The organism is Rhizobium leguminosarum, from assembly GCF_004123835.1.
GTDB classification, from domain to species: domain Bacteria; phylum Pseudomonadota; class Alphaproteobacteria; order Rhizobiales; family Rhizobiaceae; genus Rhizobium; species Rhizobium leguminosarum_M.
The window spans coordinates 114,899-170,752 of sequence record NZ_MZMU01000002.1; the positions used below are offsets into that span (position 1 = coordinate 114,899).

The 55,854-nt window shown below is 59.0% G+C and carries 58 protein-coding genes and 2 pseudogenes (1 of these 60 running past the window's edge); 20 read left to right on the top strand and 40 right to left on the bottom strand.

The features are described 5' to 3' along the window. Positions 1-289 carry the end of a GTP pyrophosphokinase gene (locus tag B5P46_RS01950; protein ID WP_129417217.1) on the top strand. Its footprint begins 998 nt before the window's first position, so only the last 289 of its 1,287 coding nucleotides appear in the window; its start codon lies off the left edge, out of view; the stop codon is at positions 287-289. A 54-nt stretch (positions 290-343) separates the two neighbouring features. Here the strand turns inward: B5P46_RS01950 and B5P46_RS01955 are convergent, their stop codons facing one another. The 9 genes and pseudogenes from B5P46_RS01955 to B5P46_RS01995 all read right to left on the bottom strand — a co-directional run bounded on the left by B5P46_RS01955 (position 344) and on the right by B5P46_RS01995 (position 12,883). Then, the gene (locus B5P46_RS01955; protein ID WP_129417218.1) at positions 344-1,921 is read right to left on the bottom strand and encodes an ATP-binding protein; all 1,578 of its coding nucleotides are present in this window, start codon (positions 1,919-1,921) and stop codon (positions 344-346) included. Then, positions 1,918-3,552, bottom strand: coding sequence for a radical SAM protein (locus B5P46_RS01960; RefSeq protein WP_129417219.1), 1,635 nt, complete (start codon positions 3,550-3,552; stop codon positions 1,918-1,920). The genes B5P46_RS01955 and B5P46_RS01960 overlap by 4 nt, the downstream gene beginning before the upstream one ends. After that, positions 3,545-4,567 carry a DGQHR domain-containing protein gene (locus B5P46_RS01965; protein ID WP_129417220.1) on the bottom strand — a complete coding sequence of 341 codons (1,023 nt, stop codon included), beginning with the start codon at positions 4,565-4,567 and terminating at the stop codon, positions 3,545-3,547. Before B5P46_RS01965 ends, B5P46_RS01960 begins: the two co-directional genes overlap by 8 nt. A 132-nt stretch (positions 4,568-4,699) precedes the next feature. Beyond that, positions 4,700-7,057 (bottom strand): DGQHR domain-containing protein, encoded by a 2,358-nt coding sequence (locus tag B5P46_RS01970; protein ID WP_129417221.1) that lies wholly within the window; start codon positions 7,055-7,057, stop codon positions 4,700-4,702. A 397-nt stretch (positions 7,058-7,454) separates the two neighbouring features. Next, the gene (locus tag B5P46_RS01975) at positions 7,455-8,417 is read right to left on the bottom strand and encodes a hypothetical protein (RefSeq protein ID WP_129417222.1); all 963 of its coding nucleotides are present in this window, start codon (positions 8,415-8,417) and stop codon (positions 7,455-7,457) included. Positions 8,418-8,423: 6 nt separating this feature from the next. After that, complete coding sequence (locus tag B5P46_RS01980; protein ID WP_129417223.1) at positions 8,424-10,217, bottom strand: ATP-binding protein; 1,794 nt, start codon at positions 10,215-10,217, stop codon at positions 8,424-8,426. Between the two features lie 7 nt (positions 10,218-10,224). Then, positions 10,225-11,001 (bottom strand): DUF5131 family protein, encoded by a 777-nt coding sequence (locus tag B5P46_RS01985; protein ID WP_129417224.1) that lies wholly within the window; start codon positions 10,999-11,001, stop codon positions 10,225-10,227. Positions 11,002-11,022: 21 nt separating this feature from the next. Continuing rightward, positions 11,023-11,757 (bottom strand): hypothetical protein, encoded by a 735-nt coding sequence (locus tag B5P46_RS01990; RefSeq protein WP_164986431.1) that lies wholly within the window; start codon positions 11,755-11,757, stop codon positions 11,023-11,025. Positions 11,758-11,790: 33 nt separating this feature from the next. After that, positions 11,791-12,883, bottom strand: a pseudogene (locus B5P46_RS01995) (RHE_PE00001 family protein). 390 nt (positions 12,884-13,273) lie between these two features. Between B5P46_RS01995 and B5P46_RS02000 the strand changes: the two are divergent. Further along, positions 13,274-14,182 (top strand): nucleotidyltransferase and HEPN domain-containing protein, encoded by a 909-nt coding sequence (locus tag B5P46_RS02000; RefSeq protein ID WP_129417226.1) that lies wholly within the window; start codon positions 13,274-13,276, stop codon positions 14,180-14,182. A gap of 169 nt (positions 14,183-14,351) precedes the next feature. Here the strand turns inward: B5P46_RS02000 and B5P46_RS35330 are convergent. The 5 genes and pseudogenes from B5P46_RS35330 to B5P46_RS02025 form a co-directional block, all read right to left on the bottom strand. Further along, positions 14,352-14,447: pseudogene (locus tag B5P46_RS35330) on the bottom strand (nucleotidyl transferase AbiEii/AbiGii toxin family protein); the annotation flags it as partial. After that, positions 14,440-15,045 (bottom strand): type IV toxin-antitoxin system AbiEi family antitoxin domain-containing protein, encoded by a 606-nt coding sequence (locus B5P46_RS02010; protein ID WP_432431464.1) that lies wholly within the window; start codon positions 15,043-15,045, stop codon positions 14,440-14,442. The gene B5P46_RS02010 and the pseudogene B5P46_RS35330, both read right to left, overlap by 8 nt. Before the next feature lie 344 nt (positions 15,046-15,389). After that, positions 15,390-16,412 (bottom strand): extracellular catalytic domain type 1 short-chain-length polyhydroxyalkanoate depolymerase, encoded by a 1,023-nt coding sequence (locus tag B5P46_RS02015; protein WP_129417228.1) that lies wholly within the window; start codon positions 16,410-16,412, stop codon positions 15,390-15,392. Between the two features lie 12 nt (positions 16,413-16,424). After that, positions 16,425-16,868: an NUDIX hydrolase gene (locus tag B5P46_RS02020; RefSeq protein ID WP_245456088.1), complete on the bottom strand. Its 444-nt coding sequence runs from the start codon at positions 16,866-16,868 to the stop codon at positions 16,425-16,427. Between the two features lie 573 nt (positions 16,869-17,441). Further along, on the bottom strand, positions 17,442-18,374 hold the full coding sequence (locus B5P46_RS02025) for an NAD(P)/FAD-dependent oxidoreductase (protein WP_129417521.1): 933 nt from the start codon (positions 18,372-18,374) through the stop codon (positions 17,442-17,444). Between the two features lie 623 nt (positions 18,375-18,997). On the opposite strand from B5P46_RS02025, the gene B5P46_RS02030 reads away from it, so the two are divergent. From B5P46_RS02030 to B5P46_RS02035, 3 genes are all read left to right on the top strand, one after another. Then, positions 18,998-20,758 carry an EAL domain-containing protein gene (locus B5P46_RS02030; protein ID WP_245456089.1) on the top strand — a complete coding sequence of 587 codons (1,761 nt, stop codon included), beginning with the start codon at positions 18,998-19,000 and terminating at the stop codon, positions 20,756-20,758. Positions 20,759-21,212: 454 nt separating this feature from the next. Next, positions 21,213-21,359, top strand: coding sequence for a hypothetical protein (locus B5P46_RS34220; RefSeq protein WP_164986432.1), 147 nt, complete (start codon positions 21,213-21,215; stop codon positions 21,357-21,359). Positions 21,360-21,402: 43 nt separating this feature from the next. After that, complete coding sequence (locus B5P46_RS02035) at positions 21,403-21,753, top strand: hypothetical protein (protein WP_245456090.1); 351 nt, start codon at positions 21,403-21,405, stop codon at positions 21,751-21,753. Positions 21,754-22,052: 299 nt separating this feature from the next. Here the strand turns inward: B5P46_RS02035 and B5P46_RS02045 are convergent, their stop codons facing one another. Beyond that, entirely contained in the window at positions 22,053-22,277 is a 225-nt protein-coding gene (locus B5P46_RS02045) for a hypothetical protein (RefSeq protein ID WP_129417230.1), read from the bottom strand. 378 nt (positions 22,278-22,655) lie between these two features. Further along, complete coding sequence (locus tag B5P46_RS02050; RefSeq protein ID WP_129417231.1) at positions 22,656-23,657, bottom strand: sensor histidine kinase; 1,002 nt, start codon at positions 23,655-23,657, stop codon at positions 22,656-22,658. Between the two features lie 154 nt (positions 23,658-23,811). Here B5P46_RS02050 and B5P46_RS35255 point away from each other — a divergent pair, with 154 nt between their 5' ends. The 4 genes from B5P46_RS35255 (at position 23,812) to B5P46_RS34225 (ending at position 25,083) form a co-directional block, all read left to right on the top strand. Beyond that, on the top strand, positions 23,812-23,937 hold the full coding sequence (locus tag B5P46_RS35255; protein WP_276314818.1) for a hypothetical protein: 126 nt from the start codon (positions 23,812-23,814) through the stop codon (positions 23,935-23,937). A 105-nt stretch (positions 23,938-24,042) separates the two neighbouring features. Further along, positions 24,043-24,183 (top strand): hypothetical protein, encoded by a 141-nt coding sequence (locus B5P46_RS34780; RefSeq protein ID WP_240603741.1) that lies wholly within the window; start codon positions 24,043-24,045, stop codon positions 24,181-24,183. Between the two features lie 24 nt (positions 24,184-24,207). Then, on the top strand, positions 24,208-24,417 hold the full coding sequence (locus B5P46_RS02060; protein WP_129417233.1) for a hypothetical protein: 210 nt from the start codon (positions 24,208-24,210) through the stop codon (positions 24,415-24,417). A gap of 342 nt (positions 24,418-24,759) precedes the next feature. After that, the gene (locus B5P46_RS34225) at positions 24,760-25,083 is read left to right on the top strand and encodes a hypothetical protein (protein ID WP_164986433.1); all 324 of its coding nucleotides are present in this window, start codon (positions 24,760-24,762) and stop codon (positions 25,081-25,083) included. A 187-nt stretch (positions 25,084-25,270) separates the two neighbouring features. Here B5P46_RS34225 and B5P46_RS02070 read toward each other — a convergent pair whose 3' ends face one another. Continuing rightward, positions 25,271-25,525: a hypothetical protein gene (locus B5P46_RS02070; RefSeq protein WP_129417235.1), complete on the bottom strand. Its 255-nt coding sequence runs from the start codon at positions 25,523-25,525 to the stop codon at positions 25,271-25,273. A gap of 66 nt (positions 25,526-25,591) precedes the next feature. Further along, positions 25,592-26,641 carry a PAS domain-containing protein gene (locus B5P46_RS02075; protein WP_129417236.1) on the bottom strand — a complete coding sequence of 350 codons (1,050 nt, stop codon included), beginning with the start codon at positions 26,639-26,641 and terminating at the stop codon, positions 25,592-25,594. Between the two features lie 138 nt (positions 26,642-26,779). Between B5P46_RS02075 and B5P46_RS02080 the strand changes: the two genes are divergently transcribed. Further along, positions 26,780-27,151, top strand: coding sequence for a response regulator (locus tag B5P46_RS02080; RefSeq protein ID WP_129417237.1), 372 nt, complete (start codon positions 26,780-26,782; stop codon positions 27,149-27,151). A 151-nt stretch (positions 27,152-27,302) separates the two neighbouring features. Here B5P46_RS02080 and B5P46_RS02085 read toward each other — a convergent pair whose 3' ends face one another. The 15 genes from B5P46_RS02085 to B5P46_RS02155 all read right to left on the bottom strand — a co-directional run bounded on the left by B5P46_RS02085 (position 27,303) and on the right by B5P46_RS02155 (position 38,086). Continuing rightward, positions 27,303-27,521, bottom strand: a complete 219-nt coding sequence (locus tag B5P46_RS02085) for a hypothetical protein (protein WP_129417238.1) — start codon at positions 27,519-27,521, stop codon at positions 27,303-27,305. Further along, complete coding sequence (locus B5P46_RS02090; RefSeq protein WP_129417239.1) at positions 27,518-27,730, bottom strand: hypothetical protein; 213 nt, start codon at positions 27,728-27,730, stop codon at positions 27,518-27,520. Before B5P46_RS02090 ends, B5P46_RS02085 begins: the two co-directional genes overlap by 4 nt. Positions 27,731-27,935: 205 nt before the next feature. After that, positions 27,936-28,976 carry a P-type DNA transfer ATPase VirB11 gene (virB11, locus tag B5P46_RS02095; RefSeq protein ID WP_129417240.1) on the bottom strand — a complete coding sequence of 347 codons (1,041 nt, stop codon included), beginning with the start codon at positions 28,974-28,976 and terminating at the stop codon, positions 27,936-27,938. Positions 28,977-28,983: 7 nt separating this feature from the next. Beyond that, the gene (gene virB10, locus B5P46_RS02100; RefSeq protein WP_129417241.1) at positions 28,984-30,156 is read right to left on the bottom strand and encodes a type IV secretion system protein VirB10; all 1,173 of its coding nucleotides are present in this window, start codon (positions 30,154-30,156) and stop codon (positions 28,984-28,986) included. Positions 30,157-30,165: 9 nt separating this feature from the next. Continuing rightward, entirely contained in the window at positions 30,166-31,023 is an 858-nt protein-coding gene (gene virB9 / locus B5P46_RS02105) for a P-type conjugative transfer protein VirB9 (protein WP_129417242.1), read from the bottom strand. Beyond that, positions 31,020-31,691 carry a virB8 family protein gene (locus B5P46_RS02110; protein ID WP_129417243.1) on the bottom strand — a complete coding sequence of 224 codons (672 nt, stop codon included), beginning with the start codon at positions 31,689-31,691 and terminating at the stop codon, positions 31,020-31,022. The genes virB9 and B5P46_RS02110 overlap by 4 nt, the downstream gene beginning before the upstream one ends. Position 31,692: 1 nt before the next feature. Continuing rightward, positions 31,693-31,977 (bottom strand): hypothetical protein, encoded by a 285-nt coding sequence (locus B5P46_RS02115; protein ID WP_129417244.1) that lies wholly within the window; start codon positions 31,975-31,977, stop codon positions 31,693-31,695. Positions 31,978-32,029: 52 nt separating this feature from the next. After that, positions 32,030-32,950, bottom strand: coding sequence for a type IV secretion system protein (locus B5P46_RS02120; RefSeq protein ID WP_129417245.1), 921 nt, complete (start codon positions 32,948-32,950; stop codon positions 32,030-32,032). A gap of 3 nt (positions 32,951-32,953) precedes the next feature. Beyond that, positions 32,954-33,187, bottom strand: a complete 234-nt coding sequence (locus B5P46_RS02125; protein ID WP_129417246.1) for an EexN family lipoprotein — start codon at positions 33,185-33,187, stop codon at positions 32,954-32,956. After that, a complete protein-coding gene (virB5, locus tag B5P46_RS02130) occupies positions 33,184-33,882 on the bottom strand; it encodes a P-type DNA transfer protein VirB5 (protein ID WP_129417247.1) in 699 nt (232 codons plus the stop codon). The genes B5P46_RS02125 and virB5 overlap by 4 nt, the downstream gene beginning before the upstream one ends. Continuing rightward, the gene (locus B5P46_RS02135) at positions 33,882-36,248 is read right to left on the bottom strand and encodes a VirB4 family type IV secretion/conjugal transfer ATPase (protein WP_129417248.1); all 2,367 of its coding nucleotides are present in this window, start codon (positions 36,246-36,248) and stop codon (positions 33,882-33,884) included. The genes virB5 and B5P46_RS02135 overlap by 1 nt, the downstream gene beginning before the upstream one ends. Then, the gene (locus tag B5P46_RS02140; protein ID WP_129417249.1) at positions 36,241-36,579 is read right to left on the bottom strand and encodes a type IV secretion system protein VirB3; all 339 of its coding nucleotides are present in this window, start codon (positions 36,577-36,579) and stop codon (positions 36,241-36,243) included. Before B5P46_RS02140 ends, B5P46_RS02135 begins: the two co-directional genes overlap by 8 nt. 5 nt (positions 36,580-36,584) lie before the next feature. Continuing rightward, positions 36,585-36,884 (bottom strand): TrbC/VirB2 family protein, encoded by a 300-nt coding sequence (locus tag B5P46_RS02145; protein WP_129417250.1) that lies wholly within the window; start codon positions 36,882-36,884, stop codon positions 36,585-36,587. Next, the gene (locus tag B5P46_RS02150; protein ID WP_129417251.1) at positions 36,881-37,543 is read right to left on the bottom strand and encodes a lytic transglycosylase domain-containing protein; all 663 of its coding nucleotides are present in this window, start codon (positions 37,541-37,543) and stop codon (positions 36,881-36,883) included. Before B5P46_RS02150 ends, B5P46_RS02145 begins: the two co-directional genes overlap by 4 nt. Before the next feature lie 3 nt (positions 37,544-37,546). Beyond that, entirely contained in the window at positions 37,547-38,086 is a 540-nt protein-coding gene (locus tag B5P46_RS02155) for a hypothetical protein (RefSeq protein ID WP_129417252.1), read from the bottom strand. Between the two features lie 91 nt (positions 38,087-38,177). On the opposite strand from B5P46_RS02155, the gene B5P46_RS02160 reads away from it, so the two are divergent. From B5P46_RS02160 to B5P46_RS02190, 7 genes are all read left to right on the top strand, one after another. Further along, a complete protein-coding gene (locus B5P46_RS02160) occupies positions 38,178-38,531 on the top strand; it encodes a MarR family transcriptional regulator (RefSeq protein WP_129417253.1) in 354 nt (117 codons plus the stop codon). Between the two features lie 512 nt (positions 38,532-39,043). After that, positions 39,044-40,216: a glycosyltransferase family 4 protein gene (locus B5P46_RS02165; RefSeq protein WP_164986444.1), complete on the top strand. Its 1,173-nt coding sequence runs from the start codon at positions 39,044-39,046 to the stop codon at positions 40,214-40,216. Positions 40,217-40,278: 62 nt separating this feature from the next. Continuing rightward, positions 40,279-42,636, top strand: a complete 2,358-nt coding sequence (gene glf / locus B5P46_RS02170) for a UDP-galactopyranose mutase (RefSeq protein WP_129417254.1) — start codon at positions 40,279-40,281, stop codon at positions 42,634-42,636. Continuing rightward, positions 42,629-45,865, top strand: coding sequence for a glycosyltransferase (locus tag B5P46_RS02175; protein WP_129417255.1), 3,237 nt, complete (start codon positions 42,629-42,631; stop codon positions 45,863-45,865). The genes glf and B5P46_RS02175 overlap by 8 nt, the downstream gene beginning before the upstream one ends. Continuing rightward, a complete protein-coding gene (locus B5P46_RS02180) occupies positions 45,862-48,156 on the top strand; it encodes a glycosyltransferase family 4 protein (RefSeq protein WP_129417256.1) in 2,295 nt (764 codons plus the stop codon). Before B5P46_RS02175 ends, B5P46_RS02180 begins: the two co-directional genes overlap by 4 nt. Before the next feature lie 185 nt (positions 48,157-48,341). Further along, complete coding sequence (locus tag B5P46_RS02185) at positions 48,342-49,256, top strand: PhnA-like protein (protein ID WP_129417257.1); 915 nt, start codon at positions 48,342-48,344, stop codon at positions 49,254-49,256. A 22-nt stretch (positions 49,257-49,278) separates the two neighbouring features. Then, positions 49,279-49,773 (top strand): ferritin-like domain-containing protein, encoded by a 495-nt coding sequence (locus B5P46_RS02190; protein ID WP_129417258.1) that lies wholly within the window; start codon positions 49,279-49,281, stop codon positions 49,771-49,773. A gap of 362 nt (positions 49,774-50,135) precedes the next feature. Here B5P46_RS02190 and B5P46_RS02195 read toward each other — a convergent pair whose 3' ends face one another. From B5P46_RS02195 to B5P46_RS02210, 4 genes are all read right to left on the bottom strand, one after another. Next, the gene (locus B5P46_RS02195) at positions 50,136-50,855 is read right to left on the bottom strand and encodes a Crp/Fnr family transcriptional regulator (protein ID WP_129417259.1); all 720 of its coding nucleotides are present in this window, start codon (positions 50,853-50,855) and stop codon (positions 50,136-50,138) included. 144 nt (positions 50,856-50,999) lie between these two features. Then, the gene (locus B5P46_RS02200; RefSeq protein ID WP_129417260.1) at positions 51,000-51,245 is read right to left on the bottom strand and encodes a hypothetical protein; all 246 of its coding nucleotides are present in this window, start codon (positions 51,243-51,245) and stop codon (positions 51,000-51,002) included. 66 nt (positions 51,246-51,311) lie between these two features. Next, positions 51,312-51,725, bottom strand: coding sequence for a hypothetical protein (locus tag B5P46_RS02205; RefSeq protein WP_129417261.1), 414 nt, complete (start codon positions 51,723-51,725; stop codon positions 51,312-51,314). 91 nt (positions 51,726-51,816) lie between these two features. Beyond that, positions 51,817-52,098 carry a hypothetical protein gene (locus tag B5P46_RS02210; RefSeq protein ID WP_129417262.1) on the bottom strand — a complete coding sequence of 94 codons (282 nt, stop codon included), beginning with the start codon at positions 52,096-52,098 and terminating at the stop codon, positions 51,817-51,819. 127 nt (positions 52,099-52,225) lie between these two features. Here B5P46_RS02210 and B5P46_RS02215 point away from each other — a divergent pair, with 127 nt between their 5' ends. Further along, the gene (locus B5P46_RS02215) at positions 52,226-52,525 is read left to right on the top strand and encodes a hypothetical protein (RefSeq protein ID WP_129417524.1); all 300 of its coding nucleotides are present in this window, start codon (positions 52,226-52,228) and stop codon (positions 52,523-52,525) included. Between the two features lie 595 nt (positions 52,526-53,120). Here the strand turns inward: B5P46_RS02215 and B5P46_RS02220 are convergent. Both B5P46_RS02220 and B5P46_RS34230 read right to left on the bottom strand, forming a co-directional pair. After that, the gene (locus B5P46_RS02220) at positions 53,121-53,360 is read right to left on the bottom strand and encodes a hypothetical protein (RefSeq protein WP_129417263.1); all 240 of its coding nucleotides are present in this window, start codon (positions 53,358-53,360) and stop codon (positions 53,121-53,123) included. Positions 53,361-53,685: 325 nt separating this feature from the next. Further along, positions 53,686-53,907: a hypothetical protein gene (locus B5P46_RS34230; protein ID WP_164986434.1), complete on the bottom strand. Its 222-nt coding sequence runs from the start codon at positions 53,905-53,907 to the stop codon at positions 53,686-53,688. Between the two features lie 596 nt (positions 53,908-54,503). Between B5P46_RS34230 and B5P46_RS34235 the strand changes: the two genes are divergently transcribed. Next, complete coding sequence (locus B5P46_RS34235; protein WP_164986435.1) at positions 54,504-54,656, top strand: hypothetical protein; 153 nt, start codon at positions 54,504-54,506, stop codon at positions 54,654-54,656. Further along, positions 54,653-54,826: a hypothetical protein gene (locus B5P46_RS34240; protein ID WP_164986436.1), complete on the top strand. Its 174-nt coding sequence runs from the start codon at positions 54,653-54,655 to the stop codon at positions 54,824-54,826. Before B5P46_RS34235 ends, B5P46_RS34240 begins: the two co-directional genes overlap by 4 nt. Positions 54,827-55,155: 329 nt before the next feature. On the opposite strand, the gene B5P46_RS02230 is transcribed toward B5P46_RS34240, so the two are convergent. Continuing rightward, the gene (locus B5P46_RS02230) at positions 55,156-55,512 is read right to left on the bottom strand and encodes a response regulator (RefSeq protein WP_129417264.1); all 357 of its coding nucleotides are present in this window, start codon (positions 55,510-55,512) and stop codon (positions 55,156-55,158) included. Positions 55,513-55,854: the final 342 nt, after the last annotated feature.

Here is a 55,854-nt window from a genome sequence, read left to right on the forward strand (position 1 = left end):
CCCGGCCACGATCGAGGATTTCTGCGAGGCGATCGAGGAACACGAAGGAGACGAGGACATTTTGGCATGGTCGGCGGCGTTGGATACCACAAGCGGGTGTCTGGTTTGCGGTGCCAGCGTTGTGGACGTCTACAGCTTCGCTGAGGCAGCCGTCGCTCACTATCAAGCCGACGAAGTTTACCATGAAAGAATAGAATCTGCCGTCATGTCTTCCAGCGTTGAAACCGGCGGCGTAGGAGATGGCTCGCTTTGCTCCTATCACGATGACCAGATGCGGAACGACGATTAGCGCAATGTGTCGAGAGCGATGAACGCCATCGTTCTGCGAACATACTTGCCCGCATCAATCGGAGCTGATCCTCGCCAGGATCTTGTCAATCAAGATTTTCGCCGACGCGGAATTTGGTGAGCACTCGTAGACAAGATCGCAAAACCGGGTGAAAGTCTTGCGTTCGCTTTCATTCAGACCGGCGAGTTTAAGAGGTCGCACCGTTGCAACCTGCAAGGATTCAAATTTTACCCGCAGCGCGTCCAAAGCCCGCGCGTGCGGTTCCACTTCCGCTGTCTCAAAGACTGTATTTCCAAGGGCCTTTTTCATTCGAGAGAAATTCTCCTCGGTCTTGGTCGACAATTTTGTCTTCTCGTTCTCGCCGATTATCCCCTGGTCAAACACATCAATTGCCTGCTCGATTTGCTGGCGATGAAGCTCGGCTTCGCGCAACCATTTTCTCTTTATCGAACTCGTCCGGCAAAGCCTTGCAATTTCCCTTGCCAACGGGCTCAACTGATTAATCAAATTCGTATAATGAGCATTTTGTTCGAAATGATCGCGCCTACCATTCGGCGTGATCTTGCGGTCGATCACATGGATCTCGCCAACCGACCATGAATTGAAGCGCGGCTCGGGGAAAAGCTCTTCCAACAAGTTATGATCGCCCACCTGAACGTTGCCCGAGCGCAAACGAAGGCCCTTGACGCCGGCAGCATTTGGCAGCGCCCCCTCGTAATCGTGATGAAGAACCCAAACTACCGCTGCGGCCTCGCCATCCATGCTCGAGATTTCGCTGATCGACAGGCGGTCGAAGGTGATTGCTTTGGAGCCGTCATGGACGATAGCATCGCGATGGGGACGATAGATCGGGCGGTCGTTATCATTGATTCGGATTTGAAGGTCGCCAAGCTGCACGACAGGTGCAAGCGCTGCCCGGATTTCTTCGCCAAAACGAAACTCGGGCGCGAATGGAACGGGTGCCACCTGCCCCAGATAATCGCCTACGGCAGCCGGACTCATGAGATTGTCGCTACGGATGCGAATGACGCCCCGAAGTTCGACCTCGAAGAAATGATCTGGGTAGTCGCCAACGTGCTTTTTACGCAGGGTCGCAACGCTTCGGATCAAACTCTCAATATCGCCGTCGCCCTGGCTCAGCAGGACCTTTAGCTTCCGGCAATCCCAGGTCAATTCGGCGACCATTGCATCGCCAGCCGCCTTGGAACGGAAAATCAATTCCTGGGCATAGCCAAGGCCGGCCAGCCGCCCGACGCCGCGGAAACCGCGCGAAGTCGTCCCGCGCTTGCCGCTGGCGCCGAGCGCAGCCATCTTTCGCGAGAATTCGTCATTGGCGACGCCTGTGCCGTTGTCGCGGATGCGGATCGATCGTGTCGCGGGATCGATGTCGATCGACACTTTGCCTGGTTCGTCGGCGCCGATAAGACCATCTTGCCGCGCGTCATCGATCGCGTCCGCTGCGTTTTGAATATATTCACGGTAGACAGTCATCGGATCGATGTACATCGCGCTCGAGACCAGTTCGAGCACGTCTCGCCCCACAACAATGGTATCCAGCGGTTCCGAACTGCCCTGGTCCTTAGAGGCAAGCAGGGCGGCGCGGCTGGCGCGGGAAACGGACTCAACAGTCATGCTACAATCCTCTGCTTTGGCGTCTGCGGCGCCAAGTCTCGCGCCGGGCTTTCCTCGTCATATTCGAGGCCGGCATCTTCTACACGCTCATCTTCGGCGAGGCCGAGATCCGAAACCGATTCCATCCGAACCAACTCCTTCTGTCGCGCCCAGATCGAGGTGAGCTCGTCCTTCGAAGCGGGGATATAAAAGCGGAGAATCCTGCGGACCTTGTCGTTCGAGGCAAATTCACTGAGCAACACAAATTCACGCGGGTCGCGAGACGACAGAAGCTCCATCAATTCGGCCCGTTCGTAGCTGTCCAGCTTGGCGAACTCGGCCTGAAACTCGTATAGCTTTTGTTCCGGATCGTACCGTTCGTACCAAGTACGGTTAAAAATGAGATCGTGGGGAAGCATCAAAATACGGGCGTAGTCGTCGAATGTATCGCCGAAAGCATGTTTGAAGAATTCAGGGGCGCCGCTGACGATGCCATGGGTTGCCTGCAGAACGATCTGCATTGATCTCAGCTGATAGCGGGACCACTTCTCACCAATATGTCCGCGGTCGGGCCTGTTTGTCGGCTGATAGCGCATCGGGAATGACCAAATCCGGACGCCAAGTTCTTCATTGAGCGAGACGTTCAGTCGCATGCGCTCAAAGAGGTCTTCTGGTCCGTCGTGGAAATTGTAGAGCATGTAGTTCGAAAGCTCAGTCAGCCCGTACTCGGCGGCGTATCGAACTGCCTGCTCATAGGGTTTTCTGACGCCAAGATGGTCGAAGGCAATCCTCAGCGGCTTCAAACAAATCGTCGCAAGCTCCCGCAGATACATAGGATCCTTGCAGAGGATACGTGCATCGACCCCCTGATTGAAATCCACCCGTCGCTGGACAGGGATCTTGCTTCCGGGCCTCAAGAGTTTGGCGCCCGGGACGAAACCGAGGTCTCTAATTTCCGCGATGATCTCCTTGAAGCGCGAAGACGCGACAACATTATTGTCCATCAGGATGAGATCTTTTTTCGGGCCATAGTGCTCATCAATGGCGCGAACGAGGTCCGTCAGGGATTCCGTGTCACGCTGCATGCCTTCAAGTTTCGGCACCCCACAGAAATGGCACTTTCGAATGCAGCCACGTGACGTATAGGCGAAATAGGCGTCTCGGACGGGATAACGATAGTCAATTTGTGAAAGAATGTCGTAATCGGGAACCAAATCTTCGATCGGCCGACCACCAGTATCGCTCGAATAGAGTTCTTCGGAAAATTCATCCAGTTGCAAGGAAACCGCCGGCCCCTCAGATAAAAGACCTTTGATAAACCGGATACCGTGCCATCGACGCTCATCGAGGAACCGCTCGTGCATCAAGGATGCAGCGATTCCACCGACGAAGACCTTGTCCGCTTGGCCGTTGGCGACTTCCAAGGCAAAATCGATCGACTGCGATATCTTGGGATATTCGAACGAGAAGAGAGTCGTGACATAAATACGATCCCATGCCTCGTTCAGAACGGAACGGTCCTCGCCCTTGATGAAACGAACACGGTCCCGCTTGCCGCGAGGACCATGATACTGGGCGATTTTCATGAGACCGAGCGGGGGGTACTTGTTCTTGTAACTCGGCTCGATCAGCAAAATGTTTTTGTTAGCCATTGGCAACTTTCAGCCGGGCGCGGCGGCGCGCGTCTCGAATTATAAACAAAGCTTCCTTCACCCCGCCCTGGCCCCCAAGACCGCGAAGCGGACCACTGTTCGACCAATCGAACTCGAGCGCGAAATCACCAAGAAGGGCTGCGAAATAGGATGAGTGGGAAACGGCTTCCGGCTGGCATTCGCACACCATGTCAGCGGCAATTTCCATCAGCGCGTATACGCCGATTCCCTTGGTCACCAAGAAATTTCGTGGCTTGCTGAAGGACTGCGGGATTAGTTCGGCGAAGGCGACCCAGAAATTGCGTACCGCCGCCGACGCGTCCTCGGCAGATATTTGCCGCTGAGCTTTGACCCTCTTGAAAAACTGTTTTGCCGCCTTTTGCATCGTGCGCAACGATGCCCGTCTTTCCAATCCCGATGTCGCTTCCCCGCCGAGGTCAAGGCGCTGATACCATGGAGAAGAGGGTTCGTTGTTGAGAAACAGGGCGATAAACAGTTCCGGCCGCTCGGTTCCCAAATTGCCCGATAGCTGTGCGTCATGGTAGTCGAGTAGGCTCTTTGAAAGACCTTTGGCCTTTCCGTTGATGACATCAAAAATCGCGGTCTCTTCGCGCTCGCTCAGGCCGATGAAACACATAAACGGCAGCTCGATATCCTGATCGGCAAGATAACCCAGCCGATGCTGGCAGTCGACCTGCGATAGAACGCGGGCGCCGTTCTGCAGCGATAGCTCAAACGCACCGCGCGCAACCGGGCGAATGGCCCAAGCGCGGTCGTCACTCGGGCGGAGGTTAAACGTGAGTGGAATTGTCGTACTGCCCGGCTTCTGGATGTAACGACGAAAGTCGAGACTGTGCTGCGGACTGAACCGACGCTGGTAGCCGCGCCCAGTCGTTTCATCCAGGACATCGGCAAAACTGAACGCGTGCAGGTCGCGTGCCGCTGCAAAGCCGAGAAGAACTTCCCGGCCTGCCGACGATCCTTTGATACAGGTCAAGATTGTTTTTGACGTCATCCCTACTTCCCCATTCTGCAGCGATCGACTGCAGAATTGCTGTGCAGGTAATGCAGATATCAAACTTCTACCGATTCCGCGATCACAAAATGTAACTGCGCGCGGCTTTTTCCCATGAACGTCCTACAGCTGTCATGCAGCCGACGAAAGCTCATCCTCTTCAATAAGATATCGCTGCTTGGCGTCGACAGGTATTCGCTTTTCGATGTGCTCCTTGACGAGCTCGTGCACTCTGCTGACATAGGCGACTTGATCCTTGGATAGAGGCCCCTTTTCGGCATGATGAGTGACTGTCCGGGCCTTGTTCACTTTGGAAATCCAGCGAATGAGGCTCTCTCGCTTTCCTTTCCCGTAGAAATTGTAGTGGTCTTTGAAACTGTCCCAGTTGTTGCCGTAAAGGACAATGTCGGCGTAGTTGACCAGAAACAAATATTGCCAGCGCTCATAGAGCGTATTGCTGCTCTCATTGAAATTTCGGTCGCAATCGTTGCGGACATTTTTCGGGACACCTTGAACCCACCATGCGTCTTTCTCTTCACCGTATTTCGCTTTCAGAGTGTTGAGAACGTCGTTGAACAAAATCCGATTGATCTCATCGATCATGTCCTTGGCGCGTTTGGTGCCCTCCGCATCCTGACTTTCGAGGTATGCCTTGACTTCTGCTGGAGCGAACTGCGGCACCTTCTCAGCAATGATCGCCATAAGATGCAGACAGTTCTGATCGACGCTCGCGAGCGAACTGCCCCGGTTGCGGAAACGGGCAACGTCGCTTGGGTCCGCATGGCGGAAATAGTCTACGACTGGGCGAACGAGCGGGCGTACGGCATCGACAATTTCCTCGGGTTCCATCAACACACAGCGCGCGCCGTCCCGTTCGACAAAGTTGATGAGTTTCCGCAACAGGACGAGAAGCGCCCGCAGGCCGAGATTGGTGCAGAGGTACCCGCCCTTCGCATCACCGAGAGCCCAATGTTCAGACAGCGCCTCGGCGAAAACGTTGAAGTATATAGCAAGCGTGCGTGTTACCTTGTCCATTGTCAGCTTCGGCGTGAGGCTGGTCTCGCTGAGCGGGCCAGGCTGCATGACGACTGGACCCGACTTGGTCGATTTTCCAACCTTACCGATGAGGTCGTTGCCGTCGATACCATCGGCGAGCGACGTCAACGTCAGGCATCTGAAATTGTTCTTCTCCTGGGCGACTGTCAGGATGCGGTCCTTGAATGGCGACCCTTTTGCACCATCCAGAAGAAGCACGGCTCTTGCGCAGATTGCCTCCAGCCGGCGCCTGGGATCCTCATGCTCGATATCGAGGTTCGAGACAATCTCGTTGACCAGATTGCGTGACACCTTCACCTGCTGGCTGTTGATGTCGACGAACATCTGGATTTCGTCGCGGATGGGCATGTTCTCGTAGGCGAGAACGGACACGACGGACCTGTCATCGGCCGCTTCGCGACGGGCATGCGCATAGCCATAGAGCCTATGCTGTCCGTCGATCACCCAAGCGGAGCCATATTGTCCCGGAAGAGTGAGGATGCCGGTAGACGTGCCGCCGAAATTTTCCTGGACGTCAAAGTTCAGCTGGTTCTGCTTGATATTGACAACAATGTTGGTCGGGAAGGTACCGCCCTGGTCAATGTAACCGCCAATGGCTTTCAGACGGTTCGGCTTGACCATACGCTGATAGGACTCGAGGTCCCCATTTGAAGACTTCGCCATATGGCTGATGTAGGAAATCCGCAGCAGGTCATGAGGAGAGATAAGAAAATTGTAAAAGGTCGTCTTGCCGACCCTACCACGCGTGGCGGGAACTCGGGTTCTCAGACCCTCGACCTTTTCTCCTTCAAGGTACCGGCCCAGAAACTGGAAGCGCGCGGCGGTTTTGAGAATATCGGTGAGCCGGCGGAAATAATTCAGATCATCCTCAGTGATAATCGGCACGCCGGCCTCGGCGGCGCGGGCAGCGTCTGCCGAACGCGTATCAATGTTGCGGGTGGCGATAGCGAACTTGACCTTCAGTCTTGGTTCGCGGCCATAGTGGGCATGGACCGCTTTGATGACATCTTCGCGGATGGCAGCGATTTTATCGAGCAGCGCTTTGACGGACTTCGAACTGGATTCTCTGGCATGTGTGCACTCGACGATAAAGACGGTATCATCGTCTTTTGCAAAGACGTCGATCTGGCGTGCCGGCGCATTGTCGTTGACTTGGATCTTGAAGTTGCGGTCGGCATTGAGTTCCCGGAAGCCCATCCGAAAAAGAAGTGACCAAACGTCATCCTCAAGCTGTCGATCGATCGGTTTTGCCTTCGCCATTCGAACCGAGCGCTTGTTGCGCTTGGCAACCTTCCAGCCATCCGCCTCCTCGCCACTTATCTTCAGCGTCAGGCCATCCGCCGAGGTAGACGACACGGTTTTCTCATCAAAGGACTTCGAGCGCACAAGAGCTATTGTCTTGAGTTCATCTCCGACAGAAAGGCCAGATAACATTCAAATGATCCGTTCAGTGCAAATTAATCCCATGATTGTGTATTCAAGTTAAACTTGCGTCTAGCCGAATTGAGATATTTGCTGAGTTGAGCACAAGAACTTTCGTTAATCGAATGCTTCGGGTCGCAATCCGGGAAACTCTCGATCCCACATTCTATCGCTTACTGCCAAAGCTTTGTGAGCGAATACGCCCTAAAGTTGTCATTCATGCCATCTTTCGGCGAAGGCCCAGCGATGGCAATGGACAAGGCATCACATCATTTCTCAGAGTATAGACACAGCGGAATTACGGACTGGCCGTATCGACTGCTCCGATCGGACCATTCGTGCGAGCAGTTGCAGACGTGGTTAATCCAAAGGCTTAAGATTCACATATGCCGAGCTGCAAAAAACTAGCTCAGCATAGTAGCGAATCCACATAGCCACTTCCGAGGTGTGTGAGGATCGGCCGGCACTTCTCCGGTTTGAACTGGGGATGCTGGATCGTCGCCAAGGCTAAGGCGCCATCTTTTGCCTCCAGCATCGGAAGCGTCAGCATATCCTCGGTCGTCTGGCGATTGACGCCGGCAAACACAAGATCCTCCGCCAGGAATTCGAAAGCGAAATGGACCATACGCGCTTGCTGATGGCCGGTGTATGCGACAGGCGGAAGACAGCGCAACTCGAATCCCTGCGCCTGGGCGATCTGGCCCATCAAGACCGGGACGATTGCCTTCAAGCGATATTCCACTTCACCAGGACCGCGCGCGAGGTACCATGCGATAGTTCCCGCCGGATCCTGACGTTGGAGCCGGTCAAGGTAGTCGGCAATATTCGGGCCCACCGTATTGCGGACGTTGACCGTCAACAGAAGAATGAAACTGTGTCCTCGCTGACGCTCCGCGAGCTTTCGCAGCGCGTCCAATCGCGGTGCCTCGCCGGTCTTCTTTTGGACGAAGCCGAGCCCACCATCGAAGTCGAAATTGTGTAGGTCATAATGAAAACGCGCGGTTTCGACAGGCCCCGTACTCGACCGAATCGGTCGCATGGCATAGTCGTCAAGTCCTTGAACAACGATGTTGCCAATATCGCCCCTGAGAATCTGAAGCCCGTCGGAAAGGTTCGCTTTTAACGCATTGCTCATAAGCTGTGCGGCAGCATCGTCGGCCGCTTCACGCTTTTCGGCAGCCCTGGGATTTTCCTCAACGGCAGTCCGCCGGTCATCCAACTGGTCTTTCCAGGCAAGCAAGTCCAGCATTCGGGGGCCTGGCAAACCAAAGTAGGTCAGCTTCCTTTGAACCACGTTTGTCCAGGCCGTGATCAATGGAAGGTCCCATGCAAGCCGCACGGCAATTTTGTTTTCGGAATCAGCAAATGGCATGATGCATCAACCCAGATCGCTGGCGTCGGAAAGGCGTTCGGCGAAATAGGTCACGAAGCGCCGGTACTCGGCGCTGTGCACTGGAAGAAGATCATCAAGCGCATTCTGGAAGAGTTCGAGCAATTTCGTCGCTTGCGGGTTCAACTCGATACTGTTTTCGGAAAACAAGGTTTCAAGCCTGGGTGGCTTCACTGGCGTCGGCGCTGGTGGCGGCGTTGTCGGGTGATCCGACTGCTCGCTCGAACTGCTTTCTGCCGAATGCCGTCGCTTCGCCACTTCAGAGCCCGGGTTCTCGAGCAGCCGTTTCGTTGCTTTCAACAAACCTTTTGAGCGTGAGATCAGGCCGTCCGTCGAAGCGACAAGCGGCGCGTTGTCCTTGACCGCTCGCTTGCGCTGAGTGAGATCCTCAATGAGGTTACTCAACTGGGTCACCCTTTCGAGGTCGGACTCATCGAGGATGCGTTCATCCCCCGCACTTCGGTTGAAATCTAGCTCCAATTTATCCAGCAACTCCGCATTCTTTTGAATTGCTTCTTCTGCCTTTGCCGTCGCCTGAAACTTCTCAGCAGCGGGCTTTAGAGCCGTGCGGAAATCATCAAGGATCGAAACCTCGAGAGCCGTTTTGGACGCGCTGGTCTCGAAATCGTTTCTTTCCGCATTGGGAATAACCGTCGGGTCGACAACGTAGACCTCGCCGGTGAACCATGGATACAGCTGAACCCTTGGGAAGAGCGCTCTGAGTTTGTCCCGGTCGCCGATCGAGAATCCCTTGACCTTGTAAATGAACCCTTCGAACTGCGGCTTGTCGTTTGCAGATTCCAGACGTTTGCGCTTTTGGTTCAAGCAAGCCCAGTAAAATGCCACAGTCTGTCCCCCACTGTTTCTGACCTCGCGAAACAGTGGGGCAGCAAGTGTGAGATTTAGGGCGGGCGGATCCTTCTTGTCACGATCCGGATCATCGGCATATTCCGCCAGCTGTTGGTGGGTCGGACCGTATTTCTGCACCACCTCTTCGGGTTGACCATCAAGCTGCAGCCTCACCAGAACCGTTTGATACCCTGGCACGACTTCGCGAAGACGCGCGTCAATAGCAGCGCCAAACTGGAAGGAGGGAGAAAACGCGATGGGAAGATTTTGCAAAAGATACTCGCGCAGGCGACGACGGTCTGCCATCAAGGCGATGTGTTCCGGTTGGATATCACGCAATTCCACGGTCGTGTAATGCGTAGCCGGATCTTCGTCATCAAGCTTGGCAATCGTCGTATGGGCACTGAGCAGGTCAATTAGTGACGTGCGCGAGGAGTCCGGATCGTTCCTCTCCCTTTCCAGCTGCTCCTTCATACGGGCAAATTCGAACGCAAGCCGCAGTACCTCTGGGCTCCCCGCCTGCTTCGAGGTTACAAGGAGGCGGCGGCATAGATCGAACCCGGAATAGATACCAATGCCGCGGAAGCCAACATGCTGGGTGATGGATTTTGGCGAGAGGCCGAATTTCTTCGCCTCAAGCAGTTCGGGAAGTCCCATGCCCACGCCGGTGTCGAAAATCATCGCCGTGTTGCCGGTGATTTTGATGGTGAGTTCTTTGGCCTTCGCATCCACGGCGTTTTGCGCATATTCTCGCAAGCAGTCGAGCGGGTTGGTATAAAGACCCTTTGACAGGATTGCGATCAACTCGCCGCCGATGTCCCCGCTGGCAAGTGGCAGATTAACCGGCTTGGAGCTGGACGCCGCGAGCTGCTCACTTATTTGATCCAATAGTGACAGCTGTTCGCTCGAACTCAAATTTTTCTGGCTTGGCATGTCGCTCTTATCCCTGCGCGGCGCTCGCGTTTTCGAATGCTCTCGCGAGCGGCGTCTCGTCCCATGTACGGCCGTTATAAACACGCCCGCTCAATTTTTTGTTTACTCCACCCCATTGCTTGAAGAAAAAGGCCGCGCCTGCCGCAGCGCATTGGGCATGGATCTCGTCGATCCAGTGCTGGTCGATCGGACGGGCGCCCGGCCCGGACTCGCCACCGACGATCGCCCATTGTATCCCCTCCAATCGTACGCCTTCGACCGGGCCAAGCAGGGGTTCAAATGACACAAAGCGGACTTTCGCCGGAACAGATCTGAGTGCTTCTATCCGGTGGGCTACTTGCTGGTCCTCGACACTTGTTCCCAACCACACATTGTCAAGCAATTGGAGGTGATGTGTGGTCATTTCGAGCATGCGGTCCGGCCGTTTAGTCAGGATCTGATAGGTGTGGTGCGGCGTACGACGCATGACCTCCCACACCTTTCCCACAAAGGACAACGGCACGCTTGGATGGAACAGATCGGACATCGAATTTACGAAAATAAGGCGCGGTTTGCGCCATCGCTCCGGAAGAAGAAGGGCCGCTTCATCAAGTACCACGTCGCCGGTCCACTTCGCGCGTCCTCCCGTTTTGCGCGTCAGCCCTTGATATTTATCGACCCCCATGGCCTCCAGCCGGGCTGCCATCCGCATGGCATAGCAGTTTGTGCAACCCGCGCTCATGATTGAGCAACCGGCAACAGGGTTCCAGGTAACGTCGGTCCATTCTATCTTTGTCTCGGACATTGCCTTGCCCTTTCGGTCGAGTCATTCGATCAGATTGTTCATTTCAGTCCTGAGCATAGTCAGCTGCAGATCCGTTTTTCCAGCGGCGATTTGATCCAGTCGGCTTAAGGAACCCGGACCGGCCAAAAAGCGCTGGTAGGCGTGCCGCCGCCTTGAGCGGCGAAACCAAAAAAAGGGCGCCTGAAGAGGGCCGGATGCCTCCTGCTTGACCCGCTCCCACTCTGCCTTCAATACCCACTGTGCGTGGCGTATCATAATCTCGTCTGCCAGTATGACTGACGCCGGCGAATGAAGCCGCGTGGCAGCCTCCAGCCTTTTCGCACAACGCAGCAGATTGCGCGCTTCAGGTTCCGACGGGTTCAAACGCAGCGTCAGCTCGGACAGCAACGAATGCAGTTCACCCGCATGTGTGGCCCACTCCTTGCTATCGATAGCGGTTGCGCCACTTCTGAGCGCGCTCAGCCGGTCGGCGGCGCCGGAGAAGGCGCTGACATTGCCTCGCAGCGCTTCTATCCACTTCGACCGCTCGGCGGTAACGGCGTTGATATAAACCGAGCGACGGGAAACGACGTAAGAGACAATCGCACTGACGGTCGCAGCGATCAAAGCGCCCATAGCAGTAAACCACGCTGCAACAACTGGCGAGCGAGCGGCATCCTGCAATACATCGATCCACCACGTTGCCACGGATTTAGTACCTTTCCTGGTTTTGGACCTCGCCTTCACAAAGCGAAAGGAGAGGATCGGGCGCACCACAGTTCTATATCTTGAGCTTCGTCAGGCAATCCTTCATAGCACCCCCCAAGCCCGAAACCTCCCCCTCCCCGTCATCTCGCGTAGGCCGAGTTCCTCGACGATCCGCAGCGCCGCCCGCGGCGTGATGGCAAGCTCCTTCGCGATCATTCCGGCCGACACCAGCGGCCGCGCCATCACCAGCTCGAGCTCTGGCAGTTTTGAGGACGTGCGCCTCCCGATCAGCCGGCGCTCCATCAGTTTTAGCGCCAGCGCCAGCCGGTCATGTTCCTTCAGGCCGAGCTCTGCGGCGGCAATGATCCCAGCAAGCATGGACAACAACCGGGTTTCGCGATCGCGATGGCGGCGGCGATCGACGGGGATGGTCTTGAGTCCAAAATTGAAGGCGGCCAGATGCGCCGCCGCCGTTAGTCCTGCCTGCCGCAAGATCGAGGCGGCGAGCAGCCGACCGAGCCACGGCGCATGCTGCAGCACCGATAGATCGTTCCAGGCATCGAGGGCGACCACCGCCTGCAGCACTGCGGGTAGGTCTTGTGTCTGCCGCAACACGCCGCGCCATTCTTCCAGACGCTCGTCCTCGTCCCAGTCGAGATCGTAAACCAGCGGATCCTTTTCCGAGGCGCCGGCGCGGCCGGGCCGTCTTGCCTACTCGATCGCGGCGTCTGAGCGAGCCAGCACCGCATCAATGGCGGCGAATTCGGCGTCGAGCGGGCTTACATCATCTTCAACTACCTCCCCCTCCCCTCTTCCGACGACCTCGTCGGCAGCCGGCGCGGTCTCGTTCCCGCCCGCGATGCCGTCCGACGCCTCCGTAGCCGCCTGGCCACGCAGGCTGCGGAGACCGTCGGGAGAAAGCGCCCAGCCGGGCGGCTGCGCGGCGATGCGACGGCGGGTTTTCAGCACGTCGCGGGCGATGGTCAGTTCGTGGGTGGGGTGCGGATGTCGCGGGTGGCATCGTGCAGGACGAGGTCTTCGAGATGGACGAGTTCGCCGTCGATCCACAAAGAGGCGCAGGCATCGCCAAAATGGCAACGTTCGATCCACCCTCCCCGACCGGCGAACGGGCGATGCGCTCGTCAAGACACGCCAGCACGATGGCAGCCTCCAAATGGCCGCGAGAGCGCAAGATGCATAGTTTGGCTGGATCTTAACGCCTTGAAATCATGGTAAACACGCCATTAACCAGAAGCGATATACATGCTAACTTCCGTCATCGCTCGGGATTTTCCACGAAGTTCTAACCATCGATAAGTATCGGTTATCGATGGTACGACGATCACTCTCCGATCAACTCCCAGTTAGATGCGCAAGAGCATGCGTTTTTTCAGCGCCATTGCGTGGTGACGGGTTTTTCCTACCCGTTCCTACTGAGTGCGATCTGCCTGGAAAGCGGCATTCACGGTCGTCTTCGACTAACGCGCTCCTCGAAGGAACGTGATCTCGGAGGCGATTAGGTCGGACAGATTCCCTCTCAAAACTGCGAGTAGACGATATAAGATCTTTCGCCTATCGATTGCTTATGAAATCGTCGCTTGAACATATGCCGCTTCGCAAGCAGCGAGAACTCGGCCGGATCCTCGAAATCCTCCACGAGGAATTCGAGGACGCGTTGAAAGAGGGTACCGCCGATTTCAAGAAGCGCGGCAGGATCCTTAAGATCATCCTGTTCGGCTCCTACGCCAAGGGCGGATGGGTCGATGAACCTTTCACCATGAAGGGGTATCGCTCCGATTTCGATCTGCTGATCATCGTCAACAACCGCAAGCTCTGCGAGTTCGCCGAATACTGGCACAAGGCGGCTGACCGGCTGATCCGCGAGAACTCGATCGAAACGCCGGTGAGCTTCATCGTCCATTCCAGGCGCGAGGTGAATACCTACCTCAAGGAGGGGCAGTATTTCTTCTCCGACATCCGCAAGGAAGGCATCGTTCTCTACGAACTGGACGATGAGCCACTGTCGGAGCCCGAACCGCTTTCGATGGAGGACCGGCTTCGCGTCGCGAAGGAGCATTTTGAGCAAAGGTTTCGAGCGGCAACTCGTTTCCTGGAAATGGGCCGCTTAGCGATAGATCGGGGGTATGCAGAGAATGCTGCTTTCGAACTTCATCAATCTCTCGAGCAAGCCTATTCCTGCATCCTGCTCACTCTGACCAATTACGGCCCTCCATCGCACAACATCAAGTTCCTGCGCTCACTCGCCGAGGAACAGGACCGCCGCCTGGCCGAAGCCTTTCCGCGTGATCAGCACAAGGAACGCGCCTGGTTCAACACAGTGAACGAGGCATATGTGAAAGCGCGCTATTCGAAACATTACGAGATTAGCGAGGAGGCTCTCACCTGGCTCGGCGAACGGACGACCGTGCTGCTCGACTTGGTCAGGACGATTTGCTCCGAGCATCTCGAAAAGCTCCAACACGACAGCCGCTAGGAGCCGGACGGCGCGGCTCGCGCTACTCAATCGGTGCAGTCGTCGGCCCCTTTCCGGCCTCGGGTCCTGACAGGTGGAAGACCGAAGGCTGATCAGCGAGATTTAACAATGGCTTCAATCGGCCCGAGGCGGACCTCGCAGCGGGCGATCCGGCTTCTCAAGGTTTTGCGGTCAGGACAAGATCGAAGGTCTGGCCGCTCGTCTTGGAGACCTGCAACAGGCGGGTGCGAACCGAGGCGCCGATGTTCTTGATCTCCTTAGCCATTGGCGGTCAGTGCCTCGAGATAGGGCCGAACGACCGTGGCGACCGTTCCTCGCTCAGCCTGCCTAGCAATCTCGCCCGGCGTCGTCTTGCGCTGGCGCAGCGCTTCCTGAAGGCCTTCGATCGCCACGGACAGGCCAATCTTGTTCCGATATCGGAAGCAATCGGCGATCGTCTTTGCGACGCCGAAGACCTTCACGGTCACCCCCTCGACAGCGTGGGTTTCAACACCCTCTGTTAGAAGACGATCTGTGAAACGCACCAGCCGAATGGGCGTGCCTCCGGGTTTAGGGGACCAGTCCTTCTGACCCACGGCGAGCCAAACCTGCCGCGGGAGCTGATCAGTCAGACCATGGAAAGCCAGGGCCGAAACGAGGCAAACGACGCCTTTGGGAACCCGTTTGGCGGCCTCTGCGAGACTGTGGTGAACGTCGAGGGGCGCATCAGAAAGTTGATAAAGTCCTCGCGCGAGCCGAAGCACCTCGCCGTCGCGTTCCATGCGGCTCATGGTTGCGGCTGTTACGCCCGCCTCGCGCAGCTCTACCAGGCGCGAAATTCCGCGCGCGGTCAGCACGGTATGGGCAATCTGGCGTTGGGACATGGATGGTGGCACGATACAAAAACTCGGAACATAGGACCTATTATCCGAGGATTTGTATCATTCTTTGGCGAGAAAAGGTGTTCCGGTCGAATAGGCTGCCCTGGTTCGAGGCTCAAAGCAGGGAGACAGGAATCGATCACGCGTTATGTCAGTGTGGGCGGAGTGGTCGACCGAAGCCCCATGGCGGACAGGTCTAGAACGAGGGGTTGCAGGAGGGCGCCGGTCGCCAGCAGTGTCAGCTGCTCGAATGCAAGCCTGGCGTTTCGTTGCCCGCGGACGGTGCATCCGTAGCACCCTTCGCTGGGAGGAATTTGCCAGCTACCGCCGAACATGCCGCCAGCTGGTTATGTTCGAAGCCTCGACAAACCCCACAATCGCATCATCTCCGCTGGAGCCGAGATTTCTCCCGGGATCACATAGGGGTCTCCAGATCGTAGCGTCGTGGCGCTCGTGCGCTTCTTGATCGGAAGCCCGTGGCCCATGTTGCTGACCGAATAGAGGGCCACTTTCAGCTCGCTTTTGACTTTCCACGACTGCAATCTGCCCCATGGTTTCTCCTCCAAACGGCCGCTGTTTTCTGCAATGCCTTGGACTTCGAGCCACTGAGCAACACACGCGAGCGCATTGACAGGCTTGACCACCCGGTCTTCCATGCCCTGCCAGATGGTTATCGCAGGCCATGCGTTGGCTTCCGGGGAAATCTCAGCGATGGGTCTTCCCCATCCGCTCGGCGGCGGCGTCGCACCTGACTTCATCGCGCGCAGGGCCGACATCGTGTCGCGGGCAGATCCGAATGGCATGCCGGCTATGATTGCGGCGCCTGCAAACAGTGAGGGATAGTTCGCGACAAGTGCGCCAGTCATCGCCCCGCCGGCGGACAGTCCCGCAACGAAGATCCTCGAACGGTCGATGCGATGTCGCTCGCATATGTGCTCGACCATCTGCTTGATTGAACGCACCTCTCCGCGGTCTCGAGCGACGGCGCTTGGTCGAAACCAGTTAAAGCAATTTTGCGAATTGTTTGCTCTCTTCTGCTGCGGATAAAGAAGAACGAAACCGCGCTCTTTCGCGAGCTTGGAGAAGCCGGTCGCGACATCCAGGCTTTCGGGAGTCTGACCGCAGCCATGAAGCAGGACGACAAGCGCGGGGTTCTTCGGCAGCCGCGTCGTCGGAACGAAGGATTTCATCACCAGGCGGCCCGGATTGCTTCCAAACGCGGTTGTCTCGACCAAAATCGGTTTCGCCGGACGGGATGTCGAACGTTTCGTTCTACTTCGGGTCGTTTCGGGAGCTTTCTCGATCCGCTTGCTGATTCTCTTTTGGGCTCTGAGGACCTTTAATAGCGACCTGCCGAGACTGAGCTTCATAGGTCAAGGTTCTCAATCCGCGACAGGAGCGTTCGCAGACCCGGCTGCGCGCGCGGCGTCGCGCACGGCGTCCTTTAGCGGGAACCACTGCGTCTTACGGATGTTCTTCTCCGGAAACTTCTCCGCGATCCTCGACACGTGGAGAAGATGGACGGCCACTTGGTAGCGGTTGGGACTCGTGTCTTTCCGATAAGAAAACATACCGAACACGGTCTTGTCGACGACGCCTGCGACCCCGGCCTCCTCGAATGCCTCTCTCAGCGCCGCGGCGCTGCTGACCTCACCACCTTCGACGTGCCCCTTCGGAATGCCCCATCGACCGTTCCGTCGGCTGCCTACAAAAAGGACTTCAACTCCACCGTTTTCGTTCCGACGGTAGCAGAGAGCACCAGCCTGCGCGACATCGCGACCAGACACGGTTTTCGTAAGTTCCGTCTGGGCGTTTTCGTTGAGCATCGTCCGCCTCCGGTTTCGAAGCCCGCGCAAGCTAGCTGGGCGACGTTCAAGAGTCCAGTTTGCTTCATCACGGCGGGGAACTGCTCCAAGCGGAAAATGCGCCTTGGTTCCCGTTCACCATTTCCCCACAGGTTCTTCACAAGATATCCCCAAGAGAAGGCTGCGTAATCTCGTCGTTTCTTGGCAGCGACGCCTTTCAGTGGACAATAACGGGCGACAATTCTGCGACAGAAGCAAGGTCTTTCAAATGCGGGAGGAGTATGGTGGCCTACCTTCTTGAGCGCGTGGCGGCGGACGCTCGAAGGGAGCGGCAGCCGGTGATCTTCGCTGGCTGCCGCTCGGTGCTACCGCTCAAACCACCCCTGGGTCTGGATGGAGCCGAAGCGGTGGAGCTTGCGGATCGCCACCGCCGCTGCAACCGTTCTGGGATGGCCGTGCCCATTTGATCCATTCGTGGTCGGCGAGAGCAAGGAGGCTGATCGGAGGCCTGCCTTTGTTGAGCAGCTTAAGCGGCGACGCCAGCTATACTCTTTTACATGCCCGCCAACATGCGCCAGAGCCGCGAAATTAAGGTCAACAACGCACCAGGGCTGCTTGCTCGCCAAGGTCGTTGCGGATGGTCGTAGCAGCAACTCCTGCCTGCCCCATGGCATGGCTGATCTGGTCAAGACCGGCGACGACGTCTCCTGCGGCGTAAAATCCCGGAACCGTGGTCCTCTGGTGACCATCGACGCGAACACATCCTTCGTCTGAGAGCCTCGCTCCAAGACGTGATGCCAGGTGCGAACATATGTCGGATCCGAGAGCCGGATATATGGAAGCGAATGAATAGGTTTCCGTTGGCGTTGTGACGCGGATCATATCATTGTCCAGATCCGTCGAGGCGATGGGGCCGATTTCCACTCTTATTCCAAGGTGGGTCAAGGACGACGTCTCGATTTCGGACAGATCATGGACGCCCTCGGGCGATATCAGCGTGAGATCCTTCGTGTAACTTCGAAGGAAAACGGCCTCCTTGAACCCCTTCGTTCCGGTTCCGATTACACCGACGGGCTTGTCCGTTACCTCAAAACCGTCACAGACGGGACAGTAGCGCAGAAGGCCACGAGCCACGGCTTCATCATGGGTTGCCTGTGGCATCGCAGGCCGTCGGTTGACGACACCGGTAGCTAAAAGTACGGTCCGAGAGCGGATGCTGCCGTTCTCGAATTCTGCCATGAACAGGTTGTCGACTTTATGCAGCGTCGTGATCCTGCGGCGTCGAATGGCTGCCCCGTAGAGCTGAGCCTGGGCGTTCATTCTCGCCAGCAGCTCGGTGCCGCTGATGCCGTCCGGGAATCCGGCGTGGTTGTGCGACATAGGGATGCTAGAGGCCCGGCTGGAGTCATCGTGGAAGACCGTCACGGAAAGATGGTAGCGCGCCAGGTAAATCGCCGCGGTCAGGCCAGCCGGACCACCCCCGATGACAACACAGTCGTTCACTTTATCCTCAAATGCGTTCGTCATCATGCCATTCCGTATCCTGTTGGCCCCAACCGGAATTCCAACAGTGTGGGCGACATGGCCAACCTCGGCAAACGGCAATAGTTCCATTGTCCGGTAACCCAACTCACCATGTCCTTGACGTCCATGCGGTTGCCGGGGCTCTGGGGGGCCACCAAATTCGGATGGCCTCCCGCCCCAGATCCCCCGGAGGACGGACCACAAGGTTGGGTAGCAATGAGAGGGGCCCGAGATAGGTTTCACGAAACCATTGCCGAATTAGCAGGTCTGCTTCCAGCGCTGGGGACGAAGCCAAAGTGGACGGGTGGACGTCATCGGCATCGCCTCGATGTGAATCGCGGCGACGTCTCGGTCTTACAGGTAACATGGTCGTCGCGGCCCCGGCTGACTCTGAGGACAACGCGCTCATGGCGTTCCACATCGGCCAATGTTCATCGATCGGAACAATCTCGAGCGAGGTACTGCGTGCCACTCTCGGGTCGCGCTTTTCTGCACTTTGTGCGAGCGGCATGGGTGCAACTTAAATCAATGTTCACGCATACAATCCATCTTGATTATGCTTGGCTGAGCGGAGTTCCAACGGTGGCGATTTGGAAACCAGGCCCGGTACGATGCACGAGGCACTCATGGCAACTAGGTCATCTTCATTGAGCAGGTCGAAGCGGCGCATACCGTTCACGGTGGCGAAATTTGCCGAGGCGACGAAATTGTCGCTGATCTCGATCGACAGCCACGGGGATATCGAGTTCGTCAATCCGTCCGCGTGCGCGCTGTTCGGTTACAGCAAGGGGGAGATGATCGGAAAGCCTATCACCATCATTATCCCCGAGCGGATGCGGGGCGCGCATATGGCAGGGCTGCAAAAGGTGTCTGCGGGGCAAAAGCCAAATCTCGGCGGCAGGCCAGTCGAGGTGTCGGCGGTCAAGAATGATGGCACGGAGTTTCCGATCGAGATCACCCTATCAACCTGGCGCGGCAAACGCGGGTTCTGTGCTGGTGCCGTCATCACCGATATTTCGGAGCGACGGGAGCGAGAGGGGCGCCTGTTGCGACTGGCGAGCCAGGATACCCTGACTGGACTGCTCAATCGTCATCGCTTTTCCGCGCTGCTTGCCGATACGCTTGCTGCAGGAAACGCTGCCGCCATCATTCTATTGGACCTGGATGGCTTCAAGGAGGTGAACGACACGCACGGACATTTGGTCGGCGATAGTCTTTTGCAGGCCGTCGGTGTCAGGCTCCCATACATGCTGCGCCCCGATGCCAATATAGCCCGCATTGGCGGCGACGAATTTGCGGTGCTGTTGCAGGGTGTAAGCGACCCGCGCGCCGTTTATGCACAAGCCGATGCAATCCTCCAGGCATTTGCAAAGCCGTTTGAACTGGGAGGACATGTTCTGGAACTCGGCACTAGCATCGGCTTTGCTCTTTCACCGACCCACGGGGTGGAAGCCGAGGAGCTGATTGCCAGTGCCGACTACGCGCTGTACCGAGCGAAAGCCGCAGGCGGACAATCGATCCGGATGTATGACGCCACCATGCGGAGCGAGACGTCGGCGCGTCGCGAACTGCGGGACGAACTGCTTGCCGCGATGCGTCAAGGTGAACTGGAGCTCTTCTATCAGCCCCAGATAAAGCTCTCCGACGGAGAGATCATCGGACTTGAAGCCTTGATCCGCTGGCATCATCCGGTTCGGGGCCTGCTGACGCCCGCAGCCTTTCTTCCTGCTCTCGATCAGAGCGCGCTGGCTTTGGATATTGGCTGGTGGACGCTTGACGAAGCCGCAAAGCGCGCCAGCGAGCTGCAGGCGTCAGGCTACAAAATCAGGATCGGCGTCAATCTCTTCCCAGGGCAGCTGCGCGCACCCAATCTCATCCAAAAAGTGGCCAGTGCACTTCAAAGGCATTCCCTTGCACCAGAGGGACTGGAGCTCGAAGTCACCGAAACGATTGCACTTGCGGACGACGACCGTTCGCTGGAGGCGATGACGGCCCTGCGGGAACTTGGCGTTGGCATCGCCTTCGACGACTTTGGAACGGGATATGCTTCCCTCAGTTCGTTGCAGCGCTATCCGCTGACGACGCTGAAGATCGATCGCGGATTCATCCAGCAGATCCGCAGCAGACCGAACGATGCTGCGATCACCCGGGCACTGATCGGCCTAAGCCGGGACATGGGACTGGAGACGGTCGCGGAAGGCATTGAAACACGCGAACAGGAGGAGGCTCTGGTGGCCTTGGGTTGCCCATGTGGTCAAGGCTACCTCTACGGGCGACCTATGCCGTTCAGCGCGGTCTTGAGTCTCATCGAGCAGAAGGCAGCATCCGCGGCGCCGGTTGGTCGGCAAGAAACCGGAACCTTCATTCGGGCTAGGCTCACGCCCTAAAGAGGGGGCTCGAAGCAACCTTGCCGCCTGCAGGTCGCGTGGACGAAGTTGCGCGGTAGAATGGAGCTTGGCGAACCTAGACCGGTTCGCCGTTAGGAGCGCAATAAAAGAGGTGGTCAATCCCGATCGCAATATGCTGGGCGCCGACTTGGAAGTTCATTCGCGCCGTCGCTCCACTAGCCGAACGAAATTGCATGGCGTGATCGTCCCCTCCTTTAGAGATGCCAATGGCTGCGATGACTTCGCGGATGACCGCGGTCGACAATCGCGCTTGAAAAAGAACTCACAGCGAGCCCGAGGTTCCGGACGTCGAGGCGATAAAAGCTTCATCCTCAACTCTGTCCATAATCGGGAAAATCCGTGTGTTTAACTATGTTGCTTAGCCTTTGATTCATCCTTCCGGAGCAGTTTGCGGCCGGAATGGCTGGGAACCAACCTCAAAGGATCGGACGCTATGACCTATGCACTTGTGCTTTTCTCGGCCGTAACGGCGATCGTGGTGTCCATTTCGGCAATCGGCACTGCACCGGCGCCGTACAGCAAGTGGCCGGAAATCCACGCGGAAAAGACCTCCAGACTGGTGCCAATGCGCCAGCCCTAACGCGCCGTCCTCGGTTGGGCACCGGACTAATCGCGATAGAGGAATGGATACGATGCTGTCCTCCGAACAAAAGCGTGAATTTCACCGAGCCTTCGAAGCTCGTCGGCCCTCTGCCGACGGCGAAGCGGACGCCTATCTTGAATTCGACAGTGCCACTCCATTTTCTCCCCTGGAAGACGGTGACCTTTCATTTCGATTGGCGCTGACGAGCAATGAAACGCTCGATCTTGCGACCAACCCGATCTGCGCGGGTCGGCTGGCCGCAGCCTTGCTCGACCTGATATCGAGGAGGGGAGATTTTGTCGTCGACCTAACGATCTGGGACGCAAGAAGCGGGGGAGCCGCTTGTGAAGCTCACGCCTTGACGAGTCACACACGCAAAGCGGCGCGCTGACCGCAAAAATGGTGGTCATCGAAAAATGAGCAGCGCCCCTTGTCGGCAAGTGTCATCGAATAGGGTCCGATATTCGAACCCGAAAAGGCCATTGCCATAGGCGCGTTCGAGAAGCCTGCGGCCCCGGCTGTCAGGCGCGGCGTCAGCGAAGACGCCCGCCAGTGCGTCGCGCATATTTCCCGGCTGGCCAGATGTGTGAAATGGCCCAGCCTCAAAGGGAAAGGTCGGCTGCACGTCAAAGGCACGGAGATTCTCGATCCGGTTCATTTCTATGGGAGGAAAACAGCTCAACAAGGTGGCTAGCGTCGGGAATACGGCTGACGACCATCGATACCAATCCCACAACCGGCAAATCGGTCACAAGCCGAATTGACCGACTTAAAGAGATCGTCTTCCATCGCCATCGGAACGGTAGCCTCGACCTCGAGGTAAAGCCGATCAATAGTGGCCGCCAGCGGTTCGCCGAGGGCGATCATCTCGCCTGTGCCGAAACTGACCGTGGCGTGCCCGGTGGTGGTGTTCACCGCTCTTGGCGACTTTGATTAGTGGGGTAACGGAGGCGGTCAGCTCCGATCGGCAGCAGGCCAGTCGTTTATGGTCGCTTACCTTCTTGAGAGCAGGCGGCGGATCTCGAAGGGAGCGGCGGCCCGCAGACCTCGCGGGCTGCCGCTCGATGTCTCCGGCAACACAACCGGCATCGCCGAGGTGCTACGGCGACTCTTCGATGGCATCAGAACGCTTTCCCGAGTGCGAGACTGTCCTACCTTGTGTTCCTCCATGTCGAAGGCAAGCGACCCTCCGCCTTCCGACGTTCCATCGGGGTAGCCGAAGTTATGGTTTTACGGGGAAACTTCGCTCAGGCGGCTCCTCTCATTGGCGCCTCGGCTCCTCGGCTTGCTACATCACGACGCCAGCCTGTCTTCCTTCATTCGCAGCCTCACAACGAGCCCGGCTTCTGCCCACTCGTATGAGATCGATCCGCCAAGCGGGCCGCCGACGGTCCGTTGGACAAGCTTGCTTCCGAACCCTTCCGCGAACTGCGGCGCTTCGGCGACGGGGCCTCCGTGTTCCGTCCAAACGATTTCGACGACGTCGTCTTCGATTTCGCCGGAAACGTCGAGCAGTCCTTCCTCGACCGACAGGGCTCCGTATTTCAGCGAGTTGGTCGCCAGTTCGTGAATGACGAGCGCGAGGTTGGTCGCCGACTTTTCCCCAAGACCCATGCGTGGGACGGCAACGCGGATACGTCCGGAGAAGGCGTCATCGTCGTCATAGGGCGCTAGAAGTACTGTGAACAGATCGCCTAGCAGCGCAGCATGTCCCTGACTGTCCGGCAATGGTCGAACGACGTCGTGGGCCCGGCCGAGAGCGATCAGACGCTGGGTCAACTGCCGGGCCATGTCCTCCTTGGTTTCTGTTCCGCGAGCCGTTATGGCTGTCAGACCTGACGCAAGCGCCAGCAGGTTCTTGACGCGGTGGCTCATCTCTCCCGCGAGGAGCTCATGCCCCTCCTCCGCCTGTTTGCGGCCAGTCACATCGAGGAAGACGCCCGTCATCTTCTTGGTGTTAGCGTCTCCGGAATTTCCCTGACCGCGGGCCGAGATCCAACGGACGATTTCATTGTCGATGATGATACGGAAATCGATCTCGAACGGGCCGTCAACGGCCCGCGTTGCGGCAAACGCCGTGCGCACCCTCTCTCGGTCGGCCGGATGAATCTTCGCCGAGAGATCCTCGAAGGTCAGGTCTCCGTCGTCGACCACCTCCCACAGCTCGTAGGCCTTTGTGTCCATCACGAAGGTGTCGTCGCCGATGATCCACATCCACAGGGCCACTCCCGCCGACTTCATCGCGTTTCGGAATTCCTCCGCGGTCCATTGAGGCTGGGTCATCTTGCTGCTCATTGCATACCTTTCGGGTTTGACTCCGACGCGTAGGTGTACCCGCTAGGCAGATGAGCGACAAACAGAATCCGTGGACCGTCTACGAAGCACCTATGTCGAAGCAATTCTGGAACAGCGAGGTGGAAAAAACGTTGAGGAACAACAGGAGAAGAGCATGGCTAGATACCCGATTCCCAGCTCCCCGAAGGTTCGCCCCGCGCACCGCATCGCCACACACCGAACCAACCGCATCAACGCAATCCTTTGGTTCATCGGCGCCGCGATGGTTGCCTTCTCGTGAGTGCCTTGGTTGCCAGCCATGTCCTCTAAAAAGCGCTCCAGCACTGACGACAGCCAATCAGCGGACCGTCGTTACGAAGCCCGGCCGGAGACGGGAGGGACGTGGATGATCGTCGACACGTTTACCGATCTTCCCGCCGCGTCGGACGGAAGAGATCTGGTGAAGCTTCGCAAGGATGATGCGACGGAGATGGCGGCTGAATTGAACCGGTGCGAGGTGGAAGGGTCGGCAAGCCCGCTCGTCTGACCTCAAGCTGCGGGACAAACAAGCATGCGCGAGATGACCCGGCAGGACGTCGCGATGGAGCGAGCGAGCTCCAGTGCGTTCGCTTCGTCGGCGCGACTGGCGGCGAAGCCCTCGAGTATAACGTTCGCCCCCAGCATCGAAACTTTCAAGTTCGTGCATTTGATCCGAGGATCGGCGGCGACCGCCGCCTCGATGGACGCCCTCATGCTTGCTGTCGAGCAACCCGCCAACTGACCGTCGGAGGGTCTGCCATGGGTATGAAGCTGCATGATCATCGGCTTGCCTTTCGCAGACTGCCTGATGAACGCGCCAGCGTCGACTTTGTTCGATAGCCAAGGCGATGAGGCCAACCCCTTCAGCCGCTGATAGATCACCAAACAAGCTGCAACGCGTAAGCGTTGCCCCCAGAAGTGAGCCTTCGCTTCTGGGGGCAAGTTTACTGGTCGAGGCCGGGGTTATTGGCATGCATTCGCTGCATCAGGCTGGGTCGACGTGTTGCCGGAGGTCGGGGCTGGGTTGCCTGTTCCGCCGGCCTGCTGGCGTTGGCAATCGTTTGGATCGCCACCGGAGCCGTTGGTGCCGTTCGTTCCGGCTCCGCTCTGGGTAGTTGCCCCCGTGGTGCCGGAGTCCGTGTTGCCGGACCCCTTACCGCTTGTCCCGGAGGCTCCGCTGCTGCTACCGCCACCAGATCCCGATCCGCTGCCGCCACTGGAACCCGAGCCGCCGCCCGATTGCGCCATTGCCGATGTTGCCATGCCTATCGAAATCGCTACTACTGCTATCATTTTCAGAAGCATTGGTACTCTCCTTGCTGCTTCATTGCTGACGGTTAACGAACACGGCACTTTCGAGATTGTTTCCGTTCGAAAGCGTACAGGACCGCAGCTTCGGTTCTCTTGACTCGCACGGCCGTCGGAACACGATAGGAACATCCGCGCGGCGGCCATCCGAAACCTGCGGCAGGCTGATGGTAAGAGGCTTCAGTTCGACGAGCAGGTCGAAGGCAGCGCGGACAAGTCCGGCACCGAAGCTATGTCGGGGAACAGCAGGATGGACTTCGGATGCCGCGTGGCCTCGAAAGCAAGCGCTAGGCTGATGCGGCTTCTCCTTCGAGAAGTGGACGACCCCGTTTGACGAAGCGGCGGCTGCCTACATAAACGCGGGCCGCCGACTGGTAGAAGGCGGCCTCCGTGCCGGGCGCCCGGACGACGACCATGGATAGCGGCGCCTGCCCGAAACCCGCGATCTGAGCGAACCAGAACGCCGACATCGTTCCGATCAGGTAGGCCAGCGAGGCGCGCAGACGAGCTATGTCCCCGACCAGCAGCCCGATTGCGGCCATCGTCAGAAGTGCGACCGCACGGGCGTCGAATCAAGAAGTTTCCGGATCGACACACTCGTGATCGGCTCATGGCCTACCCCTTAGGCCACCTCCCACCCGGTCCAACGCTGGAAGTTCGATACGAAGGGAGAGACCATCGTCGCGCCAGTCGCGGGTGATCGTGCCCCCGAGTTGCCTTTCGATGACCGCACTGATGAGGACGGTACCGAACCCCCGGCCTTGCTGCGTCGGTGTTCGGGATAGCCCGCGTTCCGTCCAGTCGAGGATCAGGCCGCTTCCCTCCTGCTGCCACGCTATGTCCAGCCAGCCCCCACCGTGCGAAAGTGCGCCGTGAACTGCCGCGTTCGCCGCAAGTTCGTGGAGTGCCAGACCGATTGGCTGGACCGAAGGTGCCGGAATCATTACCGCCGGTCCGGCGGCCGTTACGCTATCGAGACCGAAGACGCCGATCTGGGTAAGGACGATATTGTCCAGCGCCACCTGCTTCCATCCGTTTTCGGCCAGCAGCATGTGGGTCCGCGCCAACGCTTGGACGCGTTGCTGGACGGACGCGGAGTATGCCTCGACGCTGTCGGTCTTCGACAGACGGACGACGCTGTCAACGATGGCGAGAACGTTCTTGGTCCGATGGTCGACTTCCAGAAGCAGCCGGTGTTCCGCTTCCTCTAGCGTTTGGATACGCCGATGTTCCGTCACGTCGATCTGCGAGGCGAAATAGTAAGCCACCATGCCATCGTCGTCCCGAAGGGCGCTTATATGAAGCTGGTTCCAGAACGGAGTGCCGTCCTTCTTGTAGTTCAGGATTTCGATCGTGGCGTCGCGGTGTTGCGCGATCGCGGCTCGGATCTCCGCGACGGTGGTTCGGGATGTCGCCTCGCCTTGAAGAAAGCGGCAGTTCCGACCGACGACCTCGTCGGCGGAATAGCCCGTCAGGTTCAGGAAGGACTCATTCGCGAGCACGATCGGGAGATCGGGTTGGCGGGCGTCGGTTACGACGATAGGCATCCGGGTTCGTTCGAACGCGAACGAGGCGAGTTCCTTGCGGTCGGCCATCCCCTGCGCGGATGCGGCGGCAGGCCGGTCGCCGTGAATGTTGGAAGCTTCTACGTTGGACAATGGCGCACCTTCGGAGTCTCATACGGCGGAAGAACGTCCGTAAACGCTTGAAGTTGCAGCGCTGCCGAGAGCTTGTAGCGGAAACGTCACTTGTCCCGCCGTACATCGAGAGCTACGGTCGGGAAAAGGATTTCGAGAATGAAGCTTGGGCGGGTGCTCGTTGTCGAAGACGAGCCATTCATCGCGTTGGACCTGGAGGCGATGCTGGAGGAATTCGGCGCGACGTCCGTTTTCTCAGTCGACTCCCGTACAGACGCTCTTCAATGGCTTGCCACGAACATTCCAGATGTCGCGATCGTCGATCCACACGTGAACGACGGCATCTGCACGGATGTGGTCGAGGTCCTGACAGCCGCGCATGTGCCGTTCGTCGTCTACTCGGGGGCGGAGGTCGACGAAGGCGACGCCGAAGCTTTCTCGCACGGGGAATGGCTGTCGAAACCGACGATGCCGGAGATGCTGAGGGACACGCTCGGGCGTTCCATCGGCCGCAGACGGTTGCAGGACTGATCGGCCCTCCTCAGTCCTCGATCTCGAAGACCGCCGCGTTGTCCTGCACTTCCCTCAGGCCTTTCTCTACCATTTCACGCTGAACCTGACCTTCGCCCCGATGGCGTTACTGTCGCCGGTGCGATTTCGCCCCGGCCATTTTTATTTGCTCTCATGGAAATGCGCCAGGCCATTCGATCGACGGTTCCTCGGCCTCGGAGCCTGGACGATCTTCGGCTGGATCGGGATCGCGCTCGTAGGCGGTTCGAAGGTTGGCAATCTCCTTGACGATTGCGTCGTAGACGTCCGACTGCTTCGCACCTTTCACGACGAACGAGTCGACGAAGTCCTCGAGCTGGTCACGAAGCCGGTCTTTCCAGTTGCCGCTCATCTTTGATCCTCTGGCTGAAGGCGGACGACCTGGCGAAGCATTCCCCAAGTCGGGCAATGGGAAGACGTCCTGCTGGTGGGCGCGGCGCCCTCGTCCGGTTCAAGATCGGGGTGCGGTTCTTCGCCCGGAATGCGATCGGGATCGGGCGGTGGATTGTCGAGCGGCGGCACGGATGGTGGCGGCACGATCGGTTCAAAGGGAACTGACATTTGGCATCCTCCTCGTCGTTTGAGAACGCGGGGAATGCCGGCAAGTTCCGGGATGGCCGAGGACCTCCTTCGATCAGTGGAAGTTCCGGCTTTTCACCATCAAGGTATCGATGTGCTCATCTCGCGTATGTCGTCTCGCTCCAGGTCCCGCCCTCCGTCGGATTACTTCACCAGCAGTGTCAATGGCGTGGTGGGAACCCCGGCGTTAGCAGTTTCGGCGATCCCTGCGAGCAGCATCGACGATCTTGGTTCCCACGGCGGCTCGATAGTAGATCTCGGTCACCCGAAACCGACCATCGATGCGTTTGCACTGGACGATGACGTCGATCGCGATCTCCAGCATTTCGCGGATGTCGTTTCGCTCCAGGTCCCGTCCGCCGTCGGATTCCTTCACCAGCAGTGTCAGCTGTTCGAATGCAAGCCTGGCCGAGTCGGCATGCACGGTGGTGATCGAACCCGGATGACCTGAGTTCACATTGCGAATGTAGTAGAACGCGGTCCCGTCGCGCAGTTCCTGCAGAAGGATGCGATCCGGTCGCATACGAAGACAGGATTCGAGCAGATCCTTCGCCCCGACCTTCGCCAACCCTTGGCCGCCCTTGGAATAGAAGAGGCGGACATGGTTCGGTTGCGGGATGACGAGTTCGGGCGTGTCTTCGATCGAGATGATACGCTCGCTCGAGGGGATGTGGCGGATCAACGCTTTCGAAAGCGTTGTCTTGCCAGAGCCGGTCGCCCCGGAGATGATGATGTTCTTGCGCGCGTAGACGGCCTCTCGAAGAAATGCCTGGTATGACCCGGTTCGATGGAGGTCCAGAAGCCTACGGTCGATTGCAGAGACGTCCGCTTCTTCCCTTGCCACGTCGGCGAACAAGCCATCTTGATCAAGATCGTTCAGGCTCAGCGACACCGACGACGGCTTTCTGATGGTGATGCTGACCGTTCCCTTCGTCGTCGCCGGCGGGATCACGATCTGAATCCGCTCGTCGCCCGGCAGGGTCGCAGAAAGGATGGGCCGGGTTTCGTCGATCGACTGGTTGGAATAGCTGGCGACAGCCCTCGCGAGGCGCATCAGCTTGTCGAATGACAGCTCTGGCAGATCATGGATCTGCCACCCAGCCGTACCCTCGGTGACCACTTGGGTCGGCCAGTTGATGATGACCTCGTAAAGCGACTTGTCGCGCAGGAAGGGCGACAGCGGTGCCAGCAACTCGCGCACGACGCCAGAGTCGGCTCCCTCTGTCATGGCGGGGCTACTTCGTGACCAGGGTCGATGCTTGACGGAAGTCGCCAAGAACCGCTCGATCGTAGATGCGGTTGCGCGGTTCCGTCACGCGAAGCCGATAGACGCTCGAGAAGTCGAGATCACGGGCCACGAAGATCGAAACCAGCTCTCCCTGATGCTTCAACAGGGTCGGCGGAATGTTGATCGACTGCTCGACGGCGATGGTCGCGGCCTGCTTGCCGGCGCTCGTCGTGTTGTCTGCCTCGATATCGCTATCCTGCAACTGGCTGTTGGCATAGGAGGTCGCGTCGCCGACGATCGACAACAGGATCGCGCTGCCGAAACGCTCCCACCAATGGCTATCGACATCCCCGTCGACACCGGCACGCCCGAGGGCATCGGTTGCCGGCGACGCCAGGGTGATGATCACCCCCGTCGGCGTCTTTGCCCGGTTCCAGAGAACAAACAGGCGCTTCTGACCGCGGCGAAGGCCGCCACGATATTCCCCGACGACCTGCGTGCCCTTCTCCATCAGCACGACCCGGCCGTTATCCGACAGGACATCGCGGTTGATGACACAGCTCGTGAATCCTGCTTGGTCGGAGGAGAGTGCTGTCTCCAGGACGCACGGAATGGAGGTGCCCATGGCAACAATGAAATCCCGATTGCCAAGCGTGCCGGCCCGCGAGCCCTGCAGCTGTGTCGGCGTCAGCATCCGGTTGAAGCGCAGGTCCTCGTTTTCCGCCTGGCCACCGAGACCGCCCTGATTGTTCCCGAGCGGAACGTAGGTCGAACTGGCATCGGTGCTGGCACCCTGGTCTCGAGGATGAGGCTGTGGAGATTTTTCTCCACCATAGGCGATGACCGGCGCGCGGCGGGCGGCGTCGAGAAGCTTCTCATCCTCGCCCGCCTGCTCGGGCATTCCGGGCGTCGGCAGGAGCGTTTCCGGCGGCGTGGCGACCGGTTGCACCGGCTCCTTCGCCGGCTCGAAATCGGATGTCTGCCGGATGACGACGCGTTCGGGCTGGACCCCGTCGGCGAGCTTCTCCTGGCCGCGCATCGACCAGAGCGCAAAGCCGACGAAGGCGATGATTGCCAGCGCCACCACACCACGTCTCACCGTCGGGTTGTTCTCGAGGCCCCGACCCGTGGTCGTTTCGGCGCGCTCACCAGGAATGTGGGTGCTGTCTTCCTCGGCCATGACGTCCTCCTATTGTCCTGTCGCAGCCTGCGTCTTCACAACACGCTCGACCGAGGGTGATGTCGTATTGGTGTCGGGATTGATGCCGATACGATCATAGGCCTCGTTGAAGACGCAGAGGACGTCGCCTCCCCTGCGCAGGATGAACTTGCGGCTGATCGCGTGCACCAGCACCAGATTGTTCTCGACCGACTTCGGCACGAGGCTCTCGCTGCCGTCGGAATTTTCCATGTAGATCGCCGGCATTTCCTGGTTACCGGCAAAGGCGAAGGTTGTGACCTTACCGTTGTCGTAGACCGCCTGCGGTTCAAGTGCTGCCGAGCCTTGCGCCGAATAGCGCCAGTTGCGTGGCCCATAGGCTTCGTGAAGCGCAAGAACCTTGTCCGCTTCGCCGGCCTGAGCTGCTTGCCCGCGAGCAGCGGCATCGAGCCTCCGGCGTTCGGCTTCGTCGGCGGGATAACGATACTTCACATAGAAGTAGGTGTTCTGCCCGGCCTCGACGGTGCCATCGCGAACTGTGAGCTCCATCTGGTAGCTGCGGGTCGATCCGTCCCGACGGGTCGTCACGACCGAGATGTTGGTCACCGGCTGGTTTTCGCGGGGCTTCAGAAACAGGATGTTGCCGGCAGGCGCCACTTCCCATGCGACGCTGTTGCCGAGCGCCACATGGGCGATTTCCTCGTCGGCGGCGAACTCTATCTGCACCGAGGACCGCAAGGTGCCGACGATCTTCGTGATGTTGTAGGGCTGGTAGTCGATGAAACGGACGCGGCTATCCTGCGATGCGCCGCGCGGGACTTCCAGCGCCAGCGCCGTCGTAGACAGGCTGGCGACCATGGTCAGGGCGATCAGGAAACGTGGCTTCAATTGATGGCCTCCGGATCGGCCCGATATTCGCTGACGGCGAAACCAAGCGGATTGGTCAGTCGGTCGGTCGAGGACATCGGGGCGTTGACATAGGAGAAAGTGAGCGTCGCGACCCAATGGGTGGTCCTGACGTCGTCACCGCGGGTGACGGTTCTGATATAGCGCACCGAGGCCACATTGGCGTTGATCAGCGAGATCGAGACGACATTGATGCGTGACGTCGCGCCGCGGCCATAGATATTCTGTGGAGAGTCCGGATTGCCGCCTCGATAGATCGCCGCGAAACGCGTCTGTTCCGGCTGGGTCGAGAGCAGGGCGACGGTGCGAAAATTCTCCTCGGCCTCGCTCCAGACATAGGCTTCCCGCGCACGAACATACTTGGCGGCGAAGTACTTGGTCACCGCCTCGTCATAGGAGCCGGCAGTCGAGGTCAGCGCCGAGACGACGTCGACGATGCCGGTCGAATTGTCGACCCGAACGACGAAAGGTTCGACCGTCTTCAAAGGCGTGAGGCCGGCAACGGCGAAGATCGAGGTCGCGGCAAGCACGCTTGCTGCGATCGCGATGGACCAGGCGATGCGCGCCGACCGCTCCACCTGGACCAGCCGATCCTGGTCGAAGCGGCGCGCCTTTTCGAAATAGCTCTTCAGACTGTCCGTACTCACCATCTCACCCCTCCTGGCACGGCCGATAGGAACCCGCGGCATCGAAATGCGCGAAGGCGACAGGTTTCTCCGTCAGCGGCTCTTCGCCATAGGAAGACACCTGGCCGGTCGCCGTCGCCGGGACAGCGTCGGAGCCGCTTTGCTTGGCGGGCTTTTTATCCTCCCACTGCCACATGGCGCGGTTGAGCGGCCGGCGCGAATAGCCATCGCATCTGGGCAAAGGGTGGGACTTCGAAGCGCAGCCGGTGAGCTCCATGGCAAGGAGGAGCGAGACGATAAGGCGGATCATTGGATTGCAAACCTCTGAAACGTTTGTAGTGGAGAAGTCGTCATCAGGCCCCTCAAGATCTGAGGCGGCGGCCGACGAAACGGGCGCCTCGTCCGACCGCTCTGGTACTATACGAGGCGGCCCAGGCGAGCGTGCTTTCGTGGGCATCTCGGCCGGCACCGTAGCCGTAGGTCAGCGACGCCCCGCCCGCGGCGAGTGCGGAGGCAATACCGGGCAGCTGGTAGAAGACGTAAAGGGCGGCAAGGCAGATGGCGCAAAGGGCGACCGGACGCATCATGACATCCGTGTAGCTTTCGATTGCCGTGAAGGTCGTGTCGATACAGCTGATCAGCAGTGAACCGATCGCGACGACCAGGACCTGGAGAATGACGAAATTGGCGAGCTGACCGATCCAGGATTCGGTAAAACGACGGGTGGACTGAAACATCGCAAGCGCGACGAAGATCGGGCCGATCGCCAACACGATAGCGAGCGCCAGCCGGGCATAGAGCGAGACGATATAGCCGATCGCCGCCACGGTGAAGCTCGCGCCGATCGCCATCATCCCGCCGATGCCGTTGACGATGTCGGCGGGCCACGTGGCGCGCGCCCAGATGTCCTGAGCACATTTCTGGCCCTTGTCGAGCAGGCTGTCGAAGGTAGAGGCACTCGGTGCCGTCCCCGAGTTCAGCGCCTGCGAGATCTCGCGTGGCAGCGTGTCGAAGAAAATGTTGGTGACATAGCTCTGATATTCGCTGGCGTTGCGAACCAGCATGACGATGATGGCAAGCTTCATCGCCCGAAACGCGAATTCGAGAATGGGCTCCTGGACCGAGCCCCGCAGGACAAGGTAGCCATAGAGCACGACGTAGAGCGTCAGCGCCGCGGTGAGCGGGCCGCTAATCCAGCTGGCGATGTTCGAGGTGCCCGACGAGATGAAATTTTCCAGCGGCGCTTTGAACTGGCCGTCGACGAAGCTGAAGACCTGGTACATGGCTCAGCCTCCAAGCGCCTTGTTCATGCGTTCAAGCCGCAGCTTCCAGTCCGCCGCCTCGGCGTTTTGACAATTTGGCGTCTGCCGTAAGGCGCCGGGATTGTTGCGGCATTCACTTATGATCTTCGCCAGCAGGACCTCATCAGCCATCAGCTCGTCGACGGTATGGATCCTGTCTTCCTCGCCGAAGCAGCCGGAAAGGGTCAGCATGACGATGCCAAGAAGGAGATGTTTCATTTGAGCGCCTCTCCCATGGCATCCAGGCGCTTGCGCCAATCCTCGGCCTTGCGCTGGTCGTCGACCTGAACCTGTGTCTGCTGGACCATCTGCAGAGCCTGCATACGCAGCACGTCGGTTTGCAGAAACGCCGTTTCGGCCTGCAGGCGTGCCTGAAGATCGGCGATATCCTTGGCATCCGCAGCACTGGAGATCTGCTGGCGCAGCTGATCGATGCCGTCGATGCGCTTGGTGGCGGCATCGTAGATCTGCTGGCCGAGGCTCATCTGGCCGGCATTTCGGTTCTGGGCGCGCGCCAGTTCCTGCGCGTAGAAGTCATTGGCATCAGTGCGATAGGTGGAATTATTCTCGAGGAATTTCGAGGCGGAGGTGCCGAAGGCCCCGGTGCCAGATCCTTTGAACAGCCCTTCGATGGCATTGAAATCCTGCGGCAATGCCTTGCGGATCGAAGGATCGTTCAGCACACCGGCGACATCGGCCATGTTGGTGATCTTGTTCAGCGATGCGTAAAGCTGCTGCGCCTCCTGAAGTTGTTGATTGAGCGTGTCGAGCTGCGATTTAAGCTGGGTGATGCTTTCGATCTGCTTGGCGATCGCCGTTTCATCGATGACCGGAATGCCCTGTGCCGATGCCGTTCCAGCCGGCAGCAGTGCAGCCATCATCACCAGAGTGAATTTCATTCCGACCCTTTGCATCAATCCGTCCTCCTTCTTTGCTGAAACACCGGTAGCCAGTCTTCGAGCCGGTCGCCGACCTCCGCGCGAATCGCCTCGGCGAGTTCGACGTTGGCGGTTCGGCCGGACAGGATGTCGAGCTCGTCATCGAAACCCCTGAGGTTCAGTTCGGCGACGACGCTGTTGTGACCCTGCTTGACGACGAAGCGGCGGCTCTCGACCGAAAGCTCGCGGGAGAGAAGCGCGAACTCGCGCTCCGTCAGTTTGAACCCGTCGACGTAATCGGCATGATCTCCGCGCGGATTGGGTAAGAAGATCTGCGTCGGGCACTGCTCGATGATCGTATGGGCGATCGGCGAGACGATCGCATCGCGCGGGCTTTGGGTCGCAAACAACATCAGCCCGTTCTGTTTGCGGATCGTCTTCAGCTTGTTCTGGGCGAGATCACGAAAGCCATCGTCCTGCAGGGCCTTCCAGAACTCGTCGATGACGATGATGATGCGCCGCCCGTCGATCAGCTGCTCGATTCGGAAGAACAAATAAGACATCAGCGGAGCGCGAATTTCCTCGTTGTCGAGGAAGTCGGACATGTCGTATCCGATGAACTTGGCGTCGATCCCGATGTCGTCGCTCGCATTGTCGAACACCCAGCCGAGCGGCCCTCCCCTCTCCCACCGACGCAGCCGCGCGGCGATACCTTCGGGATCGGTATTGTTGAGGAAGGTGCGCAAGGCGCCGATCGAGCGCCTGTCGACCGGCAGGTCCGCCAGGCCGTCGATGGCCGATGCGATGTCGCGCAACTCCGAGACCGTCAGCTCGCGCTTCGCCGACCCGACCAACTGGCCGACCCAGCGGGCGAGGAACACCTTGTTCTCGGGCGTGAGTTCAAGCGCCTTCAACGGGGCGCAACCGGTGGCAACACCGTTTCGAAGCGGCAGGTAAGTGCCACCCGCGGCCCGCACGAACAGGTCGGCTCCTCGATCCTTGTCGAAGAAGACCATGTGGGGATCATGTTTTTCGAGTTGGGAGAGCATGAAGTTCAAGAGCACCGTCTTGCCGGTGCCGGACGGGCCGCAGACGAACGTGTTGCCGAGATCGCTATGGTGGAAATTGAAATAGAAGGGCGAGCCGGAGGCAGTCTTCAGCATGGCAACTGCCGGTCCCCATTCATTGCCGTCCTTCCTGCCTGTCGGATAGGAATGATAGGGGGCGAGTGCTGCAAAATTCCGCGACGTGATGGCACCCGATCTCGCGCGATAGCGGAAATTGCCGGGCAACTGCCCCCACCAGGCCGCCTCCAGCCCAAGATCCTCGCGCGCGACGACCGCGCCACCGTTGGTGAGATAGGCCCGTGCTTTGGCCATATGGTCGGTGAGTTCCTTCACCGAAGGCGCAAAGACCGACAGCGCCAGATGGTGCTCTCCAAGCACAAACCGGTTCGACTCCAGATCGTCCATGGCATCGCCGAGCTCGTCGATCTGCGACGCCGCCTTGTCGCCGGCGCTCACCATCTGGTTCTGTTTGCGCCCCATGATCGTTCGTGCATCGGCCTTCGAGACGAAGGCAAAAGACTGCGTCAGGATGAGTTCGAACGGCGCCGTCAGGATGCCATCGAGCATGCCGCTGCGGGTGGTCGCCGGATATTCCTTGAACCCGAATAGGCCGGCGTAACGGCTGTCGGCCTCATGACGGATCTCGATGGTCTCCCGTCCGAAGATCACCCGATCCGAATAGATCGCCGAGGATATCCTGCCCTCCGTCAAGGGAACGCGCTCTCGCCGGCCGCCGACGATCTGGTGCAGCACCTCGCTCGGCTCGGAAAACAGGATGCCGTCCTGCCCGTAGACGGAGAGCACACGAGGCTCGAAGCGCTTCAGGCCCGCAGTGACGTCGGATACCTTGTCTTGCAGGTGCTTCAGGGCATCCTCGTCGACTTCGACTCCGGCACGGCGCGCCCTGCGCAGGCGCGAAAGAAGGTTGGCGGCCTTTTTGGCCGGATCCCGGCCCGGATGCCAGACAAGCGAGAGATAAAGATCGTTTCGAAACAGATCCTCATCGATCATGCGTTGGCGGTATCTTGCATTCAGACCTTGCGAGAAAGGATTGGCGAACTCTCCACCCGGATAGTCGTTGTTGCGACGGCGAATGACATGTGTCCAGAGCGCCAGGCGCTCATCGGCGATGTTGCGATAGAGCGTATTGAGGTCGCGGTGCAGACTGTTGAGATCCAGGACATCGGCGGTTTCGAAGGATATGCCTTCGAGCGCGAGCATCACCATCAGCACCCTGGATTCGAGCGCAATCGTCGTCTCATCGACATGACGGACGTGCGGAATGAAGATTTCGGGCCCGAGTTCGCGCGAGCGAAGCATTGCTATTTTAGGCAAGGCTCAAATCCCTTTCGTCATAGCGCCTGATGAGCGTCAGAGGCGAGAGGGTGGCGCCGCCCCAATAGGCGGTGTTGCGCGACCGGCCGCGGGTCTCGATCCAGGAGATCAGGATCCGGAACATGTTGTGGTCGTGCTTGACGAGCGTGCGGAATATGAAATGGAAGACGACACCGACAAGCGCATAGGCGATCGACCCCGCGACAATGTAGAGGATCGTCGTCAGCATGACGTTCACGCCCATCGCCTCCATCGTCACGCCGGCGATCATCGCCGGGCGGGTGCAGGCAAGGAACAGGGTATCTTCCTCGATAGCGGCAGCTGTCGGCATGTTGATCAGCTTCCAACGATCGTATTGACGAGTTCCGTCGCCCCGAAAATCCCGCCGATGCCGATGATCCAGAAACCGGCGCGGCGCAGATCCATGTAGCCGAACATCCAGGCAATGCAGATGATGATGACGGCGATGACCGCGAGCAGGCGGGCGATGTTGCCGGTCAGCATGGTGACGATGTTCTGCAGCACGGTTTCAACGCCGGCTGCCTGGGCGAATGCTGGCTCCACCAGGCAGGCGACGATGGCGGCGGCCATCAGGAGAGAGGCCCCGACAGGGCGAAGGTTTGCTTTTGAGATCATTCACTTTGCTCCGATCGACTTTTTTGAAACACGAGAACCTGGGATGACCGCTGGGCGTTGAAGACGTCCCACGACGCGGCTTCACCGGATTGGGGAAGAAATTGTGCGGCCGGGGATATCTCCCGGGTGGCTGACGGCTCGGCGCGAGCGGCTTCTTCGCGCGGCTCGGCGATAGCGAGCGACGCCAGGTCGGAAGGCAGGCGAACCATTTCCTGGCGGACCTGCTCGTCATATTTGATCATCTCGCCGACGGACGGATCGTCACGCCCGTAGTAGGATTGAAGCATGACGTTTTCGGCTTGCATCGCATCGGCACCGGCGCGCAAGGCAAGGCGATAATAGCCGTCGAGCAGAGTGGCCGTCGCCTTGAGGTTCAGGCAGGGATCGAATGCATCCGAAATCGAAAGCTTGAGCCTGCGCAACTCGTCCAGGCCGATGCCGCCAAGACCGATCTGGACGTCCTGCCGATCGGCGACGAGGGAGGTCGCGAGTTCAATTGCCTCGGCCTTTGATGAGGGTTGGCGCTCAAGCGGTGGACCGCTGTTGATACGGATAGCGAAGGGCTTGAAACCACTCTCGAGACTGATGACAGCGGCGAGCGTCCTGATTTCCACCATGGGCGCGCAGTTCTGGGCGAGATCCACGAATGCCACGACCATCGATCAGTACCAGACCCGCTGCGTTGCCATCCCGTCGATCGTGACGTCGATATAATGGGGCTGCGATCTGACGTTCGGGCGGGCCGTCGGATAGCCCATGCATTGGCGCCGTCCATCCAACAACTGCCAACGCGGGGACAGAACCGAACCGTTGCTGAAATCAAACCCGTCCCCAACCTGAGGGCAGAATGCATCGCTCACCGGTTGGAGGGCTGTCGACACGCAGGTTGTTTCTTGCCCGCGCGGACCATAATCGCTTTGCAGCCGGTATCCGGTTTCGCAGTAATAAGGCTCATAGCCCGGGCGCGAACTGTGGAAGGTGGCGCCGCTGCATGTCGGGAATGAATGCCCCTCGGCAAGCTCGCGCCACAGCTTCTGGATTGGCGGCCGGCATTCCGCGAACTGCGTCGCGCCACCGGGGTTGGAGAGGCACAGGATAACCTCGCAACCCCAATCATTTGCTTGCGCCCTGTCAGGTGAAGTAAGGTAGGGTGGCGCTATGCAGCAGGCCGCGACGACCGAGTTGAGCAGAAGGTTTTTCATGAGCAAGATCCTTGAAAGGACATCCCATTGCGGAAGAGGCGGCTTGCCTGTAGAGCAATTTATACCGATTTATATAACACAGTAAAAAGACATGACAAGAGCAATCACGACCCAATGGCGTAACCTTGCTTTCTCAGGTCTCATCCTGCACGAGATCCTCGATCACCCCCTGGAAGACGAGACGCCTCAGGCAAGGCTGAAGCAGGTCGGCATGATGACGGTCCTCTACAGCATGAACCAGGCGCACCAGAAGTTAACTCTTTCCAGCATCATGGAAATCACGGCTCTGACACGTAGCGGCGTCAAGGAGACGGTGGATCTCTTGGTCAAACGAGGGATGCTGGACGAGACGATCGTGAAGAACTCAATGGGCCGTGGAACGGCGCGCCAGTTTGAGATTTCAGAAGCGCTTCTGGAGAAACTGAGCTCGTTCGGAGCTGGGTGAGCAAGGAATTTAAGTGACGATTTTGAACGTCTGGAGCCGATAGCTCACGAAATCGCCACCGGCTCGCAGCTGCTAAATCGGATTGACCCGGTTACGATCAATAACGTCCCAGGGTCAAAGTGACGGATTGCAGGATAAAGGGTGAGATGCGTGCCGGACAGATTGGGCGCCCGGCTGCCGTATCCTCGGCCACGACACGAAACCAAAAATCGCCGTGTTCGCCATCCCTGGCGGTTTGACACGGCATTGCAACGCGCCAAACGAGTGCCGGTATCAGGCTTTGGTTCCCCGGGATAAAGTGTGTGCGCCTTCGAACCCGTGAGGCACTGAAGCCGTCACCGCAGCGACAAGAGAGCATTTGCTCTCGGTAGGAAAAGCCGGAACTATCGCCCCACGACAATGAGATGTGTAGACCGCTCTGGCTCGAGCGCGGTTCGAAGCAGTGCGACAACGTGGGAACATTATATGCGATCGCATGGTTCGAGCTGCAGCCATTATGCTGCGGGACCTCCATGCCATCATTGCCAGCAGCGCCGAGAGCGCTACCACGAATAGTCATCATCAGCGACTTCCAGGACGGCGATGGCGAAAACGCAGAGCCTCGGACCCCGGCACAGTTTCGCGACCAGTGGCTCGCAGGTAATCGGGGACCTCGTCCTCAACCCGCCGATCGGGGCCTAAACCTTCAGGTGATCGGCGGCTATATCGAACGGCTGCCGCTTGCCGTTCTCAAAGCCGGGCTTGTGGACTGCGCCGAGGTCTGGACGCATTGGCACGGCGCGACACCGCCGATTGAACAGCCTGGCGCCAACCCGTTTCTGATGCGCCGCGCATTTCAGGCAAACGGGTCCGAAGCGCCGTTTTCTTCCAACGACATGCTGGGGCACATTGCGGCCTTCGGGCCGCCGTCGATCCTCTGCGTGTGGGGCCTCGGTGTGAGCGAAGACGTGTTGTTGGCATGCCGCGGCAGTTTCAAGATTTACAACTCGATCGACGCACCCGCCTTGCGCGTTCCCTTTGACGTGAGCCGGCATTTCGACCTTATTCTCACCGGCTCCGAATGGCAGTCGGAAGCGGTGCGCTCACGCCATCCGACGATACCGACGATCATCATGCCGATTGGACCCGAGTTCGCCTCAGAACTTACCTTCAGGCCGATCGACATACCGAAGACCTACGACGTGATCTACGTTGCTGCTGCGCAAGCCTATAAGCGGCACGACATCCTGTTTCACGCGCTTGCGAAGCTTCCGCGTTCGATACGCGCCCTATGCGTCTGCGGCTACGGCGAGATGATGGGTACATTGCGTCGCGAGGTCGGCGAACTTGGCATCAATGTCGACTTCATCGACCCGCCCGGCGTACCGTTTGAGGAGGTGAACAGGCTGATGAACCAAGCGCGCATCGGCGTGGTCTGCGGCATCGATGACGGCGCACCAGCAATCCTGACGGAATATATGTTGGCGGGAATCCCCGTCCTTGCCAACAGCCAGCTGCGCTGCGGATTGCAATTTATCACGCCCGAGACGGGTCAAGTGGCCTCGCCCGAGAAATTTCACGAAGGCATTCGCGACATGCTGGCCCGGCTCGAGACGTTCAAGCCGCGCCAGGTCGTTCTAGCCAACTGGACGTGGCCGCACAGCCTGCGAAAGCTGAGGTCCTTCATTGGCGGGTCAGCCAGATAACGCCCTCCGGGAACATTCGTCACCATTCTTGGTTCGGGATCATTCTGATTGCGAGGTCCTCGATGAATCTGCTGAATTCTATCCCGCAATTGTCCGACAATAGTTTGTTGGATCACGCGCCGCTCATCTGCTTTTCGCATCTAAGATGGGACTTTGTACTCCAGAGGCCACAGCATCTGATGGAACGGTTCTCACGCGAGCGGCCGGTCTTTTATTTCGAGGAGTTTATCCCGACAGACCACCATCTCGCTTATCTGGAGATTCATCCCTTCGACGGCACGAGCGTCAAAGCAGTCCGCCCGCGCATCCCACATTGGTGGAACGAGGTCGAACGGGAGGCCGCGCTTCGCCGACTGCTGGACGATCTCATTTTTCTCCACGGCGGCAAGCGTCCGATCCTTTGGTTCTATACGCCGCTGATGTTTGGCTTTGCCCGGCATGTCGATGCTGTCGCGATTGTCTATGATTGCATGGACGAACTCGCGAACTTCAAATTCGCGCCGGCCAATCTCAAGGCGTCCGAGCAGGCCTTGATGGCCTGTGCCGATGTCGTCTTTACCGGCGGTCTCAGCCTCTATGAGGCGAGACGGGGTCAACACGACAATATCCATCCGTTCCCGTCGGGGGTTGATACACATCACTTCCGCGCCGCCCGATGCCCTTTGCCCGATCCACCCGACCAGGCGCGTATTCCTCAGCCTCGTCTCGGATATTATGGGGTTATTGACGAGAGGCTCGATCTCGACTTGATCCGCAGCGTCGCATTGGCCCGGCCTGACCTTTCCTTCGTATTCTTGGGGCCAATCGTAAAGATTTCGCCGGATGATCTACCCCAGGGTGCCAATATCCATTATCTCGGACAGAAGGCCTATGCTGATCTTCCGGCGTATCTTTCGGGTTGGCAGGCTGCGCTGATGCCGTTCGCGCTGAACGAGGCCACGCGCTTCATCAGCCCCACCAAGACCCCTGAATATCTCGCCGCCGGCCGGCCGGTGGTTGGAACCCAAATCGTCGATGTCGTGCGCGGTTACGGCGACGTGCCGGGGGTGTTCTTGGCAAACGGCACCGAGGCCTTTGCCGAGGCGTGCGATGCGGCACTCTTGTTGTCCCGCTCCGACACGGCGTGGTTGGAAGTGGTGGACGGGGTTCTGGCGCTATCGTCATGGGACCGTACCTTTCGCAGAATGTCCGCGCTTGTCGAACAGGCGGCAGCGCAAAAAATCGTTTCGGCCACCCTTCCTGAAAGATTTCGCGCCGGCACCGCCCGCCGGCCACCTTCGGATACCTACGACTATCTGATCGTCGGCGCTGGATTTGCCGGATCGGTTCTTGCCGAGCGGCTCGCTGCCGACGGTGGCAAAAAGGTCCTTGTCTGCGACAGGCGCCCCCATATCGGCGGCAACACCTACGATCACTATGATGAGGCGGCGATCCTGGTTCACAAATATGGCCCGCACATCTTCCATACCAACAGCGAGGATGTCGTTGCCTACCTTTCCCGTTTTACGGCATGGCGGCCCTACGAACATCGGGTGCTTGCCCAGGTCGGCGATCTGCGCCTTCCGATTCCGATCAATCGCACGACACTGAATGCGCTCTACAACATCGATCTGACCAGCGACGCCGAGGCCGCGCGTTTTTTGGCGGACCGTGCGGAGCCTTGCGATCCGGTGAAGACATCGCGCGACGTCGTGATATCGCAGATTGGCGCGGAGCTCTATCGGACCTTCTTCGAGGGCTACACTCGCAAACAGTGGGGGCTCGATCCGTCCGAACTTGACCGATCAGTGACGGCGCGTATCCCGACCCGGACCAATACCGATGATCGCTACTTCCTGGATCGCTTTCAAGCCATGCCGCTTGACGGCTATACCCGCATGTTTGAACGGATGCTGAACCACGACAATATCACGGTGATGGTCGGCACGGATTTCGCCGATCTCAGGCGTGAGAGCCTGGCTGATCATACGATCTTCACCGGTCCCATCGACGAATATTTCGGCCACTGCTTCGGGCGTCTGCCCTATCGCAGTCTGAAGTTCACCCACGAAACGCATGATGTGCCGCGCCTATTGCCGGTCGCCGTCATAAACTACCCGTCGGAGGATGTGCCCTATACGCGCGTCACGGAATACAAGCACCTGACCGGCCAGGTCCATCCGATAACCAGTATCAGCTATGAATATGCGAGCGCCGAAGGAGAGCCCTACTATCCGATCCCGCGCCCGGAAAACCAGGCGCTTTACAAACAATACGAAACCCTGGCGCGTACGCGCGACGACGTCACCTTCGTCGGGCGGCTTGGCACCTACAAATATTACAACATGGACCAGGTCGTCGCCCAGGCGCTAGCGACATACCGGCGCCTGCGGGATCGGCAAGTGACCAGCAGAACCCTCGCCGGCGCCCAGCATGACTAAAAAGCCCCACGTCACTCTGGCAACCGATAGCTTCAATCCTTCCGGGATGGGCGAACACATGCTCGCTCTCGGCCGCGGTTTGAGCGAACGCTGGAATGTCACCATCGCGGTGATGTCCGAGGATCCAACGGGCTTGTTGGCGCGCGCCGCGCGCGTCGGGCTTGCGGTGAAGCTGATCCGGGATACAGACGAGTTTCACGAGTGGTTGTCGAGATCCAGCGTCGATATCCTGCACGTCCACGCAGGGATCGGATGGGAAGGGCACGATCTGGCAGCGGCGGCCGATGCCCGCGCCATTCCGATCATACGCACCGAGCATCTCCCATATCTTCTCAATGACCCGGAACAAATCGAGTGTTATCGACGCGAAACCGAGAAATTGGCGCATATCATCGTCGTTTCCGAAGCCTCACGTCAAAGCTTCCGGGAGGCACGGGTCGCGCCCTCGCGTTTGACGGTCGTTCGAAACGGCATCTTTCCGCTTCTGCCCGTGCGATCCGCCACCGATTTTTCGCAGGAACTCGGCCTTGTCGGAAAGACCGTCCTTTTGACGGTCGCGCGTTTCACCGAGCAGAAAGACCAGGCGTCGCTGGTGCGCGCCTTGCCGGCCGTCTTGGAGAACAATCCTTCCGTTGTCTTGCTTCTTGTTGGGACAGGCCCCGAAGAAGAGCGCGTGAGTGCCCTGGTGACGGATTTGGACCTGGCCGATCACGTCCAGTTTCTAGGTCACAGGGCCGATGTCGCCGAGGTCATGGCAATCGCTGATCTCTTCATTCTTCCATCGCACTTCGAGGGGCTTCCGCTGGCCGTTCTGGAGGCCATGTCGCTTGCCGTGCCCGTGATCGCAACCCGCATTGGCGGGACGGTGGAGGCGCTCGGCGATGATCATCCTTACTTCACCGAGCCGGGCAATCCAGCGGCGATTGCCGCCGTCATCAATCACGCGCTGGCCGATCCTCATCGTCTGGCGGCAAGCGGCCGGGCCGGCCTTGAACGTTTCAAACGGGACTTTTCCGTCTTTCGAATGGCTGCCGAGACCGGGGCCGTCTACGAGCGGTTCCTGACCCAGCCGGGAAACCAAACACAAAAGGACACTTCCATGGAAAAAACACGGCTGGGCTTCATCGGCGTCGGAGGTATCGCCCGCCGGCACCTGGACATTCTGGCGAGCTTCGACGATGTCGAACTCGTGGCTTTTGCCGACCCCGATCTTGGCCGGGCCGACGAGGCGGCGATGCGCTTCGGTGCGAGATCGTTCGCGCATCATCGCGAAATGCTCGATACGCAACAGCTTGATGCGGTCTATATCTGCATCCCGCCTTTTGCCCATGGCGAACCCGAGCGCGATCTCATCCGGTGCCGAATACCTTTTTTTGTCGAAAAGCCGGTGTCGCTGGGCCTGGCGCTGGCTGAAGATATTGCTGCCGAGGTAGCCAACGCCAACCTCGTAACGGCTGTCGGCTATCATTGGCGCTATCTTGATATCGTTGACGAGGCCAAAAGCCTGTTGGCAGACAATCCCGCGCAGCTTCTGTCAGGCTACTGGCTCGACTCGACACCCCCGCCGGAATGGTGGTGGAAAGCGGACAAATCGGGCGGTCAGATGGTCGAACAGGCAACCCATCTCCTCGATCTCGCCCGGTGGCTCATCGGCGACGTCACCGAAGTCTACGGACGCGCTGGCTATAAGGACAGACCGGATTTTCCAGGCCTGGACGTACCGACGGTGACGACGGCGAGCCTCACCTTTGAAACGGGCGTGGTCGCCAATATAGCTTCCACCTGCCTTCTCGGCTGGAGCCATAGGGTCGGCCTGCACATTTTTGCCGACAGGCTGGCGATCGAGCTGACCGACCGTGAGATCATGGTCGATGTCGGACGAGGACGCCCGGTGCGCACCGCCGACGGTGATCCGGTCTGGCGCGAGGACCGCGATTTTATCGATGCCGTGCGCGGTGGTGAAAACCGCATCCGGTGCCCCTACGGCGACGCTGTAGCAACCCACCGCCTTGCCCTGGCCGTGGTGTCCTCGGCCCGCAGTGGGTCGGTCGTGCATCTCGACCCCTCCGGGATTAGACGGACTCAACCGGCGCCGCTGCAGCCGCAGCCGCGGCCGCCGCGGGGGCTTCCACCAGGCCATCGCAAGATACGCTCGCTTGGCGTCGAGGCACCGGGCCGTGCCTATTTCTTCGACTATGAGGAAGGCCCGCCGGCCGACGGCCACTTGCGGCTTGACACGCTGTTCACTGGTCTGTCCGCGGGCACCGAGCTGACCTTCCTGAAGAACACCAATCCTTATTTCCGTTCCCGCTTCGATGGCGGGCGCGGCGTCTTTATCGAAAACGAGCCCGACCTGCATTATCCCGTTCCATTCCTCGGCTACATGGAGGTCGCGCGCGTTTCGCAGTCGCGTGCACATGGTTTCTCCGAGGGCGCGGTGCTCGCGGCGAGCTATGGTCATAAGACCGGCCATACGGCAGACCCGTTTCACGATCTCTTGGTCCAGATGCCCCCGGAGCTTGATCCCCTGCTCGGCATCTTTGTCGCACAGATGGGGCCGATCGCCGCCAACGGCATCCTCCATGCCGACGCGGAAACGTTCGGGGCGAATGTCCCTGCACTTGGTGCGGGTGTCGCCGGTCGTCCGGTGATCGTTCTCGGGGCCGGCACCGTCGGTCTGATGACGGCGCTCTTTGCCCGCGTGCTTGGCGCCTCCGACGTGGTGATCACCGACCCCTCCGACTTTCGCCGGAAAAAGGCGGAGGCGATGGGGCTGATCGCGATGACGGAAGATCAGGCTTGGCAGCATGCCAAGGCGCGCTGGCATGACGGGACGATGGGACGCGGTGCCGATCTCGCGTTTCAGACACGAGCGCATCCCGGCAGCCTGCATACGGCGCTCAAAGCTTTGCGGCCGCAGGGTACGGTGATCGACCTTGCCTTCTACCAGCACGGAGCGGATGCCTTGCGACTTGGCGAAGAATTCCACCACAACGGCCTGAACATACGGTGCGCTCAAATCAACCGCGTTCCCCGCGGGCTCGCTCCACTGTGGGATCGGCGCCGCCTTGCGCGTGCGACGGTCGACCTCCTTACCTCAGACGGAACAACGATCCGTCAGCACATGGTTACCCACGTCGTCCCAATCGACGAGGCACCATCCTTCCTCGCCGATCTGGTCGAGAACCGACCGGAGTTTCTGCAGGTCGTCTTCAAGGTTGGCGAATGACCATCGAACCGACGCCCATGCGGATCCTCTTCGTCTTCGCTTGGCTGGTCGTCGGCGGGGAGGAGACCGAAGTGCGGCTTCTGGCCAAACACCTTGATCGCCGTTACCGCATCGACGTCGTGGCCTGCTTCAAAAAGCCCGGCATGCCCGAGCAGACCCATGTACAGCTCCGCTCGCTCGGGATCGACGTCGATACCACACCCTACGACTTGTCGTTTAACGACACGGTCGGCTACCTTGCCGGGAAGATCTCGAGCTACGACGTCGTCATCTCCTGTCAGAACGTCGCGGATATCTATCCTGCGTTGGAGCGCCTGCATCTTCGCCCGCCGCTGATCGAACATGGCGGGCTCGTTTCTGAAGCACTGGCCGGCCCCAAACATTTGACGACCCGCTACGTCGGCGTATGCCGTTCCATCCGCGACGCCGCCGCATCGCGGATGCCGGGACGCGAGCATGATGCGCTTGAGATTCCTTCGATGGTCGACCTCTCGGCATTCGATCCGGGATTGCGGGGACCGACCCGTAGGGCTCTAGGGATTGCCGAGGACGAGGTCCTGATTGGCTGGGTCGGCCGGCTCGACCCCAAGAAGAACGTCGAGGATTTTATCGAAGCCGCTGCTCTGGTGAGTGTCGCGGCCAAGCATGCCAGGTTCGTGATTGTTGGCGGGCCTGATGCTTTCGTGCCGGACTATGCGATCCAACTCAAGGCCTTGGCGTCCCAACGCGGGCTCGGCGGTGTGCTTCAGTTTCTGGGCGACCGGAAGGATATCCCTGCCCTCATGGCGTCATTCGATATCTTTGCCTGGCTTTCAAGCGGCGAAGGCATGCCGCATGTCATTGCAGAGGCCGGTGCTGCAGCCCTCCCGGTGATTGCAACGCCCGACAACGGCGCGAAGCAGCAGATTGACGACCACGTATCTGGTCTGTTCGTCCCCTATAGGGATGCCACCGCCGTGGCCGGACAGATGATCGCTCTTTTGCGGGACACGCGGCGTCGACATGCACTCGGGACCGCACTACGGCGGAAGGTGGAGACCACCTATTCAATCGAGGCGGTTTTGCCGCAGTGGGAGCAGCTGCTGGCGGATGTCTGCGGCAAGGGCAAAGCTGCCGGTCCGACCGGTCTGTTCCGGTCGTTTCTGCAGGGCGGTTTCGAATGCTCGACCCATCGGCTTCGGCCGCGGGAAGGTGAGACCAAGGGCCGCCGTCTCGACATGATTGCCGCCGTCAGCCACGATCGCTACGCCGAAGACGACTACCGTCAACTTCTAGGCCTGGGGATCCGCACAGTGCGCGACGGCTTTAGATGGCACCTCATCGAGAAATCCGGTGGCTATGACTGGTCGAGCGTGCGACCGATGATACGGGCGGCCGCGATGACCGACACGCAGGTCATCTGGGATCTGCTGCATTATGGCTGGCCGGACGATCTCGACATCTGGTCGCCGCGTTTTGTCGATCGCTTCGCCGCATTCGCCCGCGCTTGCGCAAAGCTGGTGCGCGAGGAGTGCGACAGTGTTCCCTTTTATTGCCCAGTCAATGAGATCTCGTTTTTCTCCTGGGGCGGCGGCGATGCCGGCTATCTGAATCCGTTTGCCAATGGCCGAGGTTTCGAACTGAAAGTGCAGCTGGCGCGCGCGGCAATCGCTGCGATGGACGAAATCAGTTCAGTCGACCAGCGGGCGCGCTTCGTTCACTGCGAGCCGGTGATCAATGTCACCGCGCATCCCTCACGGCCCGAAGACAGAGGTATTGCCGAGGGTCACCGCCAATCGCAATACCAGGCGTGGGATCTCATCGGTGGTCGGTTGTGGCCACAGATCGGGGGAAGCGAGCGCTATCTCGACGTCATCGGCGTGAATTATTACTTCAACAACCAGTGGATTCATGGGGGCACACCGATCGACATCGGGCACGAGCTATACAAGCCCCTCAATGAGATTTTGCGCCAGACTTTCGCGCGATACGGCAGGCCGATCCTCATCGCCGAGACCGGTATCGAGAACGAGCGACGCGCGACTTGGTTCGAATATGTTGTTGGCCAAGCTTCCCTGGCAATGCAGTCTGGCGTTCCGCTGGAGGGACTATGCCTCTATCCGATCGTAGATCATCCGGGTTGGGACAATGGCCGCCAGTGCGCAAATGGCGTTCTTTCGACGGAGGTCACGGCATCCGGACGAACTGCATACGCACCGCTTGCGGCCGCTATTCAAGCGGCGCGAGCTGGGATGCCTTTCGCAACCGATCGAGGCGGCCAAAAATGCATCCCGTCGCGAGCCGCCCGATGACAATGGGACGGCAAATTCACCCTTACGGCGGACCAGCGTCTCGTCATGCGCCGACCGCTAGGCAGGATACAGCGGTCCTCGTCAAGCGGCTGCGCATCATAAGATAAATTGGCTCTGCGGGAACAATTCCTCGACCCGTGAGTACGACGTCACCACGCACTCGAGAACTCAAAGGAGTTCAATCCATGTCAAAACTCGCCACCAACCGAATACCCGGCGACGTCGCACATACTGTCGATCCTTCCCTAACGACATCATTCAACAACATTGCATGGGGAGCCGTGTTTGCCGGTGTCGTTCTCGCTCTTGCCACACAGCTCCTTCTAAATCTGCTCGGCGTTGGCATTGGTGCGGCTGTCCTCGATCCGGCGACCTCGGACAATCCGGCGGCCAGCACGTTCTCGATTGTCGGCGGCCTCTGGTTCGTCGTCGCCGGCATCATCGCATCCTTCATCGGTGCCTATGTTGCCGCGAGGCTTTCCGGCAGACCAAGCAAATCCACGGGCGGTTATCACGGGGTCACATCCTGGGCCGTGACCACGCTTGTCGTTCTCTTTCTTCTGACAACGTCGGTGGGTTCGCTCGTCGGCGGTGCGTTCAGCGGCCTGTCGAGTATCGTCGGCGGAGTCGGCCAGACGGTCGCAACGGCTGCGACCGCGGCCGCTCCGGCGTTGGCCACAGCAACCGACCCGATGGGCACCATCGAACAGCAGATCAGAAATGCCAGCGGAGGCAACGATCCTGCCGCTCTGCAGACTGCAGCGGTCTCGGCCATGACGGCGGTTGCCACCGGAGATCAGTCGAAGATTGACGATGCCAAAACACGTGCCGCCGACGCCCTGGCCAAGGCCCAGAACATCCCAGTCGATCAGGCACGGGCGAAGGTGGATGAATACGAGGCCAGCTACAGAGCTTCGGTCGAACAGACGAAGCAGCAAGCGTTGGCCGCAGCCCAGACGGCGACGAAAGTCGTGTCACGGGGTGCGCTTCTGGGTTTCCTCGCGCTCATGCTCGGCGCAATCGCAGCCTGGTTCGGCGGCACGGCCGGCACCAAGCCCGCTTTGTTTGTCGAAGAACACACTTCCACCCAACGGCTTTGATCACCACCGGAAAGGAAACATCATGTCTATCGAACCGAAAAATCTCAGCGATCTTCTCTACGAAACCCTCAAGGACATTTACTTTGCGGAAAATCAGATCCTAACCGCCTTGCCGAAAATGGCAGAAGCGGCCCGGTCTCCTGACCTCAAGCAGGCTTTCCAGACCCATTGGGAGCAAACCGAGGGCCAGGTCAAACGTTTGGAACAGGTTTTTGAACTGATTGGCCAGCCAGCGAAGCAGAAAACCTGTAGTGCCATCCTCGGAATGATCGAGGAAGGGAAGGAGATGATGGAAGAGTTTAAGGGAACCGCCGCTCTTGACCCCGGCCTTCTAGCCGGCGCCCAAGCGATTGAGCATTACGAAATCAGCCGCTATGGCACCATGCTTTCTTGGGCAAGGACGCTCGGCCAGGACGAGGTTGCCGAGCTTCTCGGCCAGACACTCGACGAAGAAGAGTCGACCGACGAGCTACTATCGGAGATCGCCGAAACCGCGGTCAATGCAGCTGCCGCATGAAAGCTCAGGCGCGCGCCGCATAGGCGCGCGCCTGAGGAAGCAAACTCACTCAAAAACCGTCTGTCGGGTTAAATATCGCCGACAATATCAGCAAGGAAAACAACGGATCTGCTTCGAAACCGGCGCCAGATGTGGCCACGCTCAGCGGCGGCACGGCGACCGTTAGTCCCTGCCAAGCACAACCGCGATGATGGGCGCCCCCTCTGCTTTGCCGTAGGTTCATGCGTAGAAGGCGTCAGGGGACGACCTGATCCTGCCGGAGTGGGCACCCTTTGATCGAATGGCAATCCAGCCGTTAGCGTCAGTCGCTGAAGCTGCCACGCATGCGCGGTGATGGGCCGTATGGTGGCAGGTGGGTTACTCTAGGACTGCGCGTAGCGCGCTTGCAGCAACACCTGGTACTCGTGTTCAGGCTGCCCATAGGACCCCGCGGAATATTCCTCCAGTCCCGGTCGGTCTCTGAGAACAACGCGTCCACGGTCCGACCGAATTAGCCCCTCTCCCTCCAACATATGCAAGGCGGTTGTCACGCTTGGCCGTCGGACGGCCAGCATCAAGGAGATAAACTGGTGCGTGATGGGCATATTGTCCGTTACAAGACGATCGTGGCACATCAAGAGCCATCTCGCTAAACGTTGATCGATTTTGAATGCTGCATTTGCAAGGGCGGTATAGGCCACCTGCGCTGCAAAGACATAGAGGTAGCGGGACAACAGGTCTGCAAAAACTCCATTGTCGGCAACGATTTCCTGAAACAGCCCGACTGGAAGGCGATGTGCAAATCCTTCAACCTGGATCACGATATCGTACGGGTTGGTATTTGCCCCCACCGACGACGCAGTGGGCGCAAATCCTTCTCGCCCAAACATGCCGGCCTCCGCTTTTAGGCCGCTATCCGAGACAGCCAAAACGGAACCGATGCCCGACGACAGAAAATAGACTAACTCCAGCGGCTCTCCCGCCTGCGCGATCTGATAACCTTGAGGTAAGAACACCCTTTCCAAGCGCTCGGCGAAAGACCGGCGCTCTTCTTCTGGAAGCAATTTGATCAATCCGTTGTCGCATCCCGGCTGGCCTTCCATCTTGCGACCCCTGTTATGACGCACGGCTCGCTAGCCGTTTTGAATTTCGGCATGTCCCATAGCCCCTATCGGCTATGGCCCATCCTGACGCAATTCCCAGCGTAAGGGAATGATCGAAGTCACCCAGTCCGAAAGGATGATACGTCAGTGAACCGTCGAATTCACAATGGTGTAGCGGGCAATTTCTGGCCGAAGCTCGAAAGTCCGTCGGAGAAGCCGGGCAGCCTCGTCCATCACAAGGACGACGTCCGTCAACTTTTCGATTTCAATGCGAAGACTGTAGGCCTCGAACTCGTCGAGTCCTGCTCCCAGCAGTCGCCTTGCCGCGTCGATCAGGCGCTCGGTGCGATCGACGACGTCGAGACTATTCTTGATGATGATTTCGAGCATGCGTTTTCCCCTCGCTTGCAAGTCAAGCGTGGCGGAGAATCGCCTTATGCGCAATCCCGAAAGGACCTAGATCCGGTCTCGTACCCTGTCATAAAGATCGCGCATCTCGTCGAGCGCGCGGTCGTAACGCGAACGAGGCGGCGTCGAGCGGGAGCCTCCTATAGCGAAGGCGATCGCCCCGACGGCGGCTGCGATCGCGATCATCGTCGAAACAGGGTACAACTTCACCGTCGCTTGCGTCTGCCTCGCAGCCTCACGCGCGCCGCCCTTGATAGTCTGGGCGGCATCCGACACCTGCTTATGTAACGTTTCAAGCTGCCTGCGGAGGGCGCCGAGTTCTTCGCGAGGATCATAATCGGGCTGGACAGGGACGCCGACCTCTCCCGTCGCAATATCCACGACGCCCTTCGGTACTTGACTGGCGATCTTCGCAGCGGTGGCTTCGAGCGTAGCAGATTTACCGGGCTTACGAGGTGGCATGTGTGTCCTCCAGACATTGGTTCACGGGTAAAGATGGGGTTGTGCCGCCGGAGGGCAAGTTCTCTGGCAAAGACGTCCGGCCAAGCAAGCATTACGTCAGTTTCCCGACCAGTTCTGCGTAGTCTGAGAAAGTGAACGTCTTGCCGCGCTGGGCGGCTTCATTGGCCAGGAGGAGCACGCGGATCGGGAAGAGCGTGGCGGCGCGGTTCGAATCGGAAAGCTCGTGGTCGTTGTCCCGATCGACCGCGCGCTCTGCCTGGCCGAGTGCGGCGGCTATTTCCTGATGGGTCACGACACCTTTGGCGACAAGAGTGTCCGAGATCGCCGCTACGGCCATGATGAGGCCTTCGAGCTGGAGGTTCGCCGTGTTCAATCTAATCTCCTTCATGTGTGTCGCGGTGGCTCCCGATAACAGGCAATGGCGCCTCGAAGTTCCGATGGTGCAGGAACAGGTTTGCTTCAAAGATGTTGAGGGCATACGTCCACTGCTGGAGCGTCCCATGCCTTACCTTGTCGAAATTCTTCTCCCGATCATCCGCGGAAGACGCAGCCGAACGAATCTCGACAGCGTGCGCAAAGAACTCACCGAGCGCTTCGGCGGCATCACCCTCCATATCAACGCGCCCGCGGAAGGTCTGTGGGAGGACGGCGGCGACGTCGAGGAGGACCGCATCATTGTCGTCGAGGTTATGGTGGACGATCTCGACCGTCCATGGTGGTCGTCTTACCGCGCCGACCTTGAGGCTCGCTTCCGTCAAGAGGAGATCGTCCTTCGGGCGGTGGTTATCGAGCGCCTCTAGGAGCCCTAGACTAAGACACGGCCTTCGGCGAAGAGCACGAACCGGTCGCGGGTGACGTCTGTTCGGCCCCGTCGTCAGTTTCGACTACGCTTTCATCGGCGGCTTGCTGCGCTTCGACGAACGCCTCGTTCGGAACCCCAAAGGTCGCAACCTGGACCATCATCTCCTCCGCTCTGCGAACGGCGGCGTCGCCGTCGAGATCGCCGGTCGTGGAGCTACCGTCACGGAAATGCCCTCGCCTCCCTCGCCGGGGAATTCAACAGTCGCCGAAGATATGTTGCGCGGCATGGGAATTGGAACACCACGTCTCTCGAGACCAACGAGGAGACGTTGTTATGGTTGTCGGAGAAAACCCCTGATCTAGCGATCGTCGATCCACGACTGAAGGACGGCCTGTGCTCAGGCGTCGTCGCCGATCTCATCGACGGGCAATCCCCTTCATCGTCTATTCCGGAGACACGCGGGGTGCGACCGCGAGGACGAATCCTTTGGAAGAGGCGTGTGGCTACCGAAACCTTGCACGCCGGATCAGTTTGAAGTTGCCGTTAGGCAGGCACTGAAAGCGGTGTGGTAGTGCCTATCCGCATTGCTTAGTTTAATGGACAGCCTTTGAAGTAGGAGCGTTGATCCGCGTAGCCCAGAGACCGACATATGTCCCAATTAGCATGGTGGCGATATCATCGACTGTCTGGTAACCGTCACCATAGAGACTGATCGCCGCGCTGGAGAGCGCGTCGGACGCTCTTTCGTCGAGCGGGACCTCGTAGAACTCGAACCACCGCCGGACAGCCTCGGAAACCACCGCGACCACCGGCTCGACCTGCCGTCCACCCATGTCGAACTCCTCTCAACGATGAGATCTAGGAGTGTGCTGAAATCCTTCAACGGGCAACATGGGCTGCACGTCGCCCGATCAGTGGAGGGTCTGACATGCCGGCAACGTGACGTTCAGAGAAATCGCCCGCGAAGAGACGTCCTCGGCGAGCTCAAGCTCGTTCTCGTGTTCGGAAGCGTACCCATCCAGCCGCTAGGCCATCTTGGCCGTGGCTGAGGGAGCCAAGGTAACGAGACCCAGGGTTGGAGCTCGCGAGGCAGGCCCGACTACGGTAGACGCGCCGCGCCGCCCGGGCTATCTGATCTGGAGCGCCATTGAATAAGATTTACAGGCGTCCGCTATGAAATCGCTCAGTCCGGTCGCCGGCAAAACGATCGCTATCGTCGGTGACGCCGCCTTTCTCCCGGACGACGTCAGACAAGCATTCGCCGCGCGCCAGGGCTGTCGTCATCGGTCCGCTCGTTGTTTCCAGTGCGATGCAGAGCTTGAGCGGAGGCTTGGCGTGCGGTGCTGCGATTGTCGACGTTACGATTTCGGACGAGGCCATGCTGTCAATGTGCGACTGTCTGGAAGCCAGAGGAATACCCTTCGTCTTTGCCCATGATCGCCGCACCGGCGCCCCTACCGGCGGGTTTGTCCTTAGCAGTCGTGCAGCACAAATCGACGCGGTGATTGCTGCATTGTTCGGATCCGGGACGGTCTACTATCATTGATCGCCGCGCAGTAACCTACGCTTGATGAAGGGGGGGTGGCCCGCCTGTATCAATTCGAGCTCATAGTTAGCGGCCATTGACGCCAGCACGATGACGAGTTTGACCTGGCGCACGGGTCCTCTCCTTGATGTTGGAGGTGCGGTCGCCAAGCGTCACGGCGGCCTTGCATCTGCTGGAGGGGAAACATTTCAGCCGCGCTGTCCGCGCGCGATGATCGTCAGAGCTGCCTGGAGGATTTCGCTCTCGGCGTCTAAAAATAGTCGGCGGCAGAGTATGAGCGGCTCATCGGACTCCTCGTAAAATGACGCGAGCGGCACTGATGGCGGTTCATGTCGGCTTAGGCTCTGCGTGGAAAGGAAAAGGCGCCACGAGACGGATTATCGGGAACATTGTACGGGTCCTATGGTTCGGGGCACTAAGGGAGAGGCAGATGAACCTGGAATCGGACCGCCGAGCTTTAGCCATTTACATCGGAGCCATCATATTGGTCGGGCTTTTGATCGTGCTTGGCGCAACCCTCTCATGGAACGCGGGCGGCAAAAGTGATGCGCCTGCACAGATTTCCACGGAAACAAACCCGTGACGGAACAACGCGAACACGATCCCATTCAGGCAAACCGGCCAACGGCTGAACAGCAGAAAAACAGCCTGAGAGGTGGGCAGATGGTCGTTGCCTTGATCGTGGCAGCGGCGGCCTTCGCGTTCCTGCTTTACGTCATCATCCTTGTCTACGGTCTTATGTACAGGATCTGAGAACACATAAAGCCATTGACGGCCCGTAGAGCTAGTCGCTGCGATAGGTAAGCGAGGCAAAGGCCCCATCCTGATAGTGCTCGTCGCACGTTGGGTATTGCTGACGGCGTCACTGATTACAGCGCTGTGGCACTTGCGGTTTCATGTTCGCAGGCTGGGCGGTGGCGAGAACGCCGACGGTGACTGAGCCTAGGTCGCACATCTGGAGAAGCTAGCGGGTTCGTCTGAACTTACGAAGACCAACGATCGCCGCCTGCCAGGTGCCCCACATGAAGGCGATGTCGTCCGGGTCCGAGTGGCGGTATAGGTTCCAAATAACGATGACGCTGTCACGTCGCCAGTCGGATTAGGGTGTCCAGAACGCTCTGGATGTCGTAAGGTTTCGGGTAGAACACACTCCTTTCAGGGAGCTGGTCGTCCTCTGGCCTCTTCATTCCCGATACCACCAGGATCCCAATCGACGCCCACCGGTTTCGAACCACTGCTGCAAGCCGCAATCCGTCCATGGAGCCGGGCATGTCGATGTCGGTCCACAGAACCTTGATGTCCGGCACGCTTTCGAGCAATCGCAGGGCTTCGTCCGCATCGTGGGCCTCCAGCGCCTCGAAGCCGGCGTCCTCCACGACGTGCACCGCGGTTATCAACTGAAAAGGTTCGTCCTCTACGACGAGAATTTTCGATGTCATTCGGCTTGTCACGCAATCGTCCGTTTGAAGGTTGCTAACCTGCAGAAGTGACTCAAGTTCCGGTCCAAGCGGAGATTTTGGAGGTCGCCGGCTGGAATTTTTCTTGCCTCTTTTTTGAAGAAGCCTTCCATCGATCATCCGCAGGACTGATAGCGACCAAACGCCTGATCGAGCCAGCGCGCCGCAGGGAGCCGACCAGCCTTTTAGAATTGATTAGTCCAGAAACCGACCTCTTCCTCATCGCGAGCGAAAGGCGGAGTTGCTCATTGTCGAGAGGAGGTGGCAACCGGGTGAATGGCTTTGGCAACCGGAGGCTGCCTGGGTCAGCAGATGCTGGAAGCT

What these genes read in the sequence shown, in the direction of transcription:
- B5P46_RS01955 (WP_129417218.1), bottom strand. Translation starts at nt 1,921, where the DNA reads ATGACTGTTGAGTCCGTTTCCCGCGCCAGCCGCGCCGCCCTGCTTGCC.
- B5P46_RS01960 (WP_129417219.1), bottom strand. Translation starts at nt 3,552, where the DNA reads ATGGCTAACAAAAACATTTTGCTGATCGAGCCGAGTTACAAGAACAAG.
- B5P46_RS01965 (WP_129417220.1), bottom strand. Translation starts at nt 4,567, where the DNA reads ATGACGTCAAAAACAATCTTGACCTGTATCAAAGGATCGTCGGCAGGC.
- B5P46_RS01970 (WP_129417221.1), bottom strand. Translation starts at nt 7,057, where the DNA reads ATGTTATCTGGCCTTTCTGTCGGAGATGAACTCAAGACAATAGCTCTT.
- B5P46_RS01975 (WP_129417222.1), bottom strand. Translation starts at nt 8,417, where the DNA reads ATGCCATTTGCTGATTCCGAAAACAAAATTGCCGTGCGGCTTGCATGG.
- B5P46_RS01980 (WP_129417223.1), bottom strand. Translation starts at nt 10,217, where the DNA reads ATGCCAAGCCAGAAAAATTTGAGTTCGAGCGAACAGCTGTCACTATTG.
- B5P46_RS01985 (WP_129417224.1), bottom strand. Translation starts at nt 11,001, where the DNA reads ATGTCCGAGACAAAGATAGAATGGACCGACGTTACCTGGAACCCTGTT.
- B5P46_RS02000 (WP_129417226.1), top strand. Translation starts at nt 13,274, where the DNA reads ATGAAATCGTCGCTTGAACATATGCCGCTTCGCAAGCAGCGAGAACTC.
- B5P46_RS02010 (WP_432431464.1), bottom strand. Translation starts at nt 15,045, where the DNA reads ATGTCCCAACGCCAGATTGCCCATACCGTGCTGACCGCGCGCGGAATT.
- B5P46_RS02015 (WP_129417228.1), bottom strand. Translation starts at nt 16,412, where the DNA reads ATGAAGCTCAGTCTCGGCAGGTCGCTATTAAAGGTCCTCAGAGCCCAA.
- B5P46_RS02020 (WP_245456088.1), bottom strand. Translation starts at nt 16,868, where the DNA reads ATGCTCAACGAAAACGCCCAGACGGAACTTACGAAAACCGTGTCTGGT.
- B5P46_RS02025 (WP_129417521.1), bottom strand. Translation starts at nt 18,374, where the DNA reads ATGACGAACGCATTTGAGGATAAAGTGAACGACTGTGTTGTCATCGGG.
- B5P46_RS02030 (WP_245456089.1), top strand. Translation starts at nt 18,998, where the DNA reads ATGGCAACTAGGTCATCTTCATTGAGCAGGTCGAAGCGGCGCATACCG.
- B5P46_RS34220 (WP_164986432.1), top strand. Translation starts at nt 21,213, where the DNA reads ATGACCTATGCACTTGTGCTTTTCTCGGCCGTAACGGCGATCGTGGTG.
- B5P46_RS02035 (WP_245456090.1), top strand. Translation starts at nt 21,403, where the DNA reads ATGGATACGATGCTGTCCTCCGAACAAAAGCGTGAATTTCACCGAGCC.
- B5P46_RS02050 (WP_129417231.1), bottom strand. Translation starts at nt 23,657, where the DNA reads ATGAGCAGCAAGATGACCCAGCCTCAATGGACCGCGGAGGAATTCCGA.
- B5P46_RS35255 (WP_276314818.1), top strand. Translation starts at nt 23,812, where the DNA reads ATGGCTAGATACCCGATTCCCAGCTCCCCGAAGGTTCGCCCCGCGCAC.
- B5P46_RS34780 (WP_240603741.1), top strand. Translation starts at nt 24,043, where the DNA reads ATGATCGTCGACACGTTTACCGATCTTCCCGCCGCGTCGGACGGAAGA.
- B5P46_RS02060 (WP_129417233.1), top strand. Translation starts at nt 24,208, where the DNA reads ATGCGCGAGATGACCCGGCAGGACGTCGCGATGGAGCGAGCGAGCTCC.
- B5P46_RS02070 (WP_129417235.1), bottom strand. Translation starts at nt 25,525, where the DNA reads ATGGCCGCAATCGGGCTGCTGGTCGGGGACATAGCTCGTCTGCGCGCC.
- B5P46_RS02080 (WP_129417237.1), top strand. Translation starts at nt 26,780, where the DNA reads ATGAAGCTTGGGCGGGTGCTCGTTGTCGAAGACGAGCCATTCATCGCG.
- B5P46_RS02085 (WP_129417238.1), bottom strand. Translation starts at nt 27,521, where the DNA reads ATGAGCGGCAACTGGAAAGACCGGCTTCGTGACCAGCTCGAGGACTTC.
- B5P46_RS02090 (WP_129417239.1), bottom strand. Translation starts at nt 27,730, where the DNA reads ATGTCAGTTCCCTTTGAACCGATCGTGCCGCCACCATCCGTGCCGCCG.
- virB11 (WP_129417240.1), bottom strand. Translation starts at nt 28,976, where the DNA reads ATGACAGAGGGAGCCGACTCTGGCGTCGTGCGCGAGTTGCTGGCACCG.
- virB10 (WP_129417241.1), bottom strand. Translation starts at nt 30,156, where the DNA reads ATGGCCGAGGAAGACAGCACCCACATTCCTGGTGAGCGCGCCGAAACG.
- B5P46_RS02110 (WP_129417243.1), bottom strand. Translation starts at nt 31,691, where the DNA reads ATGGTGAGTACGGACAGTCTGAAGAGCTATTTCGAAAAGGCGCGCCGC.
- B5P46_RS02115 (WP_129417244.1), bottom strand. Translation starts at nt 31,977, where the DNA reads ATGATCCGCCTTATCGTCTCGCTCCTCCTTGCCATGGAGCTCACCGGC.
- B5P46_RS02120 (WP_129417245.1), bottom strand. Translation starts at nt 32,950, where the DNA reads ATGTACCAGGTCTTCAGCTTCGTCGACGGCCAGTTCAAAGCGCCGCTG.
- B5P46_RS02125 (WP_129417246.1), bottom strand. Translation starts at nt 33,187, where the DNA reads ATGAAACATCTCCTTCTTGGCATCGTCATGCTGACCCTTTCCGGCTGC.
- virB5 (WP_129417247.1), bottom strand. Translation starts at nt 33,882, where the DNA reads ATGCAAAGGGTCGGAATGAAATTCACTCTGGTGATGATGGCTGCACTG.
- B5P46_RS02140 (WP_129417249.1), bottom strand. Translation starts at nt 36,579, where the DNA reads ATGCCGACAGCTGCCGCTATCGAGGAAGATACCCTGTTCCTTGCCTGC.
- B5P46_RS02145 (WP_129417250.1), bottom strand. Translation starts at nt 36,884, where the DNA reads ATGATCTCAAAAGCAAACCTTCGCCCTGTCGGGGCCTCTCTCCTGATG.
- B5P46_RS02150 (WP_129417251.1), bottom strand. Translation starts at nt 37,543, where the DNA reads ATGGTCGTGGCATTCGTGGATCTCGCCCAGAACTGCGCGCCCATGGTG.
- B5P46_RS02155 (WP_129417252.1), bottom strand. Translation starts at nt 38,086, where the DNA reads ATGAAAAACCTTCTGCTCAACTCGGTCGTCGCGGCCTGCTGCATAGCG.
- B5P46_RS02160 (WP_129417253.1), top strand. Translation starts at nt 38,178, where the DNA reads ATGACAAGAGCAATCACGACCCAATGGCGTAACCTTGCTTTCTCAGGT.
- B5P46_RS02165 (WP_164986444.1), top strand. Translation starts at nt 39,044, where the DNA reads ATGCCATCATTGCCAGCAGCGCCGAGAGCGCTACCACGAATAGTCATC.
- glf (WP_129417254.1), top strand. Translation starts at nt 40,279, where the DNA reads ATGAATCTGCTGAATTCTATCCCGCAATTGTCCGACAATAGTTTGTTG.
- B5P46_RS02175 (WP_129417255.1), top strand. Translation starts at nt 42,629, where the DNA reads ATGACTAAAAAGCCCCACGTCACTCTGGCAACCGATAGCTTCAATCCT.
- B5P46_RS02180 (WP_129417256.1), top strand. Translation starts at nt 45,862, where the DNA reads ATGACCATCGAACCGACGCCCATGCGGATCCTCTTCGTCTTCGCTTGG.
- B5P46_RS02185 (WP_129417257.1), top strand. Translation starts at nt 48,342, where the DNA reads ATGTCAAAACTCGCCACCAACCGAATACCCGGCGACGTCGCACATACT.
- B5P46_RS02190 (WP_129417258.1), top strand. Translation starts at nt 49,279, where the DNA reads ATGTCTATCGAACCGAAAAATCTCAGCGATCTTCTCTACGAAACCCTC.
- B5P46_RS02195 (WP_129417259.1), bottom strand. Translation starts at nt 50,855, where the DNA reads ATGGAAGGCCAGCCGGGATGCGACAACGGATTGATCAAATTGCTTCCA.
- B5P46_RS02200 (WP_129417260.1), bottom strand. Translation starts at nt 51,245, where the DNA reads ATGCTCGAAATCATCATCAAGAATAGTCTCGACGTCGTCGATCGCACC.
- B5P46_RS02205 (WP_129417261.1), bottom strand. Translation starts at nt 51,725, where the DNA reads ATGCCACCTCGTAAGCCCGGTAAATCTGCTACGCTCGAAGCCACCGCT.
- B5P46_RS02215 (WP_129417524.1), top strand. Translation starts at nt 52,226, where the DNA reads ATGCCTTACCTTGTCGAAATTCTTCTCCCGATCATCCGCGGAAGACGC.
- B5P46_RS02220 (WP_129417263.1), bottom strand. Translation starts at nt 53,360, where the DNA reads ATGGGTGGACGGCAGGTCGAGCCGGTGGTCGCGGTGGTTTCCGAGGCT.
- B5P46_RS34230 (WP_164986434.1), bottom strand. Translation starts at nt 53,907, where the DNA reads ATGGCCTCGTCCGAAATCGTAACGTCGACAATCGCAGCACCGCACGCC.
- B5P46_RS34235 (WP_164986435.1), top strand. Translation starts at nt 54,504, where the DNA reads ATGAACCTGGAATCGGACCGCCGAGCTTTAGCCATTTACATCGGAGCC.
- B5P46_RS02230 (WP_129417264.1), bottom strand. Translation starts at nt 55,512, where the DNA reads ATGACATCGAAAATTCTCGTCGTAGAGGACGAACCTTTTCAGTTGATA.